This window comes from Acidovorax sp. SRI_002, from assembly GCF_057586455.1.
In genome coordinates this window covers 566,877-622,906 of the sequence record NZ_JBYCZW010000002.1, presented here as the reverse complement: position 1 = coordinate 622,906, position 56,030 = coordinate 566,877, and the positions used below count along the sequence as shown (strand labels likewise).

General features: G+C 65.9%; 53 protein-coding genes (2 of these 53 cut by a window edge). 17 read left to right on the top strand and 36 right to left on the bottom strand.

The features are described from left to right. From mnmH to AC2YJX_RS07795, 4 genes are all read right to left on the bottom strand, one after another. A protein-coding gene (gene mnmH, locus AC2YJX_RS07810) for a tRNA 2-selenouridine(34) synthase MnmH (protein ID WP_487255706.1) crosses the window boundary here: on the bottom strand, positions 1-136 show its beginning. It extends 977 nt beyond the left edge of the window; only the first 136 of its 1,113 coding nucleotides appear in the window; it begins with the start codon at positions 134-136; its stop codon lies beyond the left edge, outside the window. Positions 137-138: 2 nt separating this feature from the next. Beyond that, complete coding sequence (gene selD, locus AC2YJX_RS07805; protein WP_487255705.1) at positions 139-1,209, bottom strand: selenide, water dikinase SelD; 1,071 nt, start codon at positions 1,207-1,209, stop codon at positions 139-141. 142 nt (positions 1,210-1,351) lie between these two features. Then, positions 1,352-2,674, bottom strand: coding sequence for a serine--tRNA ligase (gene serS, locus AC2YJX_RS07800; RefSeq protein ID WP_228898544.1), 1,323 nt, complete (start codon positions 2,672-2,674; stop codon positions 1,352-1,354). A 32-nt stretch (positions 2,675-2,706) separates the two neighbouring features. Next, a complete protein-coding gene (locus AC2YJX_RS07795) occupies positions 2,707-3,648 on the bottom strand; it encodes a threonine/serine dehydratase (protein WP_055402251.1) in 942 nt (313 codons plus the stop codon). Positions 3,649-3,816: 168 nt separating this feature from the next. Between AC2YJX_RS07795 and AC2YJX_RS07790 the strand changes: the two genes are divergently transcribed. Then, entirely contained in the window at positions 3,817-4,545 is a 729-nt protein-coding gene (locus AC2YJX_RS07790; protein WP_055402248.1) for a CBS domain-containing protein, read from the top strand. A 134-nt stretch (positions 4,546-4,679) separates the two neighbouring features. On the opposite strand, the gene ispH is transcribed toward AC2YJX_RS07790, so the two are convergent. Together ispH and AC2YJX_RS07780 are read right to left on the bottom strand one after the other, a co-directional pair. Further along, the gene (gene ispH, locus AC2YJX_RS07785) at positions 4,680-5,675 is read right to left on the bottom strand and encodes a 4-hydroxy-3-methylbut-2-enyl diphosphate reductase (protein WP_055402245.1); all 996 of its coding nucleotides are present in this window, start codon (positions 5,673-5,675) and stop codon (positions 4,680-4,682) included. After that, positions 5,675-6,139: an FKBP-type peptidyl-prolyl cis-trans isomerase gene (locus AC2YJX_RS07780; protein WP_462390418.1), complete on the bottom strand. Its 465-nt coding sequence runs from the start codon at positions 6,137-6,139 to the stop codon at positions 5,675-5,677. Before AC2YJX_RS07780 ends, ispH begins: the two co-directional genes overlap by 1 nt. An 89-nt stretch (positions 6,140-6,228) precedes the next feature. Here AC2YJX_RS07780 and radC point away from each other — a divergent pair, with 89 nt between their 5' ends. Further along, entirely contained in the window at positions 6,229-6,942 is a 714-nt protein-coding gene (radC, locus tag AC2YJX_RS07775; RefSeq protein ID WP_487255704.1) for a RadC family protein, read from the top strand. Between the two features lie 185 nt (positions 6,943-7,127). Continuing rightward, positions 7,128-7,877: a Smr/MutS family protein gene (locus AC2YJX_RS07770; RefSeq protein WP_487255759.1), complete on the top strand. Its 750-nt coding sequence runs from the start codon at positions 7,128-7,130 to the stop codon at positions 7,875-7,877. A gap of 105 nt (positions 7,878-7,982) precedes the next feature. Here AC2YJX_RS07770 and AC2YJX_RS07765 read toward each other — a convergent pair whose 3' ends face one another. The 24 genes from AC2YJX_RS07765 to AC2YJX_RS07650 form a co-directional block, all read right to left on the bottom strand. After that, positions 7,983-8,510: a midcut-by-XrtH protein gene (locus AC2YJX_RS07765; RefSeq protein ID WP_487255703.1), complete on the bottom strand. Its 528-nt coding sequence runs from the start codon at positions 8,508-8,510 to the stop codon at positions 7,983-7,985. 122 nt (positions 8,511-8,632) lie between these two features. Further along, complete coding sequence (locus AC2YJX_RS07760; protein WP_487255702.1) at positions 8,633-10,696, bottom strand: bifunctional 2',3'-cyclic-nucleotide 2'-phosphodiesterase/3'-nucleotidase; 2,064 nt, start codon at positions 10,694-10,696, stop codon at positions 8,633-8,635. 83 nt (positions 10,697-10,779) lie between these two features. Next, positions 10,780-10,998 (bottom strand): DUF7661 family protein, encoded by a 219-nt coding sequence (locus AC2YJX_RS07755; RefSeq protein ID WP_121507315.1) that lies wholly within the window; start codon positions 10,996-10,998, stop codon positions 10,780-10,782. Positions 10,999-11,012: 14 nt separating this feature from the next. Continuing rightward, positions 11,013-11,366, bottom strand: a complete 354-nt coding sequence (locus AC2YJX_RS07750; RefSeq protein WP_487255701.1) for a GNAT family N-acetyltransferase — start codon at positions 11,364-11,366, stop codon at positions 11,013-11,015. Positions 11,367-11,410: 44 nt separating this feature from the next. Next, positions 11,411-11,821 carry a GFA family protein gene (locus tag AC2YJX_RS07745; protein ID WP_487255700.1) on the bottom strand — a complete coding sequence of 137 codons (411 nt, stop codon included), beginning with the start codon at positions 11,819-11,821 and terminating at the stop codon, positions 11,411-11,413. Positions 11,822-11,873: 52 nt separating this feature from the next. Beyond that, positions 11,874-12,368 (bottom strand): RidA family protein, encoded by a 495-nt coding sequence (locus AC2YJX_RS07740; RefSeq protein WP_487255699.1) that lies wholly within the window; start codon positions 12,366-12,368, stop codon positions 11,874-11,876. A gap of 58 nt (positions 12,369-12,426) precedes the next feature. After that, complete coding sequence (locus AC2YJX_RS07735) at positions 12,427-12,996, bottom strand: DUF2199 domain-containing protein (protein ID WP_218298604.1); 570 nt, start codon at positions 12,994-12,996, stop codon at positions 12,427-12,429. A gap of 190 nt (positions 12,997-13,186) precedes the next feature. Next, positions 13,187-13,621, bottom strand: a complete 435-nt coding sequence (locus tag AC2YJX_RS07730) for a group II truncated hemoglobin (RefSeq protein ID WP_487255698.1) — start codon at positions 13,619-13,621, stop codon at positions 13,187-13,189. Between the two features lie 94 nt (positions 13,622-13,715). After that, entirely contained in the window at positions 13,716-16,235 is a 2,520-nt protein-coding gene (locus AC2YJX_RS07725) for an ABC transporter permease (RefSeq protein WP_487255697.1), read from the bottom strand. A gap of 40 nt (positions 16,236-16,275) precedes the next feature. Next, a complete protein-coding gene (locus AC2YJX_RS07720; protein WP_487255696.1) occupies positions 16,276-17,907 on the bottom strand; it encodes a C13 family peptidase in 1,632 nt (543 codons plus the stop codon). Positions 17,908-18,016: 109 nt separating this feature from the next. Continuing rightward, a complete protein-coding gene (locus AC2YJX_RS07715) occupies positions 18,017-19,006 on the bottom strand; it encodes a formate dehydrogenase accessory sulfurtransferase FdhD (protein WP_487255695.1) in 990 nt (329 codons plus the stop codon). Between the two features lie 143 nt (positions 19,007-19,149). Then, complete coding sequence (locus AC2YJX_RS07710) at positions 19,150-19,536, bottom strand: hypothetical protein (RefSeq protein WP_487255694.1); 387 nt, start codon at positions 19,534-19,536, stop codon at positions 19,150-19,152. A gap of 11 nt (positions 19,537-19,547) precedes the next feature. Continuing rightward, positions 19,548-20,765, bottom strand: coding sequence for a formate dehydrogenase subunit gamma (locus AC2YJX_RS07705; RefSeq protein WP_487255693.1), 1,218 nt, complete (start codon positions 20,763-20,765; stop codon positions 19,548-19,550). An 8-nt stretch (positions 20,766-20,773) separates the two neighbouring features. Next, positions 20,774-21,016 carry a hypothetical protein gene (locus AC2YJX_RS07700; RefSeq protein ID WP_228898886.1) on the bottom strand — a complete coding sequence of 81 codons (243 nt, stop codon included), beginning with the start codon at positions 21,014-21,016 and terminating at the stop codon, positions 20,774-20,776. Then, positions 21,016-21,633 carry a formate dehydrogenase FDH3 subunit beta gene (fdh3B, locus tag AC2YJX_RS07695; protein ID WP_108616030.1) on the bottom strand — a complete coding sequence of 206 codons (618 nt, stop codon included), beginning with the start codon at positions 21,631-21,633 and terminating at the stop codon, positions 21,016-21,018. Before fdh3B ends, AC2YJX_RS07700 begins: the two co-directional genes overlap by 1 nt. A gap of 23 nt (positions 21,634-21,656) precedes the next feature. Then, positions 21,657-24,617, bottom strand: coding sequence for a formate dehydrogenase subunit alpha (locus tag AC2YJX_RS07690; RefSeq protein ID WP_121421028.1), 2,961 nt, complete (start codon positions 24,615-24,617; stop codon positions 21,657-21,659). Positions 24,618-24,630: 13 nt separating this feature from the next. Next, positions 24,631-24,840: a formate dehydrogenase gene (locus AC2YJX_RS07685; RefSeq protein WP_055402831.1), complete on the bottom strand. Its 210-nt coding sequence runs from the start codon at positions 24,838-24,840 to the stop codon at positions 24,631-24,633. Positions 24,841-24,987: 147 nt separating this feature from the next. Next, the gene (locus AC2YJX_RS07680; RefSeq protein WP_487255692.1) at positions 24,988-25,623 is read right to left on the bottom strand and encodes a TorD/DmsD family molecular chaperone; all 636 of its coding nucleotides are present in this window, start codon (positions 25,621-25,623) and stop codon (positions 24,988-24,990) included. Continuing rightward, positions 25,620-27,701, bottom strand: coding sequence for a 4Fe-4S binding protein (locus AC2YJX_RS07675; RefSeq protein WP_487255758.1), 2,082 nt, complete (start codon positions 27,699-27,701; stop codon positions 25,620-25,622). The genes AC2YJX_RS07680 and AC2YJX_RS07675 overlap by 4 nt, the downstream gene beginning before the upstream one ends. Next, a complete protein-coding gene (locus AC2YJX_RS07670) occupies positions 27,661-28,422 on the bottom strand; it encodes a DUF3306 domain-containing protein (protein ID WP_487255691.1) in 762 nt (253 codons plus the stop codon). The genes AC2YJX_RS07675 and AC2YJX_RS07670 overlap by 41 nt, the downstream gene beginning before the upstream one ends. Then, positions 28,415-28,966 carry a DUF3305 domain-containing protein gene (locus AC2YJX_RS07665; protein ID WP_487255690.1) on the bottom strand — a complete coding sequence of 184 codons (552 nt, stop codon included), beginning with the start codon at positions 28,964-28,966 and terminating at the stop codon, positions 28,415-28,417. The genes AC2YJX_RS07670 and AC2YJX_RS07665 overlap by 8 nt, the downstream gene beginning before the upstream one ends. Positions 28,967-29,032: 66 nt before the next feature. Next, complete coding sequence (gene fdhF, locus AC2YJX_RS07660) at positions 29,033-31,933, bottom strand: formate dehydrogenase subunit alpha (protein ID WP_487255689.1); 2,901 nt, start codon at positions 31,931-31,933, stop codon at positions 29,033-29,035. Next, positions 31,930-33,837 (bottom strand): NAD(P)H-dependent oxidoreductase subunit E, encoded by a 1,908-nt coding sequence (locus AC2YJX_RS07655; protein WP_487255688.1) that lies wholly within the window; start codon positions 33,835-33,837, stop codon positions 31,930-31,932. Before AC2YJX_RS07655 ends, fdhF begins: the two co-directional genes overlap by 4 nt. Before the next feature lie 178 nt (positions 33,838-34,015). Continuing rightward, the gene (locus AC2YJX_RS07650) at positions 34,016-34,636 is read right to left on the bottom strand and encodes a TetR/AcrR family transcriptional regulator (RefSeq protein WP_233573462.1); all 621 of its coding nucleotides are present in this window, start codon (positions 34,634-34,636) and stop codon (positions 34,016-34,018) included. 68 nt (positions 34,637-34,704) lie between these two features. Here AC2YJX_RS07650 and AC2YJX_RS07645 point away from each other — a divergent pair, with 68 nt between their 5' ends. Further along, a complete protein-coding gene (locus AC2YJX_RS07645) occupies positions 34,705-35,121 on the top strand; it encodes a DUF4345 domain-containing protein (protein WP_207402027.1) in 417 nt (138 codons plus the stop codon). An 18-nt stretch (positions 35,122-35,139) separates the two neighbouring features. On the opposite strand, the gene AC2YJX_RS07640 is transcribed toward AC2YJX_RS07645, so the two are convergent. After that, complete coding sequence (locus tag AC2YJX_RS07640) at positions 35,140-36,102, bottom strand: LysR family transcriptional regulator (protein ID WP_487255687.1); 963 nt, start codon at positions 36,100-36,102, stop codon at positions 35,140-35,142. Positions 36,103-36,127: 25 nt separating this feature from the next. After that, positions 36,128-37,219 (bottom strand): iron-sulfur cluster carrier protein ApbC, encoded by a 1,092-nt coding sequence (gene apbC / locus AC2YJX_RS07635; protein ID WP_055402851.1) that lies wholly within the window; start codon positions 37,217-37,219, stop codon positions 36,128-36,130. Positions 37,220-37,361: 142 nt separating this feature from the next. Between apbC and AC2YJX_RS07630 the strand changes: the two genes are divergently transcribed. Together AC2YJX_RS07630 and AC2YJX_RS07625 are read left to right on the top strand one after the other, a co-directional pair. Beyond that, positions 37,362-37,931 (top strand): restriction endonuclease, encoded by a 570-nt coding sequence (locus tag AC2YJX_RS07630; RefSeq protein WP_487255757.1) that lies wholly within the window; start codon positions 37,362-37,364, stop codon positions 37,929-37,931. A 102-nt stretch (positions 37,932-38,033) separates the two neighbouring features. Then, positions 38,034-39,305: a patatin-like phospholipase family protein gene (locus AC2YJX_RS07625; protein WP_487255686.1), complete on the top strand. Its 1,272-nt coding sequence runs from the start codon at positions 38,034-38,036 to the stop codon at positions 39,303-39,305. Positions 39,306-39,324: 19 nt separating this feature from the next. Here the strand turns inward: AC2YJX_RS07625 and AC2YJX_RS07620 are convergent, their stop codons facing one another. Further along, entirely contained in the window at positions 39,325-40,440 is a 1,116-nt protein-coding gene (locus AC2YJX_RS07620; RefSeq protein ID WP_487255685.1) for an SMP-30/gluconolactonase/LRE family protein, read from the bottom strand. Positions 40,441-40,614: 174 nt separating this feature from the next. Between AC2YJX_RS07620 and metG the strand changes: the two genes are divergently transcribed. Continuing rightward, positions 40,615-42,714, top strand: coding sequence for a methionine--tRNA ligase (gene metG / locus AC2YJX_RS07615; RefSeq protein ID WP_487255684.1), 2,100 nt, complete (start codon positions 40,615-40,617; stop codon positions 42,712-42,714). A 116-nt stretch (positions 42,715-42,830) separates the two neighbouring features. Here the strand turns inward: metG and AC2YJX_RS07610 are convergent, their stop codons facing one another. Together AC2YJX_RS07610 and AC2YJX_RS07605 are read right to left on the bottom strand one after the other, a co-directional pair. After that, on the bottom strand, positions 42,831-45,011 hold the full coding sequence (locus tag AC2YJX_RS07610) for an FG-GAP repeat protein (protein WP_487255683.1): 2,181 nt from the start codon (positions 45,009-45,011) through the stop codon (positions 42,831-42,833). Positions 45,012-45,409: 398 nt separating this feature from the next. Beyond that, the gene (locus tag AC2YJX_RS07605) at positions 45,410-46,060 is read right to left on the bottom strand and encodes a YitT family protein (protein ID WP_055402863.1); all 651 of its coding nucleotides are present in this window, start codon (positions 46,058-46,060) and stop codon (positions 45,410-45,412) included. 311 nt (positions 46,061-46,371) lie between these two features. On the opposite strand from AC2YJX_RS07605, the gene AC2YJX_RS07600 reads away from it, so the two are divergent. Beyond that, positions 46,372-48,039, top strand: coding sequence for a SulP family inorganic anion transporter (locus tag AC2YJX_RS07600; RefSeq protein WP_487255682.1), 1,668 nt, complete (start codon positions 46,372-46,374; stop codon positions 48,037-48,039). 26 nt (positions 48,040-48,065) lie between these two features. On the opposite strand, the gene AC2YJX_RS07595 is transcribed toward AC2YJX_RS07600, so the two are convergent. Next, a complete protein-coding gene (locus tag AC2YJX_RS07595) occupies positions 48,066-48,578 on the bottom strand; it encodes an outer membrane protein assembly factor BamE (RefSeq protein ID WP_487255681.1) in 513 nt (170 codons plus the stop codon). A gap of 77 nt (positions 48,579-48,655) precedes the next feature. On the opposite strand from AC2YJX_RS07595, the gene AC2YJX_RS07590 reads away from it, so the two are divergent. From AC2YJX_RS07590 to bioF, 9 genes are all read left to right on the top strand, one after another. Beyond that, positions 48,656-48,862, top strand: coding sequence for a DUF3460 family protein (locus AC2YJX_RS07590; RefSeq protein WP_055402867.1), 207 nt, complete (start codon positions 48,656-48,658; stop codon positions 48,860-48,862). Between the two features lie 64 nt (positions 48,863-48,926). Then, the gene (locus tag AC2YJX_RS07585; protein ID WP_370641480.1) at positions 48,927-49,790 is read left to right on the top strand and encodes a segregation and condensation protein A; all 864 of its coding nucleotides are present in this window, start codon (positions 48,927-48,929) and stop codon (positions 49,788-49,790) included. Positions 49,791-49,856: 66 nt separating this feature from the next. Further along, positions 49,857-51,446: an L-aspartate oxidase gene (nadB, locus tag AC2YJX_RS07580; RefSeq protein WP_487255680.1), complete on the top strand. Its 1,590-nt coding sequence runs from the start codon at positions 49,857-49,859 to the stop codon at positions 51,444-51,446. Continuing rightward, positions 51,443-52,078, top strand: coding sequence for a 7-carboxy-7-deazaguanine synthase (gene queE, locus AC2YJX_RS07575; protein ID WP_094291292.1), 636 nt, complete (start codon positions 51,443-51,445; stop codon positions 52,076-52,078). Before nadB ends, queE begins: the two co-directional genes overlap by 4 nt. Before the next feature lie 25 nt (positions 52,079-52,103). Beyond that, a complete protein-coding gene (locus tag AC2YJX_RS07570; protein WP_487255679.1) occupies positions 52,104-52,478 on the top strand; it encodes a 6-carboxytetrahydropterin synthase in 375 nt (124 codons plus the stop codon). 62 nt (positions 52,479-52,540) lie between these two features. Continuing rightward, on the top strand, positions 52,541-52,921 hold the full coding sequence (gene panD / locus AC2YJX_RS07565; RefSeq protein ID WP_487255678.1) for an aspartate 1-decarboxylase: 381 nt from the start codon (positions 52,541-52,543) through the stop codon (positions 52,919-52,921). Between the two features lie 2 nt (positions 52,922-52,923). Beyond that, positions 52,924-54,249: an adenosylmethionine--8-amino-7-oxononanoate transaminase gene (gene bioA, locus AC2YJX_RS07560; protein ID WP_487255677.1), complete on the top strand. Its 1,326-nt coding sequence runs from the start codon at positions 52,924-52,926 to the stop codon at positions 54,247-54,249. After that, entirely contained in the window at positions 54,249-54,920 is a 672-nt protein-coding gene (gene bioD / locus AC2YJX_RS07555) for a dethiobiotin synthase (RefSeq protein ID WP_121421050.1), read from the top strand. The genes bioA and bioD overlap by 1 nt, the downstream gene beginning before the upstream one ends. Next, on the top strand, positions 54,917-56,030 hold the 5' portion of the coding sequence (gene bioF / locus AC2YJX_RS07550; RefSeq protein ID WP_487255676.1) for an 8-amino-7-oxononanoate synthase. Its footprint extends 155 nt past the window's final position; the window shows 1,114 of its 1,269 coding nt (coding positions 1-1,114); the start codon lies at positions 54,917-54,919; its stop codon lies beyond the right edge, outside the window. The genes bioD and bioF overlap by 4 nt, the downstream gene beginning before the upstream one ends.

Here is a 56,030-nt window from a genome sequence, read left to right as displayed (position 1 = left end):
GGCGCTCGGCATCGTCCATCAAGGGTAGGTTGACCACTGCAGGGAAAGCCCCCTGGGCAAACTCCACGGGTGCACGCACATCCATCATGGGCACATCGTTCAGAAAGATGTGCCGGTAGTCGGACAGGTTCTCCATGGTCAGCCCAAAACGACAGCGAAGGCCTGTCGCGCCGTCAAGTGGCCGATGGGCGCAAGCTGCAAGCCACACCCGGCTGCCACTTGCAGAAAATCGCTTTCGCCTTCGGGTGCCACGGCAACCAACAAGCCGCCGCTGGTCTGTGGGTCGCACAACAGTTGCTTCTGCATGTCGTCCAGCGGCGCAATCCTGGCGCCATAGCTGTCGAAGTTGCGCTGGGTGCCGCCGGGCACGCAGCCTTCGGCCAGGTAGTACTCCACGCCGCTCAGGCGCGGTACGGCGGCGTAGTCAAGGACCGCCGTCAGGCCACTGCCATCGGCCATCTCGACCAGGTGGCCCAGCAAGCCAAAGCCCGTGACATCGGTCATGGCCATGACGCCCGGCAACTTGCCAAAACGGCTGCCGGGCTGGTTGAGAGTGCACATCAGGTCGCGCGCGCGGCCTACGTCCTCGGGCCGCAGCTTGGCCTTTTTCTCTGCGGTGGTGAGGATGCCGATCCCCAGCGGCTTGGTCAGGTACAGGCGGCAGCCCGCCGTGGCGGTGTCGTTGCGCTTGAGGTGGCGTTTTTCCACCACGCCCGTCACGGCCAGCCCGAAGATGGGCTCCGGCGCATCTATCGAATGCCCGCCGGCCAGCGGAATGCCTGCAGCGTCGCACACCGCGCGTCCGCCGCGTACCACCTCGCGTGCCACCTCGGGCGGCAGCACATTCACCGGCCAACCCAGGATGGCAATGGCCATCAGGGGGTCTGCACCCATGGCATAGATGTCGCTGATGGCATTGGTGGCAGCAATGCGCCCGAAGTCGAACGGGTCGTCCACGATGGGCATGAAAAAGTCGGTGGTGGACACCACACCGCGTTCGTCGTCCAGCGCGTACACGGCAGCGTCGTCCCGCGACGCATTGCCCACCCACAGGCGCGGGTCCAGGTTCTGGGCGCCGCTGCCCGCCAGGATCACGTCGAGCACCTTGGGGCTGATCTTGCATCCACAGCCTGCACCGTGGCTGTATTGGGTGAGACGGATGGGGGTGCTGGGGGAGGCGATGCCAGGAGGGGTGTCGGGAGAAGTCATGGCTGCATTGTCCCGAATCGGCGGGCTACTGCCATTGCGGGGCCGCAAAAACACCAGGGCCTGCCCACGCATTTGATTTGCGTGGGCAGGCCCTGCGGGGTGCGCCCGGCCAAAGCCGATCCGGGGCGCAACACGTGGCCAGTCAGGCCGCGGGTGTCAGCTCCGACACTCCGCCCATGTAGGGGCGGAGAACGGCCGGAACCTCGACGGTTCCGTCCGCACGCTGATAGTTTTCCAGCACCGCCACCAGCGTGCGGCCCACGGCCAGGCCGGAGCCATTCAGCGTGTGCAGCAGTTCGTTCTTGCCTTGTGCATTCTTGAAACGGGCCTGCAGGCGGCGGGCCTGGAAGGCTTCGCAGTTGCTCACCGAGCTAATCTCACGGTAGGTGTTCTGCGCGGGCAGCCACACTTCCAGGTCGTAGGTCTTGGCGGCGCCAAAGCCCATGTCGCCGGTGCACAGGCTCATCACGCGGTAGGGCAGGCCCAGCTTCTGCAGGACGGTCTCTGCGTGGCGGGTCATTTCTTCCAGCGCTTCGTAGCTCTTGTCGGGATGCACGATCTGCACCATCTCGACCTTGTCGAACTGGTGCTGGCGGATCATGCCGCGCGTGTCGCGGCCGTAGCTGCCAGCCTCAGAACGGAAGCACGGCGTGTGGGCCGTGAGCTTGATGGGCAGGTCGGATTCGGCCACCACCACATCGCGCACAAAGTTGGTCAGGGGTACTTCGCTGGTGGGGATCAGGTACAGCGCAGCGTTGTCCGGCACAGGCTCGCCGTCCTGGCCGCCCTTCTTGGCGGCAAACAGATCGCCTTCAAACTTGGGCAGCTGGCCGGTGCCCTTGAGGGAATCGGCATTCACCGCGTAGGGCACATAGCACTCGGTGTAGCCATGCTCCTGGGTCTGAACGTCCAGCATGAACTGGCTGAGGGCACGGTGCAGGCGGGCAATAGGCCCCTTCATCACGGTGAAGCGCGAGCCCGAGAGCTTGACGCCCATGTCGAAATCGAGCCCCAGCGGGGTACCTACGTCAACGTGGTCTTTCACTTCGAAGGCAAAGGTGCCGGGCGTACCCCAGCGACGCACTTCCACGTTGCCCGCTTCGTCGCTGCCCACAGGCACCGATTCATGCGGCAGGTTGGGCACGGCCACCAACATGGCCTGAAGTTCGGACAGGATCTGTTCCAGGCGGGCGGCGGATTGCTCCAGTTCCACCTTGCCTGCAGCCACCTGGGCCTTGATGGCTTCGGCGCCGTCCTTGTCGCCCCGGCTTATGAGCATGCCGACCTGCTTGGACAGCTGGTTGTGCTGAGCCCGCAGCTCTTCGGTGCGGGTCTGCAGCGTCTTGCGCTCGGACTCCAGGGCCTGGAAAGCGGAGACGTCCAGGAAGGCCTGGGGCTTTTTGCGGGTTTCCAGCCGCGCGATGGCGGTGTCGAGGTCTTTGCGGAGGAGAAGAATGTCAAGCATGGCTGGATTTTAAAGGGGTGGTCGGACTGGGCTCAGGCAAGGATTGCCGGGTCGAAGTTGGCGCCGCAGAGAATGAGGGCCACCGTTTCCTGCGGCTGGGGCTTGTAGGCACCGATCTGCAACGCCGCCAAACCCAGCGCGGCAGCGGGCTCCACGGCCAGTTTCAACTCTTTCCACAGCCACAGCTGGGCGGCGCGGATGGCGTCGTCGGGCAGCAGCAGGGCATCGTGCACATGGCGCTGGCTGACCTCCCAGCCAATGGCGCCGATGCGGCGCGCGCCGAGGGAATCAGCGGCCACGCCACCCACGTCCACATCCACCGGCTGGCCTGCGGCGCGCGCCGCGTGCAGGGTGGGCGCAAGTTCTGGCTCCAACGCGACAACATGGGCGCGGCTCTCCACCCACGCGGCCACGCCGCCGATGAGGCCACCGCCGCCCACACTGACCAGCACAGTGTCGGGCAGGCGGCCACCCTGCTCTTCCATCTCCAGTGCCAAGGTGCCTGCACCGGCCACCACCTCAGGCTGGTCGTAGGCGTGGGCCTGCAGCGCGCCGGTGGCCTTCTGGCGGGCCACGCAGGCCTCGAAGGCTTGTGAATAGGCAGCGCCGGTGACGACCACCTCGGCGCCCAGCGCGCGCAGCCGGGCGCGCTTGGCCTCGGGCGACACCTCGGGCACAAACACCTCGCAGCGCACACCCAGCGCCTTGGCGGCAGCAGCCACTGCAATTCCGGCGTTGCCGCCAGATGCAATGATCACGCCACTCTCGGGCACCGGGTTGGCCAGCAGGCGGTACAACATGCCGCGCGCCTTGAAGCTGCCGCCCACCTGCAGGTGCTCCAGCTTGAGCCAGACCTCGGCGCAATCCACGCCCAGGGACTTGCCAGAAACGCGCATCAGCGGCGTGGTGCGCAAAAAATCAGGCTGGGTGGCCAGTTGGTGGCGGGCGGCGGCGATGGCGGCGCGGTCGATCATGCAGGGGCTCCGGTGAAGCTGGTGGGGTCAAAAGAAGGGGCAGTGTAGGGGTTGCCCGCAACATGCAGACACAACGCTGACTGCACGCGCGCCGCACAACTGCCGATAACATGGGCAGAGCAGTTCCCACCCCAACGCGGTGGTCGGCCTGCGCGCAGGAGAAAAAGCATGTTCTTTGTGTTCGGCCCGTCGGGCCAGATGTACCGGGGTGGCCCTGAAAACCTGGCGCGTATTTCTGCGGTGCGCAGCGTGCAGCGCCCGCAGGCCCTGCGCACGCGAGCCATGGACGCGCAAGATGGCCAGCCGGGGCCCATCTTCACGGCCTCGCCCCGTCCCACTGCAGCCGATGCCAGCGCTGCCGCACCTGCCGCCATCGTCAACCTGCGCATGCACGACGCCGTGAGCGCCTATGCGCAAACCGAACAAGGCCCCCAGGCCACCGCCCGCCAGCCGCTGACCAAGGTGAGCGACGTGATGACCACCGGTGGCGTGAGTGTGGCGCCCGGTGTGCGCGTGAACGATGCCTGGCAGACCCTGGCCGAGCATAAGGTGGCGCAGGCGCCGGTCGTGGATGCGCTGGGCCGCGTGATTGGCCTGCTGCTGCGGGCCGACATGGCGCCGCTGGACCTGCTGCCCGAGCCCGGTGCCGTCAAGCAGGCCATCGACCTGGCGCGCCGCCCGGTATCCGAAGTGATGGTGAGCCCCGTGCCCACCGTGTCGCCCGACACCGAGCTGCGCCGCGTGGCCGCCGTGCTGCTGGACACGGGCCTGCCCGGCCTGCCGGTGACCGACGAGGCGGGCGTGCTGTCGGGTTTTATCTCCCGCACCGACATCCTGCGCGCGGTGGCGGCGGACCCACCGCTGGATTTGTGGAGCGGGCCTGCGATGGCGCTGTAGCGCAACCCATCCTGCACGGCGACAAAACAGGATTCAAATCAGGCCCTAGCGCTTATCCATCAAGCGCTAGCAGCTATCAATTAAGAAGCAAAAACCAACAAACACCTTCCCATGAGGCGCCCGCTGCCCCCAAATCAATGCCCCGCAGGCCCGGTCTCTGGTGTGCGTTCGGTGATGCTCAAGCCGGTGGTCGCGTCGATTTTGAGCCCCTTGGGCAGCGGGAACTTGATGGTTTCCTCGATGCCCGCCATGGTGCGTACCGACACAGCACCCAGCGCCTTGATGCGGTCGATGACCTGCTGCACCAGGATTTCCGGCGCCGAGGCTCCGGCGGTCAGCCCCACGCGGGCGAGGCCATCAAACCATTCGCCCTTCAGCTCGTCGGCGCTGTCCACCATGTAGGCGGTGGTGCCCAGCTTGGCAGCCAGCTCGCGCAGGCGGTTGCTGTTGGAGCTGGTGGGGCTGCCCACCACGATCACCACGTCCACCTGCGGACTCAGCACCTTGACGGCGTCCTGCCGGTTCTGGGTGGCGTAGCAGATGTCCTGCTGCTTGGGCTCGCGCACGCTGGGGAAGCGCGCGCGCACGGCGGCCGAGATTTCGGCGGCATCGTCCACGCTCAGTGTGGTCTGCGTGACCACGGCCAACTTCTCGGTCTGCCGGGGCTGCACCCGGGCCACGTCTTCCACGTCTTCCACCAGGTGGATGCCATGGTCGAGCTGGCCCATGGTGCCCTCGACCTCGGGGTGGCCCTTGTGGCCGATCATGATGAACTCGTAGCCCTCTTTGGCGAGCTTGGCCACTTCGACGTGCACCTTGGTCACCAGCGGGCAGGTGGCGTCAAAAATGCTGAAGCCACGCGCCACGGCCTCTTGCTGCACGGCCTTGCTCACGCCGTGGGCGCTGAAGACCAGCGTGGCGCCGGGCGGCACGTCCGAAAGCTCTTCGATGAAGATCGCGCCCTTGGCCTTGAGGTCGTTCACCACATAGGTGTTGTGCACGATCTCGTGGCGCACGTAGATGGGGGCGCCAAATTTCTGGATGGCGCGCTCCACGATCTCGATGGCGCGGTCCACCCCTGCGCAAAACCCGCGCGGCTCGGCCAGCAAGATTTCTTGCGGTGCCTGCATCACAGGATCCCGATCAGTTGCACTTCAAAGGTCACGGGCTGGCCCGCCAGCGGGTGGTTGAAGTCAAACAGCACCGCGCCATCTTCACGCACTTGCTGCACGGCGCCTGCGTAACTGCCCTGACCATCGGGCGTGGGGAATTGCACCACATCGCCCACGTTGTATTTTTCGTCGGGGTCGCCCAGCTCGTTCATCAGCTTGCGGGCCACCCACTGCTGCATGTCGGGGTTGCGCTCGCCAAAGGCCTCGCCCGCAGCCAGCTCAAAGGTGGTGCGCGTGCCTTCGGCCAGGCCCAGCAGGCGCTGCTCCATGGCGGGCGACAACTCGCCCGTGCCCAGCGACAGCGTGGCGGGTTTGTCGGCAAAGGTGTTGATCACATCGCCTGCAGGGCCCGCCAGACGGTAGTGCAAGGTGAGGAAAGAGCCCGGCTGGACGGTGGGCAAAGCAGCAGCGGTAGAGGTCATGACAGTCTCGATAAACTCCTGCGATTGTAGAAAACCGGGCAAAGCCCTACCGCCACCACCGCCGCTGGCGCGTCCCACCTCCTCGTTCCATGGCCCTCAAAGACCTGCCCGCCGACGCCCAGCCCCGCGAAAAACTGCTGGCGCGCGGCCCTGCCGCGCTGGCCGATGCCGAGCTGCTGGCCATCCTGCTGCGCACCGGCATCGTGGGCAAGGGCGTGCTGCAGATGGCGCAGGAGCTGCTGGACCCGCCCGGCATCGACCCGAACACCGGCGCCATCAACGGCGGCTTTGGGGGCATTGCCGGGCTGTTGCACACCAGTGCGGCCGACCTGGAGCGCATCAAGGGCCTGGGCCCGGCCAAACGTGCCGAACTGGTGGCCGTGCTGGAGTTGGCGCGTCGCGCCCTGGCCCAGCAGCTGCGCGAACGCGAGGTGTTCGACTCGCCCGACACCGTCAAGCACTACCTGCAGCTGCACCTGGCCGCCAAGGGGCACGAGGTGTTTGCCGTGCTGTTCCTCGACAGCCAGAACCGCTTGCTGGCCATGGAAGAACTGTTTCGCGGCACGCTCACGCAGACCAGCGTGTACCCGCGCGAGGTGGTGCTGCGCGCCCTGCACCACCAGGCCGCCGCCGTGGTGCTGGCCCACAACCACCCAAGCGGCAGCGTGGAGCCCAGCCGCGCCGACGAGGCGCTGACCCAGACCCTGAAGACCACGCTGGCACTGGTGGACGTGCGCGTGCTCGACCATGTGATCGTGGCGCCCGGCCAGGCGCTGTCGATGGCGGAAAAGGGCCTGGTGTGACTGCGCCTGCGCCCGCACCGGCCCACCCGACGACGGCATTACACGCAGCGCTAGCACGCGCTGCGCGCGGCTCCGAAGGCCCTATGGGCGCCGCCCAGCCTGCCCCTGCCCCCACCACCACCGCCGTGCCCCGGTCCGCCCGGCGCGCAGGTTTGGCCGACAAGAAGGCTGCGGCCAAGGCGGCGATGCGGCCTGTCCGTCATGCCCCCGCGCCACCCTCCATCGGCGACAACCCGGCACCGCCCCGACGCCGTGCACCACCTGCCCCTCGCCGGGCAGGCGAACGCATCACCCAGTTGCAGGACCTGGCCACCGTGGCCCGCCGCCTACGCGAAGACCAGGAGCGCCGCGAGGCCGAGGAGAAAGCCCAGCGCGAAGCAGCAGCCCGGGCCGAGGCCGAGCGCCATCTCTTCAGCCGCAGCGTGGGCCCCGTCACGCCGCTGCGCAACCCCAACGTGGCGCGTTTGCGCAAGCACCAGCCCCCGCCGCTGCCCGTGCAGCACTGGCTGGACGAAGAGCGCGTGCTGCGCGAATCCATCAGCGACGACTTTGACGTGACCACGCTGCTGGACACGGACGACCAGTTGAGCTTCCGCCGCCCCGGCATCGGCGTGGAGGTGACGAGCCGCCTGCGCGCGGGCCATTGGAGCATCCAGCGCCAGTTGGACCTGCACGGCCTGCGCGTGGACGAGGCGCGCGAGGCGCTGGGCGACTTCATCCGCCACGCCCACAAGACCGGCCTGCGCTGCGTGCGCGTGGTGCACGGCAAGGGCCTGGGCTCACCGGGAAAGAGCCCGGTCCTCAAAGGCCGGGTGCACAGTTGGCTGGTGCAGAAGAACGAAGTCCTGGCCTTTGTGCAAGCCCGGGGGGATGAAGGTGGAGCAGGTGCGTTGGTGGTCCTGCTACGCTCGGCGCAGAAGATGCTGCGGAAATAGGGCCTAGCGCTTGACAGAAAAGCACTGGGCGCTATCTATTTCATAGCAATCACTACGGCATCACCCGCACGGCACGCTTCCAGAATTTGGCCGTGAAGCTTCCGGTCAAACCGGACCACCCTGCACCCGGACGTAGCAGAAGGGGATGGCGCTGTGGGCAGGGATCCGCATACCTACCTGGCACTGGGGCAAGGTATTTGGCGTAACGATGGTGTAACCGGGGGTCGCCTGGATGCCCAGGATCAACACATCTTCATCCCCGGAGTTGTAGACCACCTCATCAATATTGGCAGGGAAGTTGTACGAAGACCCGATGTAGTTGGCCGCATCAATGCTGCCGTTCGAGTACGCATTGCGTGCACCAAAGACGCTGCCCAGCACCAGGGTCACCCCCACGGCTGCCGCCAGCAGCGAGTAGAACCTGCCGCTCTGCCCCTGGCGCCGAAAGGCATTCCAAGCCAGCAATCCCAGGGCACCCACCAAAGCCAGCATCCCCAAGTCAGACAACGTGGGGATCGAGGAACTCAATCCAAAGCTGATGACTCCGCCGGAAGCCGGCTGCGCCAGCGCTGCCAAAGAGGAAAACAGCCCCAGGCCAGCACAGGCCCAGCGGCGGATAGCGGTTCGGTTCATAGTGACTCCAAAAAGAGAATGGCGGGCAATGAGCCCCCAATAGAGGAGCCTGCTCCACCCATGGCGGTCACTCTAACACGTAACACTTTGTCTCCAAGAGCGGTATTTGTGTCCGTCCAGACTTACTTCGAGAGGTCGATCGCGTACTTCGACGTGCCCTTGCCCGATCCATCATCGGCCGCCAGCAGCGACACATTGGCCAGCCCGCCCGCCTGCGCCACGCTCAGCGCATTGGCGTCCGAGCTGAACACCACCGGGCCCGCCGCCGTGGCCTTGGCAAAGCGCCAGCTCTTGGCCGCGCCGTTGCCCGTGCGGGTCACGGCCGGGTTCTTGCGGATGTACTCGATCACCACGTCGCGGTTGGCGTCGGGCGAGGCCCAGATGGTGCCCGAGCCATCGAGCTTGTCGATGAAGCTCTTGCCGCTGGTGGCACGGTAGTTGTTGGTGGCGATCACGAACTCCTGCGCCACGTCGATGGGCTTGCCCAGGTACGTCAGGTTCTTGATGCGGCTGCCCACGGGCTGCGTCACGTCGATCTCGTACTGCACGTCGGCCGTGGTGAACATGTCGAAGTTGTAGCCCGGGAAGGTGCTGACGAGCGCCTGTTCGGTGGTCTTGGCGGGGTCGATCTGGTTGAAGCGCTTGGCGGCGGCCTCCAGCCAGTTCTTGATGTCGCCACCGTTGACCTTCACCGCGTACACCGTGTTGGGGTACAGGTAGAGGTCGGCTGCGTTGTTGATGGCCAGCGGGCCCACGGCCACGTCGGTGTAGTCGGCGCCGCCCTGGAAGCCGCTCTTGAACGGCGCACTCACCGACAGCACGGGCAGCTGCGCATACTGCGGCAGGTTGGCCTTGACATAGGCCGCCACATAGGCCTGCTGGGCCTGGTTCACGATCTGAATCGCGCCCGGGTCTCCCACATCGGCAAACAGCGTGCTCATGCGGAAGTCGGTCTGGCCGATGGGCGTCTTCACGTACTGGATCGCGGCCTGGTGCTGCGTCTCGATCAGCGGGGCGATGGCAGGGTCGGCATCCACGGTCACCGTCGTGCCCGCAGCGTTCTTGCTCTGGATGTTGCGCAACTCGCTCTTGCTGGCGGATTTGTTGACCACCCACTTGGTGCCATCCCACTGCAGCGCGAGCTGCACCACACCCAAGGCCTTGCCCCAGGAGCTGGCCATCACCGCCGGCACGCCGTTGATGGTGCCCGCCTTGTGGTCCACCCCCGGCAGCTTGAAGCCGGGGATGGCCGCCGTGTCGGGGAACACGCCGTGCTGGTGGCCCATCACCATCGCATCGATGCCAGCCACCTTCGACAGGTACAGGCCGGGGTTCTCCATGGTGGGCGAATACGCCGCGCCGTCCAGCCCGCCGTGCAGCAGCGCCACCACGAGGTCAGCGCCCTTGGCGCGCAGTTCGGGCACGTACTTGTTGGCCGCCTCCACCGCGCCTTCGGTAGTGACCTTGCCTTCGAGGTAGCGCTTGTCCCAGTTCATGATGCCCGGCGTGGTGAAGCCGATCACGCCGATCTTGATGGGCAGCTTCACGTCCTTGCCATCCGCGCTCTTGGCCACCAGGGTGCGCTCCAGCAGCGTGTAGGGCTGCACCAGCGGCTTCTTGGTCTTGTTGCTGACCACATTGGCCAGCACCACCGGGAAGCCCGCGCCAGCGCACTTCTTGGAGCCATCCACGCCGTCCACGTCCAGGCCGCCGCCCAGCACCTGGTTCAGAAAGGGCAAGCCGTAGTTGAATTCGTGGTTGCCGAGGGTGCCCGCGTCAAAGCCCAGGGAGCCCATGGCCTTGTACATCGACAGCTGCTGCGTGCAGGGGATGGGGTTGATGGTGGCTTCGTAGTCGGCCAGCGCCGTGCCCTGGATGGTGTCGCCGTTGTCCACCAGCAGCGTATTGGCAAACTCCTTGCGCGCGGCGCGCACCAGCGTGGCCGTGCGCTCAAAGCCATAGCTCTTGTCCTCGGCCAGCTTGAAGTAGTCGTAGCTGCGCACGTTGAAGTGCAGGTCGGTGGTCTCCAGCACGGCCAGCGTGGCCGTGGCGCCCGCATTGTTATTGCTGTCGTCGCTGCCACCGCAAGCAGCCAGCGAAGCCGCCAGTGCCACCATGCCTAGCGCGGCAACGCGGCGCGACATGTGCGAAGAAAGAAGCGAATGGATTGGAGTGCGCGCAGACATGAACAGTCCCTGGGTGAAAGAAGGGACCGAGTGTCTGGCAGGGGTTTGACAGCGGTGTGACGCGGCACCCCGTCGTCAGGATGTCAGTCGATGCGGTGCACGTCGCCGTTGTGCGGCGAAGCACTTTCGTGGAACAGGTCTTCGAGGAACTGCGCCAGTTCATGTTCTTCGACAAAGTCGGGGATCACAAAGCCTGAGGGTGTGCGTTTACCATCAGCGCCCACGCGGTAGGCCTGCCACAGCGCACCTTCGCGCCGCACCTCGACGATGCGGCCAAAAACATGGAAACGCGGGTGGTTCATGGGATTCAAGCGTGTCAGGTGGAGCGTGTGCGCTCCATTGCAATCGCCGACGGAGCAAAACCCATTCTCGCAAAAAATTCGGATGCACCTGGACGGCCGGCGCGCAACACCCAGGTGGCTGCGGGCGCCTTGGCCAATGCTTGTTGCACCAACGCGCGCCCCAGCCCCCGGCCCCGAAACGCAGGGGCCACGACCAGCATGGACAAATAACCATTGCTCAGCCCGTCAGTAATGGCGCGCGCATAGCCCACCACCTCGTCCCCGTGCAGCGCCACCAGGTTGCACTGCGACGCAGCCACCAGCGCCTCGAACTTCGACAGGGTGCCTAGCCGGTGCGACCAGCCGTGCGCAACCAGCAAGGCATACACCTGCGGAAGGTCCTGATCAACAAGGTCTCTGACCGCGATGGCCCCTACCCCTGCGGCTCTTGCGGATAGCCATCCCCGATCACCACCCAGGGGGCTTTGGAGTCCACGTAGATGTGTTTTTGGGGCGGCGTGTCGTAGGGCGTGTCCAGCGTGCCCAGCGGCACGGCCACCCAGTCGGCGTGGGCGCCCTCGCTGTGCCACAGCAGGGGCGAGCCACACACCGAGCAGAACGTGCGTGTGACCTGGGCCGAAGACTGGTAGGTGCGCACCAGCGCCTGGCCCTGGACGAAGCGGTGGTGCTCGCGACGCACGCTGGCATAGCTGGCGAACGCTGCGCCATGGGCCTTGCGGCACATGGCGCAGTGGCAGTGCGACGAGGCCTTGACGGGCGCGGTGGTCTCATAGCGGACGCCGCCACACAGACAGCTTCCTTGGTGCACAACGGGGTTGTTCATGGCCGTTCTTCCTTGGGGGATGGGCGCGATGCGATGCAGTGACCGTGTAGGCTCAAGGTGCAGCAGCTGCGGCAGAGTGGCTCACCGAAGCGATCAGGTCCACCTCCACCGTCGCGTTCTTGGGCAGCTGCAGCACGCCCACCGACGTGCGGGTGTGCGCGCCCGCCTCACCCAGCACGGTAAACAGGATTTCCGACGCACCGTCGGCCACCTCGCTTTGCTGCGTGAATGTCGGCGCCGACTGCACGTAGACCGTGATGCGCAGGATGGATTGCACCGCATCAAGCGAGCCCAGCGCGCGTTGCAACAGCGCCAGTGCGCGCATCGCGCACACCTTGGCAGCCTTCTGCGCATCGGCCAGCGACGCCCCGGCACCCGCGTCCCCGGTGACCACTACCGTGTCGCCCACGCGCGGGATCTGGCCGCTCAGGTAGATGTGGTGCCCATCGCGGACCAGCGGCACGTAGTTGCCGCCGATCTTGATCTCGCCATCGAAGCTGTAGCCCAGGGCCTGGGCCTGATCCTGAAAACGTTGGTCGCGTGACATATGAAGACAAACAAGTGGAGTGCAGACAATGAAGAAGGGCGACGACGGCAACGTCACATCACCCCGCGAAGGGCCTTATCAGCGCATGGTGGCGCTCGGCGTCCATGCCCTTGCGCTGCTCCCGCGCCAGCGCATGGCGCGATGTGGGCAGCAGGTAGGCCAGCGGGCGGCGGTCCGGGTCCATGTCCAGGCGCACGGACAGGCCCTGCGTGGCGCGGTAGCCCTTGAGCTGGTTGGCGACCGAGCCTTGGATGACCGGCGGTGTGCCGCCACTCTCCTCGAAGAAGACGAGGTATTGGTCGTGCTGCTGCTGCGTCACCTCAACCCAGACGCCCCAGCCGAAATAATCATCCCGATAGGTGAAGGGCACGGGCAGCACGCAGCGGATGAACCATCGCTTGCCGTCGAGCGTGCAGAAATCCTGGTTGTAGCGGGCGCGCCGGTAGCGGTCCAGGTAGCTGAGCTCGAACACGGCGTCGGGCAGGCCGCAGCCGATGTCCGTGGCCAGCTCTTCATGCCACTCGCCGCAACTGCCGCAGCGAAAACCGGAGCGCTCGCCAGACTTGCGCGCTTTGGCGGGCGTTGCTGTCTTGCGTGCAGTGGTCTTGCGGACGGTGGTCACGGGCATGGCGCAGCGGCGGCGAAACCGGCGGGGTAACGGGAGGAGCCCGAATTTAACAGGCGCATCGCATCAGGCGTGCCGTGCGAACGGGTCCACCCGCGAATCCAGCGGCAGCGGCCCCGCCAGTGCACCCGAGGGTCTGGCTCTGCCAGTCCACCGGGTGCATCCCCGTTCAGGGGTAAACCAGCGCATCCGCTCAGGGGGCGCCCCGATTCCTCATCCAGTCGGCCGTGCCCATGAAGCTCTCCTTCAAGCGCGCGCGCAGGTCTGCGGGCACGCCGGTCTCGCCCATGGCCTGGTCCATGCAGGCCACCCACTGGTCGCGCTCCTTGATACCGATAGAAAACGGCATGTGGCGCGCGCGCAGCCGGGGGTGGCCGAACTGGTCGGTGTAGTACGAGGGACCGCCAAGCCAGCCGCAGAGGAACATGAACAGCTTTTGCCGCGCCTGACCCAGGTCGCTGCCGTGGGCGGCCCGCAGCTCCGCGTAGCCTGGCTCCAGGTCCATCAGGTCGTAAAAGCGCTCGACCAACGCGCGCACCCGGCTTTCGCCACCGATCCATTCGAAGGGGATGACGGCAGCCACGGCATCGGTGCCTTCGCTACCAGCTTGGGGGGTATCAGAATTCATAGCAAAACAGGCCCTAGCGCTTATCCACAAAGCGCAACAAGCTATCGAAAATATAGCAAATCAACTACAACACAGGCCAAGGCCATGCACCTGCTCACTCTGCCGAGCGCCGCAGCGTATCGACCACCGGGCGCAGCAACACCTCACGCAGGCCCCACCAGCCCGCAGCCAGCGCCAGCACGGCCCCAGCCACGGCGCCCGCCAGGGGCACCCAGGGGGCAGCCGTCCAGGTGAAGTCGAACACAAAGCGCGCCAACGCCCAGCCCACGCCCACCGCCACGGCGCTGGCCAGAAAGCCCGCGAGCAGGCCCACGCCCATCAGCTCGGCGCGCTGCACCTGCCGCAGCAGGCTGGCGCGGGCGCCCACGGCGCGCATGATGGCGTATTCGCGAGCACGCTCTTCACGCGTGGCCGTGACGGCGGCGAACAGCACCACCAGCCCAGCAGCCAGGGTGAAGGCGAACAGGAATTCGACCGCGCGGATCACCTGCTCCAGCACGCGTTGCACCTGGGCAATGGTGGCGCCCATGTCCACGTTGGTGATGTTGGGAAACTGGCGCACCAGACCGTTGTCAAAGCCGTTGGTCTCGGGCGCACGGTAGGCCGCCAGGTAGGTCACGGGCACGTCCTTGACGGTGGCCACGGGGTACATCACGAAGAAGTTGGCCCGCATCGAGCCCCAGTCCACCTTGCGCAGGCTGGTGATGCGTGCCTCGTTCTGCACGCCGCCCATGTCGAACAGCAGGCGGTCGCCCATCTTCAGGCCCAGGGTTTCGGCAATGCCTTCCTCGACGCTGATGGCGCCCTCTTCGCCCGGCGTCCAGGCACCGGCAACCACCTGGTTGTGGGGCGGTGCCTCCACGGCGTTCGACAAGTTGAACTCACGGTCCACCAGGCGCTTGGCGCGGTCGTCGGTGTAGTCGGCCGGGCCCACGGGTTTGCCGTTCACGGCCAGCAGGCGGCCCCGGATCATGGGGTACCAGTCGTACTTGGCCACGCCACCGTCCTTGAGCGTCTGCTGGAAGGCGTCGGCCTGGTCGGGCATCACGTTGATCACAAAACGGTTGGGCGCATCGGGCGGGGTGGCCTTGCGCCAGCTGTCCACCAGGTCGGTGCGCAGCAGCACCAGCAGCACCAGCGCCAGCAGCCCCACGGCCAGGCTGCTCACCTGCACCACGGCATAGGCCGGGCGCGCAGAAATCTGCCGTGTGGCCAGTACCAGCCAGCGGGGCGCGGTGGCCTCGTTCACACTTTTACGCAGCAGCTTCACCGCCACCCACGACAGCCCGGCAAAGAGGGCCACCGCCCCGGCAAAGCCACCCACGGCAATCAGGCCCAGCGTGATGTCGCTGCTGACCGTGAGCAGCAAGGCGGCAAAGCCTGCCACCCCAATGCCCAGCACCGCCAGCGAGGCAGGCTTGAGACCGCCCACGTCGCGCCGGATCACCCGCAGCGGCGGCACCTGGGCCAGTTGCAGCACAGGCGGCAGACCAAAGGCAAACAGCAGCGTGAGCCCCATGCCCAGCCCAAACGCCACGGGCCACAGGCTGGGCGGCGGCAGGGCCGACTCGACCAAGCCCGCCAGCAGCAGCACAAAGGCGTAGTGCACCAGATAGCCCAGCGCCACACCCAATGAGCTGGCAAACAGGCCCACCAACGCAAATTCGGCCGTGTAGGCGCCCGCGATGGTGCGCTGGCTTTGGCCCAGCACCCGCAGCATGGCCGAGGCATCCAGGTGCTCGGCCGCAAAGCCGCGCGCGGCCAGGGCCACGGCCACGGCCGACAGCAGCGCTGCCAGCAGGGCCACCAAGCTCAGGAATTTCTGCGCGCGGTCCAGCGTCTGGCGCATTTCCGGGCGGCCGCTTTCGAGCGACTCCACGCGCACGCCGTGCACTTCGGGTTTTTTCGATTCGGCAACAGCCCATTCGCTGAACGCCTTGACCGCAGGGGCCGACCCGATGACGGCGAAGCGGTAGGTCAGGCGGCTTGCGGGCTGCACCAGGCCGGTGGCGGGCAGGTCGGCCTCGTTCACCATCACCCGTGGGGCGAAGCTCATGAAACCGGCACCGCGGTCGGGCTCGATCACGATGATGCGTGCAATGCGCAGCTGCGAATCGCCCAGTAGCAGCATGTCGCCCATGGCCAGGTTCAACGATTCGAGCAGCGGGGCATCCACCCACACCTCGCCGCGCGCCGGGATGTCGCGGGTGGGCTGGTCGAGCGCGCCGGGGGCGTCTGCCACCTTGAGGCTGCCACGCAGCGGGTAGCCCGGGGGCACGCTTTTGAGCGCCACCAGCTTGCTGGCGCCGCCCTGGGCGTCACTGGCGCGGCCCATGGTCGGAAAGCCCAGCGTGGTCACGGTCTGCAGGCCCAGGGCCTTGGCCTGCTCGACAAAGGCGGGGGGCGTGGGGTTGTCGCTGGCCACTACGGCATCGCCCCCGAGCAGCTGCAAGGCATCGCGCTGCAGGCCACCTTGCAGGCGGTCGGCAAAAAAACCGACCGACGTGAGGGCTGCCACCGCCAGCGTAACGGCCACGATCAGCAGCCGCAACTCGCCCGCGCGCAGGTCACGGGCCAGCGTGCGCCAGCCCAAGCGTAAAAAAGACAGGTTCATGGCGCTGAACCTTAGCGCAAATGGAACGCTCTGGCGAAGCTCAGGGCTTTGCGCCCGCTGCGGCCACCTGGGCCTCTGCGCTGCCTTCTGCCTCTGCCGTTTGCAGGCGATGCTCCAGCGCACGCAGCACTGGCACAATCTGCGCGCCCACATGGATCTGCGGGTTGGAGAAGCCGTCTTGCTTGCCCGCCTCCACCTCGCGCTGCGCAATCACGGGGACGGCCTTGGCAAAGGCTTCGGTGAACGAATGTGTCTGGCGCAGCTGTTCGTGGAACACCGCCCGGCCAAAGAAGGTCAGCTCGGAGCGCGTGCCGCAGCCATATGACGTGTGCGTGGCATCGGCGGCGGTCATGATGAGGCTGCTGTCGGTGGCCAAGGGCTCGATCCAGCCGCCCGAGAAACAGGCCGACACGGCAATCACGCGGTGGCGGATGCCCACCTCGTCCAGCATGGCGCGCAGCATTTCGGGCGTGACGGGGGGCACCTCCAGCGGCCAGTGCGAGGCCGCCAACTCATGGTTGCGCGCACCGTGCGAGGTCATGTAGATCACCAGCACATCGCTGTCACGGTCCATGCGCTGGGCCAGCGCAGCGATGGCACGCTGCAGGTTCTGCGGCGTGGCCCAGGCATGGGTGTCTGCGGTTTCTGCGTGGTTCAGCAGGTGAACCACACGGCCCTGGGCGTCAAAGCGCTCTTGCAGCAGCGTGCTGACCATGGTGCTTTCACGCCGGAACACGTTTTCGCTGGCGTAGGGGGCGAACACGAGCCCATAGACATCCACCACGCCATCGCGGCCAGCAGGCAGGGCCTGCACTTGCCGATCCCAGAGCGCCTGCTGGTTTTCAAAGACTGCTTGCGAGAGCACAAGGTGCGCGGGCTCCGGTTGTGCCTGTCCCTCCTCGCCCGACTGGGCAGATGCAGCGGCCAAGGCGTCCAGCTCCCAGGGCTGGTCCTGGAACTGCCACATGCCCACCCCGATCACGGCTGCCATGGCCACCGAAAAGATGGCCGTGCGCAGCCGCGAGCGGATGAAGCGTGCACTCACCACCACCAGCGTGGCCAGCACCCACAGCGTGAGCACGCCATAGGCCACCCAGAAAACATTGCCAGCCACCGCCCCGCCCCACAGGTCTGGCTTGTGCGCCACGGCCCCCATCAAGACATAAAGCAGCAACAAAGGCGCCAGCGGAGCCCACGCCGACAACACATACCAGGCCGCCAGCCCGCCCGAAGGCCCCGAAACACCCTCCGAGGGCTCTTGTGCCGCCGCACGCTGGGCCGGGGCCATGGCCCACCAGGCCAGCCACATCAGCACCAGGCTGCTCCACATCGGCGCCAGCCAGCCCCGCAGATTGAACTGCACAGGCCCCGCCACCTGAAACCGCGCAGCCCCCACCAGCAACGCGCCACCCAGCAGCGATAGCACCAGCACCTGCCAGGGTGAAGGCGCTGCAGCAGCAGTGCGCGGCGACAGGAACAACGCGGCCCGCAGGCCTTCACGCATCCAGTCCCACAGGGACAACTTGGCGGGAGCCGGGGCCATGGTGGATGCGGCGCCGGCAGATGGCGCGGGCGGCTGCTCCCCCAAGGGAATTTCGATCTTGGCGGACTCAGGCCCCCACTGGCTGGGCAGGGTATCGGCCCAGGCGCTCTTGGCGTTCAGGTCTTTCATGGGGCGATCATGCCATTGCGGGAGCGGTTTCTTTCAATCACCAGCCGGCAGTTCGGACTGCGATGTTTCCCGAAATCGCGTAACGCCCCCTTCACACAGCCCCGCCTCCTCAGGAGGCAGTTCCAGCTCCGCCTCTGGCCACCGGTACGACGGGTACCTGCGCCAGCTCCGGCTGCAGCACCAGCCGATCTGTACCGCTATAGCAGACAAACCGGCGATTGGTGGCGCGCCCGATGGCGCACAGGCCCAGTTGCTGCGCTACGGCGTGCCCCATCTGGGTCATGCCGCTGCGGGACACCACGATGGGGACACCCATCTGCGCAGATTTGATGACCATTTCGCTGGTGAGTCGGCCCGTGGTGTAGAACACCTTGTCTGCACCGGACATGGGCGCGTGCAGGCTCTCCGAAGCGGCATTTTCTGCAGGCGTGCCGCCGGATAGCGTGGAGGAAGCGCCCCCTTGCGGCACCTTGCCATCTGTATTCATCCACATCCACCCTGCAATGGTGTCGATGGCGTTGTGGCGCCCCACGTCTTCCACAAAGGTGAGCAGCGCCTCCCCCCGGAACAAGGCGCAACCGTGCACGGAGCCTGCGGACTTGTAGGTGGTTTCCTTGAGGCGGATGGCGTTGACGATGCCGTACAGCTCGCCCTGTGTCAGGCGTGCCTCAGGCAAGGTGATGCGGTCCACCTCGTCCATGAGCCCGCCAAACACACTGCCTTGGCCGCAGCCGGTGGTGACGACCTTGCTCGCGGTGCGCTCTTCAATGCGGGCGATGCCGTGGCGCGTGCGCACGGCGGCGGCGTGCACCTCCCAATCGACGGTGATGGATTCGATGTCGAACACAGACTCCACCAGCCGCTGGTTGCGCAAATAGCCCAGCACCAGCAGTTCCGGCTGCGCGCCCAGGGTCATGAGGGTGACGAGTTCACGCTTGTCGACATAGATGGTGAGCGGCCGCTCGGCGGGAATCTGCACCTGCTCGCGCTCGCCCAGTTCGTTCACGACCTCCACGCTGTGGGTAAGGGGCGCATGCGCCTGCGTCAGGCGCGGCAGCACGGGCGCAGCCGGGGAGGCGGAAGGTGATGAAAGAGACATGGGGCGAATATACGCAGTACCTCTCCCCAAGGAGGGGCATGGGGCATCTGAATCGGGGAAAAGCACGTACTGCGACCACCACAAAAAAGCCGCGCTCCACCAAGTGGGCGCGGCTCTTTTTGACGGAGGGACAGTGGCTGGCGTCAGGACTTGGGCGCTGACGCAGCTGCGGCAGGTGCCAGCGTGCTGGGTGGGCTGCTGGCCGTGCCCGGTGGCGAATGGGCACCCGCCGCTTCAATGGGCTTGGCAACGGGCGGTGTGTAGGCGAAGGGGCCGGGGTCGGTGCACGCAGCGCCTGCTGCCGTTGCAGGCTTGGCTGTTGGCGTGGTTTTGCGGTAGTGGGCCGCCACACGGTCTTGTGACAGGCACAACTTGTAGTTGTCCACCTTGCCGGCCCAGGCGGCTTTGGCCGCCGCCTCTGCAGCTTTGGCGGCAGCCTCCGGTGAAGGCGCAGGCAGCTTGGCCGATGCCAGGGTACAGACGCTGGCCGCGCACAACGCCAGCAGGGAAGATCGAGAAAATTGCGTCATGGTGCGGAACCTCATACCTGCGCGGGCTGGCCCGCAGATGGTGTAGTTGCAGCATCGGCTGCGGATGGGTTGGCGCTGCGCTGGCGGGGAATCTTGCCCGCTTGCACGTCGTCGTACCAAAGCTCGTGGTGCTCCTTGGCCCACCCCTCGCTCACGTACCCCGTCCTCATGGCCTTGTAGGCGCCGCGCATGCCCACAGTGCCCATGTAGATGTGGCCGCAGATCAGCGCCATCATCCAGATCGCCAGGGTGGCGTGGATCATGTGGGCGATCTGCATGTCGCCGCGCACGTCACCAAAGCCAGGAATGAGCTTGTCGAGCACCAAGCCGGTGGCCACCACAAAGATGCCGGGGATGGTGATACCCCACCAGAACAGGCCCTTCTCGCCGGCGTTGAAGCGGTGGGAAGGAACCTGGTGATCACCCCCCAGCATGCCGCCGCCCTTGGACAGCCACACAAAGTCGGCCCGGTTGGCGATGTTGTCCTTGACGAAGGTAAGGATGATCACCAGCAATGAGACAGCAAACAGCGGTCCCATGAAGTTGTGTACGTTCTTGAGCGCATACGTAAGCCAGCCAAACAGCGTGGCCCCCATGATGGGCAGCAGGAAGAACTTGCCAAACGCCATGACGATGCCAGAGATGGCCAACGCGATGAACGCAAAGGCATTGGACCAGTGCGCAGCACGCTCGAAAGGTGTGAAGCGTTCGATGCGGCGGGCGCCGGTGCCGTCAGGGTGCTCATGCCCCAGCGGACCTTTGACAAAGTAGAAGATGCCCAACGCCAGCAACACGATGGCAAACAAGGCCGCACCGTAAGGAATGATCCAGTGGTTGCGTACCTGGCGCCATGCCTCGCCTGCGTTGGTGAAACGCGAGCCTGGGTACTGCACGAACGGCTGGATCAGGTTGCCCGCCTCGGGCGCCTGGCTTTTCGGCAGGCTGCTATAGCCCGTCACGCCCTGCCCCACCTGGCGCCACATGGGCGCGTTGTTGCCGGGCTGCACCTTGGCGCGTTCGCCATTGGTCTGCTCGGCGTATTTGGGGTCTGCGCTGGCGTCTGGCTTGACCTCGAAAATGTTTTGGCTTTGAATGCCGCCGGTCGCTGCGGGAGCAGCCGGTGCCGTGACCGCAGGCGCGGCGGCATCTGGCGCTGCCGGAGCCTGGGCACCAGCTGGCCCCCAGGCACATCCCGCCGCCAAAGCCAGGGACCACATGATGTGTTTCATGGCGGGCCTCACTTGGACTGGGTGCGGGTGTATTCGTTCTGGCCGTACAGCTGACGCGCCTTCAACTGCGCTTCCCAACCGGCTTTGTCTCCGGCCTTCCAGCCGGGCTGCATGAAATTGCTGCCCGTACCTGCATAGGGAGCTGCATCGCTACGGATGCCCGCGCCGGTCTGCGGCTTCTCGCCACAGGCGGTCAGCGCCACCAGCGCCACAGCGGCGGCCAGGGCCGAAGGAACAAGACGCTTCATCATCATGACTTGCCTCCTGCAGGCTGGCCTGCCTGTTGTGATCCATAGGCCGTGCCCCAGCCCCACACTTCGGCGCCCTTGCCACGCTGCACCACACGGTTGCGGAAGATATCTGCCACCACATCACCATCACCCGCCAACAGGGCCTTGGTGGAGCACATTTCTGCGCACGCGGGCAGTTTGCCCTCGGCCAGGCGGTTGCGGCCGTATTTTTCAAACTCGGCCTGGCTGCCGTGGGCCTCGGGGCCACCGGCGCAGAAGGTGCACTTGTCCATCTTGCCACGCACGCCGAAGGTACCGGACGAAGGGAACTGCGGCGCGCCAAAGGGGCAGGCGTAGCTGCAATAGCCGCAACCAATGCACACATCCTTGTCGTGCAGCACCACACCTTCTTCGGTGCGATAAAAGCAATTGACGGGGCAAACAGCCATGCAGGGTGCATCGCTGCAGTGCATGCACGCGACCGAGATGGATTTTTCACCCGGTACACCGTCATTGAGCGTGACCACGCGGCGGCGGTTCACGCCCCAGGGCACCTCGTGTTCGTTTTTGCAGGCGGTCACGCAGCCGTTGCATTCGATGCAGCGCTCTGCGTCACAGATGAATTTCATTCGTGCCATGTGTGTCTCCTTGCGTGGCGCGATCAGGCGCGTTCCACGTTGCAGATCGTGGTCTTGGTTTCTTGCATCATGGTCACGCTGTCGTAGCCATACGTCGTTGCGGTGTTCACGGCTTCACCGCGCACCACAGGCGCCGCGCCCTTGGGGTAATAAGCCAGCATGTCCGCGCCCTGCCAGCGGCCCGAGAAGTGGAACGGCATCCACACCGTATCGGGCGCCACGCGCTCGGTGACCAGGGCCTGCACGTTGATCCGTGCGCCAGTGGGAGAGCTGAGCCACACACGCTCGCCGTTGCGGATGCCCCGGTCTGCGGCAGTCTTGGGGTTGATCTCGACAAACGACTCCTGCTGCAGCTCGGCCAGCCAGGGGTTGGAGCGGGTTTCCTCGCCACCGCCTTCGTACTCGACCAGACGGCCAGAGCTGAGGATGAGCGGGAACTTCTCGTGCACCTTGTCCGCCACGTTTTTCTCCTGCACGCTCTTGTACAGCGTGGGCAGGCGCCAGAAGGCCTTCTTGTCGTCGTGGGTGGGGTACTTGGCCATGAGATCGGGCCGGGTGCCATACAGCGGTTCGCGGTGCTGCGGAATGGCATCGGGGAAGTTCCACACCACAGCGCGGGCCTTGGCGTTGCCAAACGGATGGCAGCCATGCTTCATGGCCACGCGAATGATCGCACCCGTAGGGTCGGTCTTCCAGTTCTTGCCTTCGGCCTTGGCCTTCTCGGCGTCACTCAGATCGTCCCACCAGCCCAGCTTTTTCAGCAGCACATGGTCGAACTCGGGGTAGCCCGTGGTGATCTCGCTGCCCACCGAATGCGAGCCGTCCTCGGCCAGCAGATTGACGCCATCCTTCTCGACGCCGAAGTTGGCGCGGAAGTTGCCGCCGCCTTCCATCACGTGTTTGGAGGTGTCGTACAGGTTGGGCGAGCCAGGGTGCTTGAGCTCCGGCGTGCCGTAGCAGGGCCATGGCAAGCCAAAGTAGTCACCCCCAAAGTCGTAGCCGGTTTCCTTGTCCTTGCCACCCTTCGATTTCAGGGTTTTCACATCGAACAGGTGCATGTTCCGCATGTGGGCCTTCAGGCGCTCGGGGCTCTGGCCCGTGTAGCCAATGGTCCAGACCGACTTGTTGATTTCGCGCAGGATGTCTTCGATCACGGGCTCGTCCATGCCCTTGACCTTTTGCATCTTGTAGTTCTTGGACAGCTCGGCTGCAAAGCCCAGCTTCTCAGCGAACTGGTGCATGATCATGTGGTCCGAACGGCTCTCCCACAGCGGCTCGATCACCTTCTCGCGCCACTGGATGGAGCGGTTGGAGGCCGTGCACGATCCACTGGTTTCAAACTGCGTGGCGGCTGGCAACAGGTACACCGCACGGTTGGGGTTCAGGTCTTCGGCCTTGCCGGGCATGGCGGCCATGGCAGCGGTGGCCGAGGGGTACGGGTCCACCACCACGAGCAGATCCAGCTTGTCCATGGCCCGCTTCATTTCCAGGCCACGGGTCTGCGAATTGGGCGCATGGCCCCAGAAGAACACGCCGCGCAGGTTGGAGTCCTGGTCGATCAGCTCATTCTTCTCCAGCACACCATCGATCCAGCGCGATACGGTGATGCCGCTCTTGGTCATCATCGCGGGCGATGCGTACTGCTTTTTGATCCACTCGAAGTCAACCCCCCAGACTGCGGCGAAGTGCTTCCACGAGCCTTCGGCCAGGCCGTAGTAGCCGGGCAGCGAATCGGGGTTGGGACCGACATCGGTGGCACCTTGCACGTTGTCGTGGCCGCGGAAGATGTTGGTGCCGCCGCCTGTTTTTCCCACATTGCCCAGTGCCAGTTGCAAAATGCACGAGGCACGCACCATGGCGTTGCCGATGGTGTGCTGGGTCTGGCCCATGCACCACACGATGGTGCCAGGGTTGTTGTCGTGCAGCATCTTGGCGACCTTGAACATCTGGTCTTCCTTGACGCCGCAGGCCTCTTCCACCTTGTCGGGTGTCCACTTGGCCAGCACATCCTCGCGCACCTTCTCCATGCCATAGACACGGTCGTTGATGTACTTCTTGTCTTCCCAGCCGTTCTTGAAGATGTGATACAGCAGGCCGAAGAGGAACGGGATGTCGGTGCCCGAGCGGATGCGTACGTATTCGTCGGCCTTGGCTGCGGTGCGGGTGAAGCGTGGGTCCACCACGATCATCTTGCAGCCGGTTTCCTTGGCGTGCAGCATGTGCAGCATGCTCACCGGGTGGGCCTCGGCCGCGTTGGAGCCGATGTACAGAGCGACCTTGCTGTTTTGCATGTCGTTGTACGAGTTGGTCATGGCGCCATAGCCCCATGTGTTGGCCACGCCCGCCACGGTGGTCGAGTGGCAGATGCGCGCCTGGTGGTCGCAGTTGTTGGTGCCCCAGAAGCTCACAAACTTGCGCAGCAGATAGGCCTGCTCGTTGTTGTGCTTGGACGAGCCGACGAAGTACACGCTATCCGGGCCGCTGGCGGCACGCAGCTCTTTCATCTTGGCCGTGATTTCGTTCAGGGCCGTGTCCCAGCTGATGCGCTCGTATTTGCCGTTGACGAGCTTCATGGGGTAGCGCAGGCGGTACTCCCCGTGGCCGTGTTCACGCAGTGCCGCACCCTTGGCGCAGTGGGCGCCCAGGTTGATGGGCGAATCGAACACAGGCTCTTGCCGCACCCACACGCCGTTCTCGACGACCGCATCCACCGCACAACCCACCGAGCAGTGGGTGCAGATGGTGCGGCGTACTTCGATCTTGCTGTCGCCGATGCCCACCTTGGCACCCTCGGCAGCATTGGATTTTTTGACCAGCGTGAGCTGCGACGCCGCAATACCCACGCCCACTCCCAGGCCGGAGCGGCGCAGGAACGAGCGGCGGTCCATCGTGGGCAGCGCCTGCGACAGGCCACGGCGCAAGCTGTGCACAAAAGGAGACGATGCGACCTGCGCAGCGTGGGAGGACTTCTTGGTTAGCAACATGGCACGCCCCGCTTCAGAGTTGGGTGGTCTTGTAGTACTGCTTCACGTGCGCAGACAGGTGATAGCCACCGCCTTTTTCTGGCGCCACCCGAGCGGGTTCAGACACGACGGCATCTGAGGGAACTACATGGGGGAGTGCCACGACGGCTGCGGCTGCAGCCCCTACGGTGGCGGCGCCGGAGAAGAAGCTCCGGCGTGAGGAATTGGGCTGGCGGTTCTGCATGCTTGTCTCCAGAATGGCTGGCAGCTATGAAACGGAATTCATACAGTCTATGTCAGTGTGTAAAAGCCTGCAATCGAGCTTTACACCTCCCACTAAGACACTCATCTTTTGTAGCAACCTGAGCAGGCTTTTCGAGCCTCCCAGAAGTTAGTCGAGCATGTCGAAGCCCTGGGCCTCCACCGACACGAAGGCCCGTGTGAACTGGGCCAGTGCTGCATAAAAGCGCGCCTGCGGTTGGGCAGCCAGGGCATCACACAACTGCAAAACCCAGGGCTGCAGATGCGTTGCAAAAAAGTCGCGCTGCGCCGTCAGGTTGCAGACAGCTACATCATCCCCCCCGATCAGGTAGCGCATCACCTCGCACAGGTACGCGATGTGGTCTTCGGTTTCGGACATGGAATCGTCGCGTGCCAGTCCCAGCCGATCCAGGTCGGTGCGCAAACGGGCCAGTGGCTTTTCGTTCAGAAAACCGCTCAGGTAATGCGAGCCATACAAAAACACCTCGGGCTTGCCCACACCGCCAAAGAGACGGTCGAACTCCTGCGCGATGGCGGCATCGCTCAGTTCGCGGGCCGCGCCCACCAGCACCTGCCAAGGCTCTTGCAAAAAGGCGCCGTCGGCGGGTGCCTCGGTCACGGCTACCCGCAAGGCAGACAACAACTCGGCGCTTGGCGCGGCGTAGTACAGCTGCGACAGCAGACCATAGAGTTCGGCGCGTGCCGTTTCCTCATCCAGCGCAGAACTGCCGCCAGGGGGGGTCAAAGAAGCAAGTTGGGCGCTCACAGGTCCGTCACTTTCGTTTCGCTTTGGGAGGAATACAGATCAATCACGCGGCAGTCGCTGCACATCTTCAGGCGCTCCAGCGCGTCGCCCTGGAACATCGCGTGGCCCGACAGTTTGCCCAGCATGGCCTCGATGGCCTTGACGGTGCCAAAGGGCTTGCTGCAGCGCACACAGGCCCAAGGTTTGGCCTCGTTGAGCACGCGCAGTTGCGCACGCTCCGGCGCCAGCAGCAGGCGCGGCTGCAGGGTGATGGCGTCTTCGGGGCAGGTGGTGGCACACAGGCCACACTGCACGCAGTTCTTTTCGATAAAGCGCAGTTGCGGCAGCTGCGGGTTGTCCTGCAGCGCACTGGCCGGGCAGGCGCTCACGCAGCTCAGGCACAGGGTGCAGCGGTCCTTGTTGACTTCAATCGTGCCCAGCGGCGACCCCACTGCGGGCAAGGCAATGGCTGCAGGTCGCTCGGCCACAGATATCGGGGCCTGCTCGATGAGATGGTCCAGAGCCATCTCCAGCGTGCTGCGCTTTTCCTGCGCCACGGCAAAGCGCGCGGCCACGGCCGGGGTCTTCTGGCGAGTCTGGCCCAGGGCCTGCAAGGCGGCGTCCAGCTCGGTGGGATGGGTGGCGCGCAGCAGCTGCACATGGGTGCCCGTGTAGCCCAGGCCCCGCAAGATGGCTTGCGCCACATCCATCTGCGCCTGCAGGCCGTCGAGGTACTGCGGTGCTTCCTCCTGTGTCGTCAGCAACACTACCTGCGAGGCGCCGTAGGCAATGGCGCTGAGCCACAGGTCCACCCCGGTGCTGGCGGTGTGCCACAGCGCCACCGGGATCACGTTGGCAGGCACGCCCTGCGCCAGTTTCAACTGGGCGGCACGACCCAGCTCTTCCACCAGCGCCTGTCCGCGCTCCTGGCTGTGCAGCAGCAGCACAGCATCCTTGCCACCTGCAGCGGCGTAGGTGGACAAAAGGGTTTTGAGCTTGGTGCCCTGCTCGGTCGCACTGGGGTAGGCATAGGTCAGCGCGCCCGTGGGGCACACGGTGGTGCAGGCGCCGCAGCCGACACACAGGTTGGGGTTCACCTTGATTTGCTGACGGCTTTTGTCGCTGGCAATGGCTTCGGCCGAGCAGATGTCCACGCAGGCATTGCAGCCCACGGTTTCGTTGCGGCTGTGGGCGCAAAGCGTTTGTTTGTAGACAAAAAACTTGGGCTTTTCGAACTCGCCCACCAGCTCGCGCAGCTTCAGCAGCGTGGCCATATTGACCCCATCACTACGCCCGTCCCAGCGCAGGTAACCCTGCGGCAGCGCGTGCTGCAAGAAGGTGGGCGTGGCGGTGGGCGAACGCAGGTCGAGCACCAGGTCAAAACGCTCGGTCTGCGCCGTGGCGTCACGGGTGAAGTCGATGGCACCCGCCACCTGGCACACCTTCACACAGTCGCGGTGCGAGCTGCAGGCCGCCATGTCGATCTGGTAATCGAGGCCGATGGCGTTCTCGGGGCAGGCCGCCACACAGGCGTTGCAGCGTGTACACAGATCCAGGTCAATGGGGTTGTCGGCCTTCCACTGCAGCTCAAACGCACCCAGCCAGCCGGTAAGGCCCGTAATGCGCCCACCCAGCACGGGAAAACGCCGCGCCTGCGCACCACCCGCATTGCCGGGGCCTTGGGTGAACAGGGTCACATCCAGCACATCCGACACCAGGGCGGCAGCCTGTTCGGCCTGGTCGAGGGGGCCGATGATGAGCAAGCGGCCCGTGCTCTTGTAAGTGACCGTGGGCACGGGCGGTGGATCAGGCAGGCGGGCGGCGGCCAGCAGCGCGGCGATCTTGGGGCTGGCCTTGGCGGCATCGCGGCTCCAGCCACCGGTTTCGCGGATGTTCACAAACCGGATGGGCGACACCGCGCCTTCGGTCTGCTGGCCCAGATCGCCAAACAAGCGCTGCTCCTGAGTGCAAGCCACCACCACATCGTCACCCGACTGGATGGCCTTTTGAAAGGCCCCCGCCTCGCGGCGGCACAGGGTGGAGTGGAGTGTCAGGTCTTCATGCAGCGCCGCGCCCAACGCCTTCGCGTTGAGGGGCATCGTCTGGTTGCAGTCGCAGATGAGCGTCGTGGTCATGTTCTATGTGGCTGGCTGGCAGGGCCACCGCATCCTTATGGGGGCGGGCGGCCATCTCAAGCTCGCTGGAGGGGGCGCTAGGAATAGCGTTGCATACCCCGGACTGTGCCACGTCTGCGGGGGCGTGCCCCTCCGCATCATCCCGAGGCTGAGCAAGGGCAGGGGCTATTGCCTCTGCGTCTGCACTGGCTTCTACGGCGGCGCCATTGACTGGAACATCAGGCGCTGCATCAGCCTTCTTTTCGTGATCAAAAAAGCCCATCGCATGGGCGCTGGCCATTTTGCGCAGCATGCCTTCGGGCAGCGGGTCGGGCTGGGTGTAGTCGCCGATGTAGATATCGAGGCCATCCATCACATTGAAGTGCGGGTCGGCAAAGAGCTTCTTCATGGCCAGGTTGCGCACCTCGGGCGATACATCGCGGGCCACAAAGGCCTTGAAATCGGACGCGGGCGTAAGCGCCTGGGCATCGGCCAGCGTGGGTGGCGGAGGGGCTTCTGCAGCGGGCGCAGCGCCTTCTGCGGCGGTGGGGGGGGCGCCGGCTGCCACGGAGGACGGGTTAGGCGGTGACGACGAAGACGCGGCCGGTGGCAACGACGGCGCGGGTGGTGGTGGTTCCTCCACCGGCTTGCCTTCGCGCACCTCCTGCTTGCGGCGCGACCAGCGGCCCAGGAACCCGTCAGCCATGACCGCCACCTCCACCACGCATTTTTTCAGTGGACACGGATGCTGGGTTTCCAAACCGGTCTTGCAGCGTGCGGAAACTGTCCGGCCGCTTGCGGCGTTTGGGTTCGGGCTGGTAGTGCTCGGCCACAAAGGCGCGCAGCGCTTCCACCACCTCGGGCACTGCGGGCACCTGTTCCACGGTTTCCTGCGCGTCCAGCCAGCGGCCTGCGTCGTGGTAGCTCAGGCTCACGGCCACGGGGCGGGCCAGCGGGATCTCGCCAGTGCCGGGGTCGTCATCGCGGCGCCACATCACAAACCAGCACGGGGCGGGCGAAGTGAGGTTGAGGTGATAGCCCTCGGCGTCGTCGCGAAACAGCTCTGCCCGAAACCCCGGGAACAACCAGCGCTGCTCGCGCTCGTCCCGGAGGATCTGGCGCGGCTCGGTGCCAAAGGCGGGCTCGTTGATCACCACCTCGGCCAGCGACCACCGCCAGGGCTGCCAGCGGTTGTCGATGTGCTCGCACCGCATGATCACGGCAACGTCGGTGTAGGGGCGCTCAGTCATGGGCGCAGACTTTACCCCGGCGCAAGGCCACCAGCAGCTTTGTCCGTAAAGCCCCTCTGCGCACGGTCAGCTTGCAGCCCCCTCCAGCACCTCCACCGCCACCGCGCAGTACTTGAACTCCGGGATCTTTCCAAACGGGTCCAGCGCCGCGTTGGTGAGCAGGTTGGCTGCCGCCTCCACGTACGCAAAAGGCATGAACACCGTGCCGCGCGGCGTGCCGTCGTCGCGCCGCACGCGCACCTGCACCATGCCGCGCCGCGAGCGGATGCCCACCAGCGCACCGGGCGCCACGCCAAGCCGGTCAAGTTCGTCGCCATGCAGCGATGCGGTGGCCATAGGCTCGATGGCGTCGAGCACAGTGCTGCGCCGCGTCATGCTGCCCGTGTGCCAGTGCTCCAGCTGGCGGCCCGTGATGAGCACCAGGGGGTAGTCGGCATCGGGCTTTTCGGCCGCCGGGATCACGCTGGCGGGCACCAGCTGCAGGCGGCCCGTGGGCGTGGGGAATTTCTCGGTGAACACGATGGGCTGGCCGGGGTCGTCGGGCGTGAGGCAGGGGTAGGTCACGCTGGAGTCCCGCTCCAGGCGGTCCCAGGTGATGCCCTCAATGCTGGCGTGCATGGCCTGGCGCATTTCGTCGTAGACAGCGGCCACGCCGGACTCTTCGCCTTCGTAGTTCCAATCCAGCCCCATCCGTCGAGCAAGTTGCTGAATGATCCACAGGTCCGGCTGCGCATCGCCCGGCGGGTTCAACGCGCGGCGGCCCATCTGCACCATGCGGTCGGTGTTGCTGGCGGTGCCGGTCTTTTCGGGCCAGGCGCTGGCGGGCAGCACCACGTCGGCCAGCCAGGCGGTTTCGGTCAGAAAAATGTCTTGCACCACCAGGTGCGACAGGCTGGCCAGCGCGTGGCGCGCGTGGTTCAGGTCGGGGTCGCTCATGGCGGGGTTCTCGCCCATGATGTACATGCCGCGCACCTTGTGCGGGTCGCTGTCGTCGGCCAGTGCCTTGTGCATGATTTCGACCACGGTGTAGCCGGGGGTCTCGTCCAGCGGAGTGCCCCAGAACTGTTCAAACCACGCATGCGCGCCCGCGTTGTCCACACGCTGGTAGTTGGGGAACATCATGGGGATCAGGCCCGCGTCACTCGCGCCCTGCACATTGTTCTGGCCGCGCAGCGGGTGCAGGCCGGAGCCGGGCTTGCCGATCTGGCCCGTGACGGCGCAGAGCGCGATGAGGCAGCGCGCGTTGTCGGTGCCGTGCACGTGCTGGCTCACGCCCATGCCCCAGAGGATCATGGAGGACTTGGCGGTGGCAAATGCCCGCGCCACCTCGCGCAGCGTCTCGGCCGGGATGCCGCACACCGGAGCCATGGCCTCGGGGCTGCAGCCCATCACGTTGGCCTTGAGGGCCTCGAAGTTGTTGGCGCGGTTGCGGATGAAAGCTTCATCCACCAAGCCCTCATCAATCACCGTGTGGATCAGCGCGTTGAGCATGGCCACGTCGGTGTCGGCCTTGAACTGCAGGGTGCGCCAGGCGTGGCGGCCGATGTCGGTGACGCGCGGGTCGGCCAGCACGATCCTGGCGCCGCGCTGTGCGGCGTTTTTCATCCACGTGGCGGCCACGGGGTGGTTGGCCGTGGGGTTGGAGCCGATCACAAAGATCAGCTCGGCATGCTCCACGTCATTCACCGGGTTGCTCACCGCACCCGAGCCCACACCTTCGAGCAGCGCTGCCACACTGGACGCGTGGCACAGCCGGGTGCAATGGTCCACGTTGTTGCTGCCAAAGCCGGTGCGCACCAGCTTCTGGAACAAATACGCTTCTTCATTGCTGCCCTTGGCGGAGCCAAAGCCCGCCAGCGCCTTGGGGCCGTGGGTGTCGCGCAGGGCTTTGAGCGCGCCGGCAGCCAGGCCCAGCGCCTCGTCCCAGGTCGCTTCGCGGAAGGTGTCGCGCCAGTCAGCGCCGTAGGGCCGCACCTCCTTGGGTACGCCGGGCTTGCGGATCAGCGGCACCGTGAGGCGGTCGGGGTGGTGGGCGTAGTCGAAACCGAAGCGCCCTTTCACGCACAGGCGGCCGTGGTTGGCCGGGCCGTCGCGGCCCTCGACGCTGATGATCTTTTCATCGCGCACGTTGTAGGTGATGAGGCAGCCCACGCCGCAGAAGGGGCAGACCGAATCGACCTTGCGGTCCACCTTTTGCGAGCCGACGTGGGTCTTGGGGCTGAGCGCGCCCGTGGGGCAGGCCTGCACACATTCGCCGCAGGCCACGCAGGTGCTCTCGGCCATGGGGTCGTCGAGGTCGAAGACGATCTTGCTGTCGGCCCCGCGCAGCGCGTAGCCGATCACGTCGTTGACCTGCTCTTCGCGGCAGGCGCGCACGCAGCGGTTGCACTGGATGCAGGCATCCAGATTCACGGCCATGGCCGGGTGGCTCAGGTCGGGCGCGGGCTGCTCGCGGCGCAGGGCCTGGAGCGCGGGGCGCACGGCCACGCCCAGGCGGTCCGCCCAGGCGCTCAGCTCGCCGTGCTGGCCTATCGTTTCTGGATTTTTTGAGTCAAATCGTCCGCTAGCGCTTGATGGATAAGCGCAACCAGCTATCAATTCAGGAGTATTTGCCTTTTGATCGTTCCACCGGTATCCCACGTCCGGCATGTCGGACAGCAGCATCTCCACCACCATCTGTTGGCTCTTGCGGGCGCGCGGGCTGGCCGCCTGCACCTTCATGCCTTCAGCCGGTGCGCGGCAGCAGCTGGGGGCCAGCGTGCGTTCGCCCGCGATCTCAACCACGCAGGCGCGGCAGTTGCCGTCGGGACGCAGGCCGTCGCTGTAGCAAAGGTGCGGAATCTCCACGCCGTGGCGCTGCGCGGCCTTCAGGATGGTTTCGCCGGGATGGGCTGTCACGGGCTGGCCGTCCAGCTCGAAGGCCACGGCGGGCTGCGCCGCAGCAGTAGATGTCAACACGGCGCTCATGGCTTCAACCCTCCGGGCAATTGCTCGGTGAGCGGGCTGTTGCGCGGCTTGGGCAAATCGCCCGGCCAGGGGCCCTCGCCCACCTCATGCGGAAAGTATTTGTGAATGCAACGGATGGGGTTGGGCGCCGCTTGGCCCAGGCCGCAGATGGACGCATCGGCCATCACCTGCGCCAGATCGTCCAGCAGGTCGGCGTCCCACAGCGGCGCCTCCATTAGCGCAGCCGCCTTGGCCGTTCCCACGCGGCAGGGCGTGCACTGGCCGCAGCTTTCGTGTTCAAAAAACCGCATCACGTTCAGCGCCGCATCGCGCGCGCGGTCGTGCTGGCTGAGCACGATGACGGCGGCCGAGCCGATAAAGCAGCCGTAGGGCTGCAACGTGTCGAAGTCCAGGGGAATCTGGTTCAGGCTGGCAGGCAGGATGCCGCCCGAGGCGCCGCCTGGCAGGTACGCATAGAGCTGGTGGCCGTCCAGCATGCCGCCGCAGTATTCGTCGATGAGTTCCTGCACCGTGATGCCCGCTGGAGCAAGCTTGACGCCCGGGTGCTTCACCCGCCCGCTTACGCTGAAAGACCGCAGCCCCTTGCGCCCGTGGCGACCAAAGCTGGCAAACCACTGCGGGCCACGTTCCACGATGTCGCGCACCCAGTACAGCGTCTCGAAGTTGTGCTCCAGCGTGGGCCGGCCGAACAGGCCGACCTGCGCGATGTAGGGCGGGCGCATGCGGGGTTCGCCGCGTTTGCCCTCAATGCTCTCGATCATGGCCGACTCTTCGCCGCAGATGTAGGCACCCGCGCCGCGCCGCAGCTCGATGTGCGGCAGCGGGCATGGCGGCTCGGCACGCAGGTCTTCCAGCGCCGTTTGCAGCAATGTGCGGCAGCCGTGGTATTCGTCGCGCAGGTAGATGTAGATGGCCTCGGTGCCCACCACCTGGGCGGCGATGAGCACACCTTCCAGAAAGCGGTGCGGGTCGCGTTCGAGGTAGGTGCGGTCCTTGAAGGTGCCGGGCTCGCCTTCGTCGATGTTGACGGCCATCAGGCGTGGCGCGGGCTGGTCCCGCACGATGCGCCACTTGCGCCCCGCCGGGAAGCCCGCGCCGCCCAGGCCGCGCAAACCCGAGTCATCCATGGCAGCGAGCACGGCCTCGGCGTCCATCTCTCCGTTGACCAGTGCGGCGGCGGTCTGGTAGCCGCCGTGGGCACGGTAGGTGACAAGGTCGGTGTGCGCGGGGCTGATCCCGTCCGGCTGCGTTGGCACGCTCTTCTCGGACAGCTCAGAAATATCAAAATTGATAGCTACTAGCGCTTGTGGATGAAGCGCTAGAGCCCGATTTGTCTTGGATTTCACTACCTCCAGCACTGAATCCACTGTGGCGCGCGGCACGGGGCACTGGTGCACCACCGCCACGGGCGCTTGTTCGCAGCGGCCCACGCAGGGCACAGCCAACACCTGCACATCGCCCTGCCCGGCCGCGCGCAGGCGCTCGGGCAGCGCGGCCAGCAGCTCGCGCGCACCCGCCAGGCTGCAGCTCAGGCTGTCGCACACCCGCAGCACCAGGCGCGGGGCCAGGGCATCCTCGCCGCGCACGATCTCGAAGTGGTGGTAGAAGCTCGCCACCTCGTACACCTCGGCCATGGGCAGATTCAGCTGCTTGGCCAGCGCCACCAGATGCCGGTCGTGCAGCACGCCGAAATGGTCGTTCAGGCGGTGCAGGTATTCGATGAGCAGGTCGCGCCGGAAGCCGTCGGCCGGGCGCGGGCCCAGCAACTGCGCCACATCGGCCATCGCTGCGTCTTCGGGCTGGCGGCCTTTGAGGCGGCTTTTGCGGCGGATACGCTCGCGCATGTCGTTGACCGACACGGCGGCCACGACGGTTGCGGTGGGGGCTTCGGGGGCGAGGTGCATGGAGCGAAATCGTGGGATGTCTTGTTGTGGTGCTTATGAAGCCGCCTGCATAAGGCGGCTGGGCGGTCGCAGTGTCGGCGAGGCACCCCGGAGCGTCAAATTGCGGATGCACATGGGTCGATCACAAAAACAAATGAGCTGCGCACCGTGGCATTGCGCTGTACAGCGTGGGGCCAACTCATCCGCCACCTGCACTGCCTGCTCTGCCCGTTGGCAGGTTCTCCAGCAACCGGCTCGCCAGCAGCGCCGCCAGGTCTTGCGCCGAAGGCATGGGCACGGGCGCGGTGGACAGGGCGCCATCGATCGCCAGGCTGGCCAGCCCGTGGGCCAGGCTCCACCCCGCCAGTGCCAGCTCGTCCGCCCCCTCGGCCACATGGGCATGGGCGGCTTTGCGCAGCACCTCAAAAGACCCGTCCGCCGCCGCTTGCAACGCCGGGTGGTCGGCCTTGTGTTGCAGCAGCGGGCTGAACATCAGCCGGAACGCGGCGGGACGCGCGAGCGCAAAGGCCACGTAGGCGGTGCAATGCCCCACCAGTCTGGCGGCGGTGTCCACACCGGGGTGTGCGGCCTCCATGTCGGCCGCCAGGTCGTGAAAACCGCGCGTGGCCACGGCAGCCAGCAACGCATCCAGATTGGCGAAGTGGTGGTATGGGGCCGCATGCGACACCCCCGCCGCTTTGGCCACCGCGCGGAGGCTGAGCGTGGCCCCGGACGCCAGCAAGCCCTCGGCGGCAGACACCAGTGCGGTGCGTAAGTCGCCGTGGTGGTAAGTGGCGCGCGGAATTTCAGCTGAGTTCATGGCGGCAATCTTGACACAGTCAAGATACACCCCAACAATACCCAATCCTGACACCGCAAAGATAGCCCATGACCCGACGCCTGCTCCAAGCCACTACCGCCGTGATGGCGCTGATCCCAGTTGCCACTGGCGTGCTGACGATGATGGGCATCTACGACCCGATCTACCGCACCAGCGGCCTCCCGAGCGATGCGCTGCTCGATGGCAACCTGCGGTTTTTTGGCGGCGTGTGGCTGGCGCTGGGCCTGGCAATGGGGTCGCTGGTGCCGCGCATCGAGCGCGAGGGCCGGTTGTTTGCGGTGTTGTGGGGCGCGGTGTTTCTGGGCGGCGTGGGCCGGGCGCTGTCGATGGCCTTTCTGGGCCTGCCGCCCGCGCCATTTATCGGGTTCACGGTGCTGGAGCTGGTGGGTGCGCCGGCCTTCATCGCGTGGCAGCGGCGCGTGGCTACCAGCACTGGGGCGGCCCGGCCCATTTCGCGTGGGTAGGGCCTGAGAAACCTGCGCCTACAGCGGCTCCGCCGCCAGCAATCCGCTGTGCGCTGCGGCGTGCTGCAACCACTCACGATCTTGCGACAGCGCCAGTGCCGCATCCAGCGCCCGGGTGGGCTGCACCTGCCGGTGCGACATGAATCCAATGGGGGTGGTGAGCACCGGGCTCGTCAACGGCAGGGCCTCCAGTCCATCATGGCCGCGCACGGCGTCCACCAGCGCTCCGGGCAGGACGCTGCACACATGGCCCGCCACCACGCTGAGCGCCAGGGTCAGTACCGAATCGGTTTCCATGGCGGGCATGACCGTGGCGCCTGTAGCGCGGAAGGCACCATCCACCAAGCTACGGTTGTGCATCTCGGGGGTGAGCAGGCACAGCGGCAGCGCCGCCGCATCGGCCCAGGCCATGGGTGGGCCGATCTGCAGCCCGCGCGCTGCGCCTTTGGGCGGCCGGGGCGCACGGCGCAGCAGAAAGTAGTGCTCCACGTACTGCGGCCAAGCCCGTAGCGTGCCGCCGCGTACAGGCATGCGCTCGGTGTAGCCCAGGGCCAAGTCCAGTGCAATATTTTCGAGCCCCGCCTCCAGCGCCTGCGAACTCATCGACAGCGCCACCGGCACGATGCCCGGGTGCCGCGCCTGCAGCTGCGCGGCAAACCGCGCCAGAATGGGCATGGCCGTGGGCACCGCGCCCAGGCGCAGCGTGCCGCGCGGGTGGGCGGCGTCGCTGCTCAGGTCCTGCTGCAGCACCTGGTGTTCGTGCAGCATGCGCTGCGCCGTGGCCAGCACGCGTTCGCCCTCGGGCGTGAAGCCTTCGAAGCTGCGGCCCCGGCGCACCACGACCACGCCAAACTCCTTTTCCAGCGCGCGCAGTGCGTTGGACAGCGCGGGCTGCGTGATGTGGCAGGCCTGCGCCGCCCGGCCAAAGTGCCGGTGCTCGTGCAGCGCCACCAGGTAGCGCAGGGACGCGAGCAGGTTCATGGCACGGTGGGGCGACTCAGGAAGATCAGGTGTTCTTGCTGATCGAAATCGTCGGGAACTTGCTCGAAAAATCCTTGGCCTGCTGCGCGATCTTCACCGCCACGTCGCGCGCGACCTTCTTGTAGATCTTGGCCACGTCCCCATCCGGGTCGGCCACCACGGTGGGCTTGCCGCTGTCGGCCTGCAGGCGGATGCTCATATCGAGCGGCAGTGCGCCCAGGTAGTCCATGTTGTATTCGGCTGCCATCTTCTTGCCGCCATCGGCGCCAAAGATGTGCTCCACATGGCCGCAGTTGCTGCACACGTGCGCGGCCATGTTCTCGACGATGCCCAGAATGGGCACGCCCACCTTCTCAAACATCTTGATGCCCTTCTTGGCGTCCAGCAGGGCGATGTCCTGCGGGGTGGTCACGATCACCGCGCCGGTCATGGGCACGCGCTGGCTCAGGGTGAGCTGGATGTCGCCGGTGCCGGGGGGCATGTCGATGATGAGGTAGTCGAGGTCTTTCCAGTTGGTCTGGCGCAGCAGTTGCTCCAGCGCCTGCGTGGCCATGGGGCCGCGCCAGATCATGGCTTCGTCCTGGTCCACCAGGAAGCCGATGGACATCACCTGCACGCCGTAGTTCTCCAGCGGCTCCATGGTCTTGCCGTCGTCGCTCTCAGGGCGGCGGTTGATACCCAGCATCATGGGCTGGCTGGGGCCGTAGATGTCGGCGTCGAGCACGCCCACGCTGGCGCCCTCGGCGGCCAGGGCCAGGGCCAGGTTGGCGGCCGTTGTGCTCTTGCCCACGCCGCCCTTGCCCGAGGCCACGGCGATGATGTTCTTGACCTGGGGCAAGAGCTGCACGCCGCGCTGCACGGCATGCGCAATCACCTTGGTGGTGATGTTGACCGACACGTTCTCGACGCCCCCCACGCCCTTGGCAGCGGCCACAAGATTGCGGCGCAGTTCGGGCACCAAGCTCTTGGCGGGGTAGCCCAACTCCACATCGAAGGCCACGTCGCCGCCGCTGATCTGCACATTGCGCAGGGCGCGGGTGCTGACGAAATCCTTGCCCGTGTGGGGGTCCAGCACGCTGGAAAGTGCGGCCAAAAGGCCCTGTTCGGTGACTGCCATTCAATTAACTCCTGTGGGGCCGGTAGTCTATCCAAGCGCTGTTCCCCCGGCGCGTGAAGGACAATGCGCACGCTTTGCCCCTGGCTCCACAGCAGCCGGCACCCTGAGAAACCGAACGAAAAGGACCCCCGTGAAATTCAAGATGGCCGAGAAATCCCTGTTTGCCATGCTGCTGCGCTCGCCCTGGTGGATCAGCTTTGTGGTGGTCGGCCTCATCGTTCTGGCGGCAGGTGCGCTGCTGCCCAAGGAATATTTCGTGGTGGGTGCGCTGGCCGGTTTCCCCATCTTCGTGGTGGGCTGCATCGCCGCGTGGAAGCAGCTGCGTGCCCCCAACCCCGCCCGGGTTGCCGAGATGCTGGAGGCCGTGGCCAGCATGCCCTGGCGCAGCTTTGCCGACACCCTGGCATCGGCCTGGGCACGGGCGGGCTACTCCGTAGAGCGGATCAACGGCAACAACGCAGGCGCTGACATGCGACTGACCCAGGGTGGCAGTACCACGCTGGTCAGCGCCAAACGCTGGAAAGCGGCCACCCACGGCGTAGAGCCCCTGCGCGAGCTGCACGCGGCCATGCTTGCCAGCGAGGCCCCCGCAGGCGTCTATGTGGCTGCCCTGGGGCAGGTCAGCGACAACGCCCAGGCGTTTGCCCGGGAGCACGGCATTGTGGTGCTGCAGGGTGACGCGGTGGCACAGCTGCTGCTCAAGCAGCGCTGAAAGCCCCACCCCGCGTGCGGCGGCCCGCGCATGCGGGTTTTCCCACATGAATCGCCCCGGAGCGCCCCGCCACACTTGGGGCATCGCCCCGCCCACCCGTCCATGCCCTCCACAACCCCTACCGCAGCCTCTGGCACCGCCACTTCAACGCCCGCCACCGGCCTGCTACTCACCGGCGGCGGTGCCCGCGCCGCCTACCAGGTGGGCGTGCTCGAAGCCATTGCCGACCTGCGCCAGGCCTGTGGCGAGGGGAGCGGACCCAACCCCTTCCCCATCATCACCGGCACCTCGGCCGGGGCCATCAACGCGGCGGCGCTGGCCTGCGGGGCCGACAATTTTGACCGCGCCGTGCGCCGCATTGCGCGCGTGTGGCGGCAGTTCCACGCCAGCCAGGTGTATGGCGCCGACTCGCTCAGCGTGATGCGCAGCGGCGCGCGCTGGCTCACGCTGGTGTCGCTGGGCTGGGCGCTGGCGCGCTGGCGGCGCATGCGGCCCAAGTCGCTGCTGGACAACACCCCGCTCGAAAAACTGCTGGTCAAGATGGTGCCGCTGGTGCGCCTGCCCCGGCTGATCCGCAAAGGGCATCTCACAGCGCTTGCCGTCACAGCGTCGAGCTACAGCTCGGGCGAACACGTCACCTTTTTTGAAGCCGCCGCACCCGTCAAGCCCTGGGTGCGCTCGCAGCGCAAGGCGGCCAGCGACCGCATCACGCACGAGCATCTGCTGGCGTCCTCGGCCATTCCGTTCATCTTTCCGGCCAAGGGCATCGAGGTGGATGACCACGTCGAATATTTCGGCGACGGCTCCATGCGCCAGTCGGCGCCCATTGCTCCGGCCATTCACCTGGGGGCCGAGCGCATCCTGGTGATCGGCGCCGGCCGCATGCACGAGCCCAAGGGTGATGCCGCTGCCAACCCCACGGCCACCTACCCCACGCTGGCGCAGATTGCGGGACATGCGCTGTCCAACATCTTTCTGGATGCGCTGGCCGTGGATGTGGAGCGCGTGCAGCGCATCAACCAGACCCTGTCCCTCATCCCCGAAGAAAAACGCCTGCACAGCGCACTGCGCCCCATCGAGCTGCTGGTGATTGCGCCATCCCAGCGCCTGGATGCCGTGGCTGCGCGCCACGTGGGCGACCTGCCCACGCCCGTGCGCACCATGCTGGGCGCCCTGGGCGTCACGTCCAACATGGCCGATGTGCGCGGCGCGGCGCTGGCCAGCTACCTGCTGTTCGAATCCGGTTACACCCAGGAGCTCATGGCCCTGGGCCGGGCCGACACCCTGGCCATGCGGGCCGAGGTGTGCAAGTTCTTTGGCTGGACGGACACCGGCGCCGAGGTGAAGACAAGGCACCACGGGGAAACCGCCTGAGACGCCACCGGCCTGGACCCTACGGCTTGGGCAGCCACCCCAGGCCATGTGCGTGCAGGCTTTGCACATACAGCCGGTCCGCCGTCTCGGTGATCGCAGTGGTCTCCGGGTAGGCGCCACTCGGGTCCTGCAGGTCGGCCACCACCTTGCCATCGTCGGTGAACGCAATCACATGGCCGTAGGGCTGGGGAATGGGCCACAGCGCACGCGGCAGGCGCAGGGTCAGGCTGCGCAGCCAGGGCTTGCCCGCCATGTTGTCGATGGCCGCCCCACGCGGCTTGGCAAAGCCCAGCCACACCTTGCCGCCCTGCCCGCGCATCAGGTTGTCGGGGTAGCCGGGCAGGTTGTCGAGCAGCATGCGGGCCTGGGGGCTGGCCTGACCAATGTCGAGGTCATTCGCATCCACCGCAATCTTCCACACCCGGTATTTGCCGGTTTCGTTGACGAACAGGCTTTTCTCGTCCTGGCTCAGCGCCACGCCGTTGGCAAAGCTGATGCCCCGGGCGACCACGCGTGCGGTGCGGGTGGCGGGGTCGTATTCAATCACCCGGCCGGTGCTGGCCTGCTCCAGGATGTCGAGCACGCTGGCCTCAAACGTACCGCCCCAGTCCTTGGGGGCAAAACGGGTGGAGGCGTCGCTCAGGTACATCTTTCCGCTTTGGGCCACCACCACAGCGTCGGCATAGCGGATGGGGTCGTTGCCCACCTTGTCGGCCAGCACGGTGACCTTGCCATCGGGCGCAATGGACAGCAGGCCCTTGATGGCATCGGCCGCGATCAGGTGGCCCGCCGCATCGAAGGCGAACCCCAGCACCCGCCCGCCGGTGTTGGCAAACACCTCCTGACCCGAGCCGTCGGGGTTCATGCGCAAAATGCTGCCACTGAGCACGGTGGTGTAGAGCTTGCCGTCCTTGCCAAAGGCGATGTGCTCGGGGCCCACCTCGCCTTTGAGGTCGATGATGTTCAGCTGGGCCAGGCGCTGGTTGGGGGCATGCACGCCCTGGTAGCCGGGGGCGGCAGGCGCAGTCCAGGCCACCGGCTGAATGGGCACAGGCCACGCCGCCAGATAGGCAGCCACCACCAATATCGCGCCACCCACGCCCCACCCCACCCGTTTTGCCCATGTGCTGGCCATGTGTCGTCTCCTGTTGATTGTTGGAATGCGGGGCATTGTGGCGCCATAGGCGGCCTGCACGCACGCCCTGATTGGCACCTGCGCGACCTGGGGAGGTCACCGCAGCGCCCGCAATGGCCAGGGATACTGACGACCGCCTAAAATCGCGGGTTCCGCCTGAGAAAGCCGCTTTTCATGACGACCTCCGCCCGCAAACTCTTCGTTACCACCGCCCTGCCGTATGCCAACGGCAACTTCCACATCGGCCACATCATGGAATACATCCAGGCCGACATCTGGGTGCGGTACCAAAGGATGCAGGGCAACGCGGTCAACTTTGTGGGTGCGGACGACACCCACGGCGCGCCCATCATGATTGCGGCCGAAAAAGCGGGCAAAACGCCCCAGCAGTTCGTGGCCAACATTGCCGCAGGCCGCAAGCAGTACCTGGACGGCTTTCACATCAGCTTTGACAACTGGCACAGCACCGACGCGCCCGAGAACCACGAGCTGGCCCGCCAGATCTACCGCGACCTGCGTGACCGTGCCGATGGCAGTCTGATCGAGGTGCGCACCATCGAGCAGTTCTTCGACCCCGAGAAGAACATGTTCCTGCCCGACCGCTACATCAAGGGCGAATGCCCCAAGTGCCACGCCAAGGACCAGTACGGCGACAACTGCGAGGTATGCGGCACGGTGTACGCGCCCACCGACCTCATCAACCCCTTCTCGGCCCTGTCGGGCGCCAAGCCCGAGCTGAAGAATTCGGAGCACTTCTTCTTCAAGCTCTCGGACCCACGCTGCGTGGAGTTCCTGGAAAACTGGACGCAGGACGGCAAACTGCAGCCCGAGGTGGCCAACAAGATCAAGGAATGGTTCACCGTCCGCACCAACCCCGACGGCACTACCAGCGAAGGCCTGGGCGACTGGGACATCAGCCGCGACGCGCCCTACTTCGGCATCGAGATCCCCGACGCGCCCGGCAAATACTTCTACGTGTGGCTGGATGCCCCCGTGGGCTACCTCGCGTCACTCAAGAACCTGCTGGAAAAGCGTGGCGAAAGCTACGACGCCTACATGGCCGACCCAGCCATGGAGCAGTACCACTTCATTGGCAAGGACATCGTCACCTTCCACACGCTGTTCTGGCCCGCCATGCTGCATTTCAGCGGCCGCAAGACGCCCAACAACGTGTTCGTGCATGGCTTCCTCACGGTGAACAACGGCGAGAAGATGAGCAAGAGCCGGGGCACGGGCCTGGACCCGCTCAAGTACCTGAGCCTGAACATGAACGCCGAATGGCTGCGCTACTACCTGGCGGCCAAGCTGTCGGCGCGCAACGAAGACATCGACTTCAATGCCGAAGACTTCATGCTGCGGGTGAACAGCGACTTGATCGGCAAGTACGTGAACATTGCCAGCCGCGCGGCGGGCTTCTTGACCAAGCGCTTTGACGGCAAGCTGACCAACCAATTTGGCACCACGGGCGCAGCCCTGCTGGCCGAGGTGCGGGGCGCGGGCGACGCCATCGCGCAGATGTACGAAACGCGGGAATACAGCAAGGCCACACGCGAAATCATGCTGCTGGCCGACAAGGTCAACGCCTATGTGGACCAGAACAAGCCCTGGGACTTGGCCAAGGATGCGGCCAACAACGAGGCCCTGCACCAGGTGTGCTCGGTGCTCGTCAACGCCTTTGCCGCACTCACCCGCTACCTGGCCCCCGTACTGCCGGGGCTGGCCCAGGCGGTGCAAGGCTTTGTGGGCGTGAACATGCAGCAGTGGAACGTGGCAGGCGACGTGCAAGCCATCCAGCCCTACCAGCACCTGATGCAGCGCGTCACCCCCGAACAGCTTGAAGCACTGTTTGAAGCCCCAGCGCAAGCAGAACAAGCGCCAGCAGCTACTGAAACCGTAGCAGCCAACTCCCATCCTGGTGGCGAGGAACTCGCCCCCACTATCACCATCGACGACTTCACCAAGATCGACCTGCGCATTGCGCTGATCGTGAACTGCGAGCCGGTCGAGGGCTCCACCAAGCTGCTGCGCCTGACGCTGGACGTGGGCGAAGGCCGTACGCGCAACGTGTTCAGTGGCATTGCCAGCGCTTACAAGCCTGAAGACCTGGTGGGCAAGCACACCGTGATGGTGGCCAACCTGTCGCCGCGCAAGATGAAGTTTGGCGTGAGCGAAGGCATGGTGCTGGCCGCCAGCCATGGCGACGAAAAGGCCAACCCCGGCATCTACGTGCTCAACCCCTGGCCCGGCGCCACGCCCGGCATGCGGGTGCGGTAAGGCGTGCAACGCTCATAGACAAAGCAACCGTCAAGGATGCCGAGGGGTGCTGAGCCCCTCGCCATCCGCCGATAGAGGAAGGGGCGGCATGTTGACTGCCGCCCTGAAGCAAGCTCTCAGTAAAGGTACACCGCGCCCGCGTTGGTGCTGCTTTCGTCAGACTGATTGCCCCCAATGCCACTCGATCCACTGTCTTCGGTGGATGCCCCCACGGCCAGCGTAGTGCCGTCACCCGATATCGCCACACGGCCACCAAACCGGTCCCCAGCGCCCGTATTGGGTGCCTTCAGGTAGGCCTGTTGCGCCCAGGTGCCTGCGCTGCGGCGGAACACCAGCACAGCGCCCGCATCCGCAGCGGCGGTGTTGGCCTGGTCGCCATTGAATCCGCGCGCATTGCTGTCGTCGCGGTACGACGGCACCACCAGCGTGTTGCCATCGCTGGACATCGCCAGGTTGTTGCCAAACCGGTGGGGGGTGCGGGTGTTGGAGGCTTTCAAGTACGCCTGTGACTGCCAGACGCCACCTGCGCGAATAAACACAAACACCGCGCCAGAGTTGAGTGCAAGGGTGTTGCTGGGTGGCGGCACCACGAAGGTGCCTGTGTAGTTGTTGCTGTCTCCATCCATGCCAACCGCCAGCGTGTTGCCGTCGCCTGACAGGATGACCGATACACCGAAGCGGTCCTGCGCCTTGGGACTGGGAGCCTTCAGATAGGCCTGCTGCGACCATGCCCCCGCATTGCGCTGGAACACGTAAGCCGCACCGGCATTGGCCAGGGTGTCGTCCGCAGGATCACTCGCCAAGGCGCTGCGCTCAAAGAACGCGCCCACCGCCAGGGTGTCGCCTGCGCCAGACAGGCTGAGGTAGATGCCGAAGAAATCTCCCGCGCCTGCGTTGGAGGCCTTGAGGTAACTTTGCTGTGCCCAGCTGGTGCCCGTGCGGGCAAAGACGTAGGCAGCCCCGGACGCAGCATAGGCTCCATTGCCGTGTGTTCCAGTCAGGTCACCATCCTCGTTGTAGGCCCCCACCGCCAGGGTGTTGCCGTCGTTCGAGAGGGCTACGAATGAACCGAAAAGATCGTCGGCATCCGCGTTGTTCGCCTTGATGAAGGCCTGCTGCGACCAGGCTGCACCTGTGCGGGCATACACATAGACGGCACCTGAGTTGCTGACCAGGTTATTGGTGGTCGGCATCGTCGCAAACGTGCCCTTCTGGTCGCCGCTCTCGCCATCCGCGCCGATGGCCAGCGTGTTGCCGTCGGCCGACAGCGCCACGGCATTGCCAAAATAATCGTTGGCCTCGCCATTGGGGGCCGCAATGCGCGCCTGCTGCGACCACGTGGCGCCGCTCTTCGTGAATACGTATACCGCCCCCGTGTTGCCACCCTCTCCATACGCCCCCACGGCCAGGGTGGTGCCGTTGCTGGACAAGGCCACGCGGTTGCCAAACCGGCCTTCGACGGTGGTAGTCGATCCCTTGAAGTAGCCAATGGCACGCACCATGTCTGCCGCCATGGAGGTCGATGGGGCACTGCACCCGCCCGCGTTGCAGGCTTGCACGGTGTACGTCGCATTCACCCGAAGGTGCAGCAGCACCGGAACTGCGTAGGTCAGCCCGGTGGCCGCGGTCGACCCGATTTGCGCGGGTGCCAGCGGGCCCGCGCCGTCCGGGTCTTCGTACACCGTGTAGCGGGTTGCGCCGGGCGTCGAGGTCCACGAAAAGACCAGTGCCTTCGTCCCATAGGCAATCCCCAGGCCACCCGGCGTGGGGGGAGCCGGTGGAGGGGGGGGAGCAGGAGGCGGAGGCGATGAGACGGTGCTGCAACGCACTCTCACTTGGGTCACGGGCGCCACGACAACCCCGGTGCCAGCCTCTACTGTGCAAACCTGATTCGCAGGCTGTACATGCACCGTCACGGCGTAAGAGCTGCCATGGGTCAGCGGTGAGGCAAACCCGAAAACGCCATTGGTGGCCACCAACAGATCCGCAGCGCCGTTGAGCCGCAACGTCACCACGCCCAGCAGGCCCGTGATCGATCCACCGACGGTGTAGGTATTGGTGGTGCATGTCACCAAGATGTTGGTAACCGGGCCTGCCACCACACCCGAACCGTTTTCCACAACACAGGTCTGCCCGACGGGCTGGGTACGCACAACAATGTTGTAGGCCTGGCCCTGCAAAACGTTGGTGGCATAGCTGCCGTTCGCCGTGATGGTCAGCTCCGCCTCCGTGCCATTGGCCAGGACGAGCGTGCCCACCAGTCCCGTCACAGTGCCGCCCACAGCATGTTGCGCCACGGGCGGGGGCGGCGGGGGCGCAGCAGGGTCTTCGCCACCGCCGCAGGCCATCAAGACTCCGCTCGCAATCAGAAGAAGCAGCCTTGCCGCCCCACCAAGCCTCGCCCACAGAGCTTCAGCGCTGGCGGAATAAGTTCGGTACATCAAGGGTTCTCCGGGCATGTGAACGGGGTGGGCACTTCACCCATTCAGGAGGCGCGGGCGAGCCCGGCGCCCCTCGTGCGGGCGCAGGCGGGGTAGCACGAACTCTATGGTGGGTGGACGCGCAAACACACCCCCACCGAAGCAGGGTTGACGGGTGGAATGGAGTCGCGCAGGGGCGTTCGGCGGGAGCTCAGGCCGCTGAGGACTCGGTCACGATCGGAGACAGGCGGCCGTCGCGCTGGCGGCCCCGTCCCTTAATGCCCCACGTAGCGCCCTGGCCGGTGGCTGATCCACAAGAACCCGCTCATCACCAGCACGGCCAGCACCGAATACGCCACACGCTCGACCGGCACCACGAACAGCGCCAGCAGTACCACGGAGCCGTCGATCATCATCTGCACCTTGCCCGCCCGCATGCCATAGCGGCTTTGCAGGTACAGCGACACCACCGTGGCACCGCCCAGGCTGGAGCGGTGGCGCGCCAGAAACAAACAGCCCGTGCCCAGCAGCAGCCCGCCCAGCAGCGAGGCGAACAGCGGGTTCAGGTAGTCCACATGCATCACGTGCGGAAACAGCTCGGTCAGCAGCGACAGCAGGCCCACGCAGACAAAGGTCTTGATGGTGAACTCGTGGCCCATGCGCGTCCAGGCAAACCAGTAGAACGGCAGGTTGACCACAAAAAACAGCTTGCCGAACGAAATGCCCGTGACGTAGTGCAGCAAAAACGCCACGCCCGCGGTGCCGCCCACCAGCAGGCCCGCCTGGTTGAAAAGCATGAGCGCCATGGCCACAAACAAGGTGCCCGCGAACAGGGCCTGCGCGTCTTCGAACAGGCCGTGGCGCAGCGATGGCGGGGGGGACATTTCGGGCGTCGGCATGGCAGGAGGGTGAACGGTGTCGGGCATGGGAGCAGGTGGGGATGCAGTGCACCACAACTAGCAAGCAACGCGCCAGTGCGCAGGGGCTGCTTTCCCTTGCCAGTCTTGGCAGATTTCAGGCATTTTTGTCATCCATCGCTTATACAGCAAGCGTCAATAGCTATCAAATCAGGAGCAAATTCGGTACGACACCGACATGGAGCTGAAGCTATCGAAGTTGCGGAGGCTCTGTTTGTGGCCCTGTTGTGGCGCTATTGCAGCGCCGGTGTGACGCCATCGGGCGGTTGGGACCGCCATCGGTTGCACTTCAAGAAGCGCTCACTACACTGGTTGCCTCCATGCCGTTTTCGCCCGCCTTTCGCCCCCGCCTGATCGACGCCCTGCGCGGCTACACCAAGAGCCGCTGGCTGGCCGACGTGGGTGCGGGGGTCACGGTGGGCATTGTGGCGCTGCCGCTGGCCATGGCGTTTGCGATTGCCAGTGGCCTCAAGCCCGAGGCGGGGCTGTGGACGGCCATCATTGCGGGCTTCCTCATCTCTGCCCTGGGGGGCGCCAACACGCAGATTGGTGGGCCGGCGGGCGCGTTCATCGTGATTGTCTACGGCATTGTGGAGCGCTATGGCGTGGCCAATCTGCTGATCTCTACCGCCTGCGCGGGCGTGATTCTGGTGCTGCTGGGGTTGTTTCGCCTGGGCACGCTGGTGCGGTTTGTGCCGGTCAGCATCGTGATCGGCTTTACCAACGGCATTGCGGTGCTGATTGCGCTGTCACAGGTGAAAGACTGGCTGGGCTTGTCGATTGACCGCATGCCGGGCAATTTCTTCTCGCAGGTGAGCACGCTGGCGCAGCACATCGGCACCTTCAACCCCTATGCGTTCGGGCTGGGGCTGGCGTGTGTGGCGCTGCTGTTCCTCTGGCCACGGCTGTTCCTCAAGGGCTCGCCGGTGATCCGGCTCATGGAGGGGCACACGGTGCGCCGGTTTGCCCGCGTGCCCGCACCCGTGGTGGCGCTGGTGGTGCTGAGCCTGCTGGCCTGGGGGCTTAGGTTTCCGGTGGAGACCATCGGCTCGCGCTTTGGAGGCATTCCGCAGGCGCTGCCGGTGTTTGCGCTGCCCGATTTTTCGTGGGAGACGGTGCGGCTGCTGGTCACCCCCACACTCACCATCGCGTTGCTGGGTGCCATCGAGTCGCTGCTGTGCGCCCGCGTGGCCGACCAGCTGGCCACCGACCCGCACCACAAAAAACACGACCCCAACCAAGAGCTGATGGCCCAGGGCGCGGCCAACATGATCGTGCCGTTTTTTGGCGGCATGCCGGCCACCGGCACCATTGCGCGCACGGTGACCAACATCCGCGCGGGCGCCACGTCGCCGGTAGCGGGCATGGTGCATGCACTCACGCTGCTGGCGATCGTGCTGGTGGCTGCGCCGCTGGCGCTGCACATTCCGCTGGCGGTGCTGGCGGGCATCTTGCTGTTTGTGGCCTGGAACATGGGCGAGTGGCACGAGTTTGTGCGGCTCAAGCATTTCAGCAACCACTATCGGCTGCTGATGCTGGGCACGTTTTTCCTCACGGTGGTGTTCGACCTCACGGTGGCGGTGGAGGTGGGCCTGTTCATGGCCTGCGCGCTGTTTGTGCGGCGCATGAGCGGGTTGTTTCGCGCGGTGCGCGAGCCCGAGCCCACTCCAACACCGCCGGGCCAGCGCACTGTAGCCCGCTGGCGCCTGCACGGCGCGCTGTTTTTTGGCGCAGCCGCCAAGATCGACCCCATCGTGCAGGCGTTGGAGACCGGCCCGCCCGGCATGGATGTGGTGCTGGACGCCTGCGAGCTGGTGGCGCTGGACACGACCGGGCTGGATGCGCTGGAGCAGATCCTCAAAGCCGTGGCAGCGCGCGGTGGGCGCATGTCGGTGGTGAACCTGCACGAGCAGCCACGCTCGCTGATCGAGCGATCGGGCTTTGCCGACCGGCTGGCCGCCCAGGGCGGCGCCAGCGTGGATGTGTAGTTGTCGGCAGGGCGCGGGGCAACCGTTTACTTGCCGCCCTTGAACTCCGGCGCGTCCAGGTCGGCCCCCGTCTGCGTGCGCAGCACCACGAGGTCAGGCCCATGGACCACCGTGAACACCTTGGCCTGGTTGGGCGCCTCCAGATAGCGCCAGTCCACCCAGGTTTCTTTCTTCAGCTCGTAGGGCGTGGCCTTGGCGGGTTTGCCCAGCAGGCGGCGCACCTCATCCATGCGCATGCCAGGCACGACGCGCGCAAAGGTTTCGGGCGTGAGCACCTGGCGCAGCGCGGTCATGCGGCCGTCGGGGCCGATGGTGATCATGTAGTTGACCTGGCCTGCGGGCTGGCGGTTGTATTCGAAGGTGCGGGCGCCGCCGGGTTCGTCCCACACGTTCTCGGGGGCGCCAAAGCGGTCGCGCACATCGGCTTCGGTCGATACACCCTCCTTCAGTTCACTGATGCGTTGCGGGTCGCAGGCAGTGAGCACCAGCAGGGAAAAGGTGGCGGCCGCCAGGGCAGCGGCGCGATATATCAAGCGCATAAATTCGTCCCGGTAAAATCTTGGACCTTTGGTGCGTCACTGTGCCTGATGCGTTCCAAGAAAGAGATTCACAGTCCATGTCTATTTTCCGCCGCCCCGATTACCAATCCGACGCCACCCAGTTCATCAACCAGCTCAAGGCCAGCCGCCCCGAACTGGAAAGCCAGCAGCTGGCAGGCCGTGCCCTGCTGTGGGACAAGAAGGTGGACCGCAGCATCTGGACCGAGTACCGCGAAGGCCAGGTCGAGCAAAAGCCGTACGTCTACCAGACCAACGCAGATTAAGCATCAAAATGGCCTCTAGCGCTTATTCAATAAGCTCTAGTAGCTCATTTTTTTATAGCAAACTATGACCACAGCGAACGAAGCCAACGTGGCCGATTCGCCGGATCTGTCCGCGCTGGACGCGGCAGGCATGCCCGTGGTGGTGGATCAGGTGGCGCTGGCACGCCTGTACGGCGAGCCGCTGTTTGCGCTGCCGCAAGACCTGTACATCCCGCCCGATGCGCTCGAAGTCTTCCTGGAAGCCTTCGAAGGCCCGCTCGATTTGCTGCTGTACCTGATCCGAAAGCAGAACTTCAACATCCTTGACATCCCCATGGTGGGGGTTACCAAGCAGTATCTGGCGTATGTGGACGAGATCCGCAGCCGCAACCTGGAGCTGGCAGCCGAGTACCTGCTGATGGCGGCGATGCTCATCGAGATCAAGTCGCGCATGCTGCTGCCGCCCAAGAAGCAGGAAGGCGGCGAGGAGCCCGAAGACCCCCGCGCCGAGCTGGTGCGCCGCCTGCTCGAATACGAGCAAATGAAGATGGCGGCCATGCGCCTGTCGCACATGCCGCAGTACGGCCGCGACTTCCTGAAGGCCCAGGTCTACATCGAACAAAGCCTGCAGCCGCGCTTTCCAGACGTGCACGTGGTGGAGCTGCAGGACGCCTGGCGCGACATCCTCAAACGCGCCAAGCTTGTGCAGCACCACAAGATCACGCGCGAGGAACTCTCGGTGCGCGAATACATGAGCATGGTGCTCAAAACGCTGCAGGGCCGCCGCTTTGTGGAGTTTGAAGAACTCTTCGAGCCCGAAAAAGGCAGCACCGTGCTGGTGGTGACCTTCATCGCCCTGCTGGAGCTGGCCAAAGAGACGCTGATCGAGATCACGCAGGCCGAGGCTTTTGCCCCCATCTACGTGCGCCTCGCTTACACGCCGGTCTAGGCTGGCTCCCCTGTTCACCGCCCTGGCCGGTGGCCGTGGCGCTACCCCTTTCTTCACCCGCAAGCCATGGCATCCCACGACTTCGACGTTCTCATCGTAGGCAGCGGCCTCGCTGGCCTCTCGGCTGCCTTGCACCTGGCGCCCACCCACCGCGTGGCCGTCATCACCAAGCGCACGCTGCAAGATGGATCGAGCGGCTGGGCCCAGGGCGGCATTGCCGCCGTGCTGGCTGACGACGACAGCTTTGCAGCGCACATCGAAGACACGCTGGTGGCCGGTGCGGGCCTGTGCGACCTGGCCACCACACGCTTTGTGGTGGAGAACGCGCCCGCATCGATTGCCTGGCTGCGCGAGCTGGGTGTGCCCTTCACGCTCGAAGGCGACCAGCTGCACCTGACGCGCGAAGGCGGCCACAGCGCGCGCCGCATTGCCCATGTGACCGATGCCACCGGCGCGGCCGTGCAGCGCACACTGATCGACGTGGTGCGCGCCACCCCCGGCATCACGCTGTTTGAGCAGCACACGCTGGTGGACCTGATCACCACGCGGAAGCTGGGCCTGCCCGGCAACCGTTGCCTGGGTCTGTACGCGCTCGACAGCGACACCGACGAGGTCGTCACCTTCCGCGCACCACAAACCATCCTGGCCACGGGCGGCGCAGGCAAGGTGTACCTGTACACCACCAACCCCGACACCGCCACGGGCGACGGCATTGCCGCCGCCTGGCGCGCGGGCTGCCGCGTGGCGAACATGGAATTCATCCAGTTCCACCCCACGGGCCTGTACCACCCGCACGAAAAGTCTTTCCTCATCAGCGAGGCCGTGCGCGGCGAGGGCGGGCAACTCAAGCTGCCCCCCTCGGCCGGCGGCACCCGCTTCATGCTCGACCACGACCCGCGCGCCGAACTGGCCCCGCGCGACGTGGTGGCCCGGGCCATCGACTTCGAGATGAAAAAACACGGCCTGGACTGCGTGCACCTGGACATCTCGCACCAGAGCCCCGCGTTTCTGCAAGAGCACTTCCCCAACATCCTCGCGCACTGCGCGTCGCTGGGCATCGACATCACCAAGGAGCCCATCCCCGTGGTGCCCACGGCCCACTTCACCTGCGGCGGCGTGCTGACCGACCTGGCGGGCCGCACCGACCTGCCCGGCCTGTACGCCGTGGGCGAGGTGGCCTGCACCGGCCTGCATGGCGCCAACCGCCTGGCCAGCAACTCGCTGCTCGAATGCATGGTGTTCGCCCGCGCCGCCGCGCAGGCCATCGCAGCAGCCCCGACCACAGAACTGCCCACCGTTCCCGCCTGGGACGACAGCCGCGTGACCGATGCGGATGAATCGGTCGTCATCTCGCACAACTGGGACGAACTGCGCCGCTTCATGTGGGACTACGTGGGCATCGTGCGCACCAACAAGCGCCTGGAGCGTGCCGCCCACCGCATTGCCATGCTGCAGGGCGAGATCCAGGAGTTCTACGCCCACTTCCACATCACACGCGACCTGCTGGAGCTGCGCAACCTGGTGCAGGTGGCCGACCTGATTGTGAAAAGCGCCCAGCTGCGCCGCGAAAGCCGGGGCCTGCATTTCAGCCGCGACTACCCCGAGGTGGCAGCGCCTGCCGCCCCCACCATCCTTGTTCCGCCGGTGCCCCGATGACCTACAGCGTCAAAGAAATTTTCTACACCCTGCAAGGCGAAGGTGGCCAGGCGGGCACCCCGGCCGTGTTCTGCCGCTTTGCAGGCTGCAACCTCTGGACGGGCCGCGAGCAGGACCGCGCGCAGGCCATCTGCCAGTTCTGCGACACCGACTTTGTGGGCACGGACGGCACGCTGGGCGGCAAGTTCGAAACGGCCACGGCACTGGCGGAATTGATCGCCGCCCAATGGCCTGCGGGCGCAGGCCACCGCCTGGTGGTGCTGACCGGTGGCGAGCCGCTGCTGCAGGTGGACCGTGAACTCATCGACGCCCTGCACGCGCAGCAATTCCGCATTGCGGTCGAAAGCAACGGCACCGTGGCCGCGCCCGAAGGCATCGACTGGCTGTGCATCAGCCCCAAGGCGGGCGCGCCCTGGGTGCAGCGCAGCGGGCAAGAGTTGAAGCTTGTCTGGCCCCAGCCCGGCTTTGACCTGTTGGCGCTGGAGCAGGACACGCAGTTCACCCACCGATTCCTGCAGCCCATGGACGGCCTGCTGCAGCGCCAGAACACTGCCGCCTGCATTGATGCCTGCCTGGCCCACCCCGCATGGCGACTGAGCCTGCAAACCCACAAGCTCACCGGCATCCGGTGAGCGGCTTTCTTTTTTTGGTTCCCGTATGTTGTTCACCATCTCCCAGCGCTTCTTCTTCGACGCCGCCCACACCCTGCGCCGCGAAATCGAGGCCGAAGGCAGCCGCCGCGTGCACGGCCACACCTACCACGCCGAAGTCTTTTTGAGCGGCCCGCGCGACCCGGCCACCGGCATGGTGTTGGACCTGGGCCTGCTGCGCCAGGGCTTGGCCGTGGTGCGCGAGCAACTGGACCACCACATGCTGGACGACGTGCCCGGCCTGGGCACACCGACTCTGGAGAACCTCTGCCTCTTCATCGCCCAGGCCCTGCCTGCCAACCTGTGCCCCAGCGTGAGCCGCGTGCGCGTGTGGCGCGAGGCGTTGGGCGACAGCTGCGTTCTGGACTTTCCGCAGCCCTGATCGACCACGGCCCTGCCACCGGCAGATCCTCCCCCATTCACAGTCTTCACTGAAGGAAGCCGATGTTCCGCACCCTGCTCAAATCCAAGATCCACCGCGTGGCCGTCACCCAGTGCGAGCTGCACTACGAAGGCTCCTGCGCCATCGACGAAGACCTGCTCGATGCGGCCAACATCGCCGAGAATGAGCAGATCCACATCTGGAACATCAACAACGGCGAGCGTTTCGTCACCTACGCCATCAAGGGCCAGCGCGGCAGCGGGATGATCTCGGTGAACGGCTCGGCCGCACGCCGCGCATCCGCAGGCGACCTCATCATCATTGCGGCCTTCGCCCAGGTGCATGAAGACCAGGTGGCCATGCACCAGCCTCAGTTGGTCTTCGTGGACGAGCACAACCGCCAGACCGAGCTGCGCCACGCCGTACCCACCCAGGGCGTCTGACCATGCAGCCCACGCACGACGGACTCGTGGCCCGCAGCCTCGCCAGCGTCTGGCACCCCTGCACCCAGATGAAGCGGCACGAAACCCAGCCGCCCGTGGCCATTGCGCGCGCCCAGGGCCCGTGGCTCTACGGCACCGACGGCCAGCGTTATCTGGACGGCATCAGCTCCTGGTGGGTCAACCTGTTCGGCCACAGCCACCCACACATCCAAGCCGCGCTGGTGGACCAGCTGGGCAAGCTCGACCACGTGATGCTGGCAGGCTTCACGCATGCTCCGGTGGTGGATCTGTCGGAGCGTCTCGCAGCCCTCACCGGACTGGGCCACGCGTTCTATGGCAGCGACGGCGCAGCCGCCACCGAGATCGCGCTCAAGATGAGCGCGCACTACTGGCGCAACACAGGCCGCCCCGCCAAAAGCCGCTTTGTAGGCCTGGCCGGCGGCTACCACGGCGAGACCGTGGGCGCACTCGCTGTGACCGACATCGCGATCTTCCGCGAGGCCTATGCCCCGCTGGTGCGTTTGGCCTATACCGTGCCCAGCCCCGATGCGCGCAATGCAGCCCCTGGCGAAACCGCGCAAGACGTAGCCCGGCGCGCCGCCGCCGCGCTGGAGACCTGGCTGCAGGAGCACCACACCACCACCGCCGCCTTCATCGTCGAACCGCTGGTGCAATGTGCTGCTGGCATGGCGATGCACGACCCCGAGTACCTGCGCCTGGCGCGCGCGCTGTGCGACCGCTACGAGGTGCACCTGGTGGTGGACGAGATCGCCGTGGGCTTTGGCCGCACGGGCACGATGTTCGCGCACCAGCAGGCGGGCATCCGGCCGGATTTCATTTGTCTGTCCAAAGGCCTGACTGGCGGCACGCTGCCGCTGTCGGCCGTGCTGACCACGGATGTGGTGTACGCCGCGTTCTACGACGACGATGTGGCGCGCGGCTTTCTGCATTCGCACTCGTACACCGGCAACCCCCTGGCCTGCCGCGCGGCGCTGGCCACGCTGGAGTTGTTTGAACAGCTGGATGCGCTGAATGCCAACAAGGCACTGGTGCAACGCATCGATGCGGCGTGCGCACCCTTGGCACAGCATCCACGTGTGCGCCATGCGCGCAGCCTCGGAATGATCTGGGCCTGGGATGTGGACACCACGCTGCCCGACTTTTCCCGCCGCTACCACCAGCACGCCATGGCGCGGGGGCTGGTGCTGCGGCCCATCGGCAAGACGCTGTATGCCATGCCGCCCTACGTGCTCGACGACGAAGCCGTGCAATGCCTGGCCAGCGGCGCGCTCGCTGCGCTGAACGCCACGCTGCAAGAGGAGAATTGATGATTGGATGTTTTGTCACCGGCACCGACACCGGCGTCGGCAAGACGCTGGTGTCCACCGGCCTGTTGCACGCCCTGGCGCCGCACCACCGCCGTGTGGTCGGCATGAAGCCCGTGGCGGCCGGTGTGGTGCCCTGGGGCGAGGACTGGGCCAGCGAGGACGCGATCGCGCTGCGCTCGGCCTCCACCCTGTCCGTCGCACCCGAGCTGGACAACCCCGTGCTGCTGCTCGACCCGTTGTCGCCCCACATTGCGGCCGAACGTGCCGGGGTGCAGATTGATATCGCGGCCATCGTGCGCAGCTACCAGGCGCTGGCCGCCCAGGCGGATGCCGTGGTGGTGGAGGGCGCGGGCGGTTTTCATGTGCCACTGACCGACACCCAGACCGGTGCCGACCTGGCCCAGGCCCTGGCCCTGCCCGTGGTGCTGGTGGTGGGTTTACGGCTGGGCTGCCTCAGCCATGCTCTGCTGACGGCCGAGGCCATCCGTGCGCGTGGCCTCGTGCTGGTGGGTTGGGTGGCCAACCGTGTGGACCCCGAGATGGAGGCGGCTGACGAGAACATCGCCTACCTGCGTGCGCGCCTGGGCGTGCCGCTGCTGGCCGAGGTGCCGTACCAGGACCTTCCCGATGCGCGCAGCCTGGTGTTTGAACTGCCCGGGGAATGGCTATGACGCAGGAATCCCACCCCACCTCCTGGCTCGACGAGATCCCGGGGCGCCTGGCCGACATCGAGCGCGCCCACCTGCTGCGCCGCCGCCGCGTGGTGCAACCCGCGGGCGGAGCCCACCTGCTGGTGGACGGCCAGCCCATGCTGGCCTTTTGCAGCAACGACTACCTGGGCCTGGCCGGCCACCCCGCGCTGGCCGAGGCCGCTCGGGACGCCACGCACACCTTTGGCGTGGGCTCGGGCGGCTCGCCCCTGGTCAGCGGGCACAGCGCCGCCAACGATGCGCTCGAGCAAGACCTGGCCGCCTTGGTGCAACTGCCCCGTGCGCTGTACTTCTACGCGGGCTATGCCACCAACACCGGCATCATCCCGGCGCTGGTGGGCGATGGCGATGCGCTGTTTTCCGACGCGCTCAACCACGCCTGCCTGATCGACGGCGCCCGCCTGTCGCGCGCCACCATCCACCGTTACGCCCACGCCGACCTGGCCGCGCTGGAGACTGCTCTGGCCGCCAGCCCTGCACGGCGCAAGCTGGTGGTCAGCGATGCGGTGTTCAGCATGGATGGCGACCTGATCGACATCCCCGCCCTGCTGGCGCTGTGCGAGCGCTACGACGCGCTGCTGCTGCTGGACGACGCCCATGGTTTTGGCGTGCTCGGCCCCCAAGGGCGCGGTAGCCTGGCGCAAGCGGGCCTGACGGGCACCACCGCCTCGCGCCGCGTGCTCTACATGGCCACGCTGGGCAAGGCGGCGGGCGTGGCGGGCGCCTTTGTGGCGGGTGATGCTGCACTCATTGAATGGCTGCTGCAAAAGACCCGCACCTACATCTTTGCCACGGCCGCACCACCCCTGCTGGCAAGCGCATTGCGCAAAAGCCTGGAGCTGATCGCGACTGCGGACGACCTGCGAGAGGGGCTTTGCAAGCGCATTGCGCAACTGCGCGAAGGCCTGGCCGTGCTGCCCCCGGAACTGGGCTGGCACCTGCTGCCATCCCACACGGCGGTGCAGGCGCTCGTCATCGGCAGCAACGAAGCGGCCCTGGCCGCGATGGAAAGCCTGCGCCAGCGGGGCCTGTGGGTGCCCGCCATCCGCCCGCCCACGGTGCCCGTGGGTA

Bases quoted from the DNA above. Each gene is read 5' to 3' on its own strand.
- selD (WP_487255705.1), bottom strand. From the start codon at position 1,209: ATGACTTCTCCCGACACCCCTCCTGGCATCGCCTCCCCCAGCACCCCC.
- serS (WP_228898544.1), bottom strand. From the start codon at position 2,674: ATGCTTGACATTCTTCTCCTCCGCAAAGACCTCGACACCGCCATCGCG.
- AC2YJX_RS07795 (WP_055402251.1), bottom strand. From the start codon at position 3,648: ATGATCGACCGCGCCGCCATCGCCGCCGCCCGCCACCAACTGGCCACC.
- AC2YJX_RS07790 (WP_055402248.1), top strand. From the start codon at position 3,817: ATGTTCTTTGTGTTCGGCCCGTCGGGCCAGATGTACCGGGGTGGCCCT.
- ispH (WP_055402245.1), bottom strand. From the start codon at position 5,675: ATGCAGGCACCGCAAGAAATCTTGCTGGCCGAGCCGCGCGGGTTTTGC.
- AC2YJX_RS07780 (WP_462390418.1), bottom strand. From the start codon at position 6,139: ATGACCTCTACCGCTGCTGCTTTGCCCACCGTCCAGCCGGGCTCTTTC.
- radC (WP_487255704.1), top strand. From the start codon at position 6,229: ATGGCCCTCAAAGACCTGCCCGCCGACGCCCAGCCCCGCGAAAAACTG.
- AC2YJX_RS07770 (WP_487255759.1), top strand. From the start codon at position 7,128: ATGCGGCCTGTCCGTCATGCCCCCGCGCCACCCTCCATCGGCGACAAC.
- AC2YJX_RS07765 (WP_487255703.1), bottom strand. From the start codon at position 8,510: ATGAACCGAACCGCTATCCGCCGCTGGGCCTGTGCTGGCCTGGGGCTG.
- AC2YJX_RS07760 (WP_487255702.1), bottom strand. From the start codon at position 10,696: ATGTCTGCGCGCACTCCAATCCATTCGCTTCTTTCTTCGCACATGTCG.
- AC2YJX_RS07755 (WP_121507315.1), bottom strand. From the start codon at position 10,998: ATGAACCACCCGCGTTTCCATGTTTTTGGCCGCATCGTCGAGGTGCGG.
- AC2YJX_RS07745 (WP_487255700.1), bottom strand. From the start codon at position 11,821: ATGAACAACCCCGTTGTGCACCAAGGAAGCTGTCTGTGTGGCGGCGTC.
- AC2YJX_RS07740 (WP_487255699.1), bottom strand. From the start codon at position 12,368: ATGTCACGCGACCAACGTTTTCAGGATCAGGCCCAGGCCCTGGGCTAC.
- AC2YJX_RS07735 (WP_218298604.1), bottom strand. From the start codon at position 12,996: ATGCCCGTGACCACCGTCCGCAAGACCACTGCACGCAAGACAGCAACG.
- AC2YJX_RS07730 (WP_487255698.1), bottom strand. From the start codon at position 13,621: ATGAATTCTGATACCCCCCAAGCTGGTAGCGAAGGCACCGATGCCGTG.
- AC2YJX_RS07725 (WP_487255697.1), bottom strand. From the start codon at position 16,235: ATGAACCTGTCTTTTTTACGCTTGGGCTGGCGCACGCTGGCCCGTGAC.
- AC2YJX_RS07720 (WP_487255696.1), bottom strand. From the start codon at position 17,907: ATGAAAGACCTGAACGCCAAGAGCGCCTGGGCCGATACCCTGCCCAGC.
- AC2YJX_RS07715 (WP_487255695.1), bottom strand. From the start codon at position 19,006: ATGTCTCTTTCATCACCTTCCGCCTCCCCGGCTGCGCCCGTGCTGCCG.
- AC2YJX_RS07710 (WP_487255694.1), bottom strand. From the start codon at position 19,536: ATGACGCAATTTTCTCGATCTTCCCTGCTGGCGTTGTGCGCGGCCAGC.
- AC2YJX_RS07705 (WP_487255693.1), bottom strand. From the start codon at position 20,765: ATGAAACACATCATGTGGTCCCTGGCTTTGGCGGCGGGATGTGCCTGG.
- AC2YJX_RS07700 (WP_228898886.1), bottom strand. From the start codon at position 21,016: ATGATGAAGCGTCTTGTTCCTTCGGCCCTGGCCGCCGCTGTGGCGCTG.
- fdh3B (WP_108616030.1), bottom strand. From the start codon at position 21,633: ATGGCACGAATGAAATTCATCTGTGACGCAGAGCGCTGCATCGAATGC.
- AC2YJX_RS07690 (WP_121421028.1), bottom strand. From the start codon at position 24,617: ATGTTGCTAACCAAGAAGTCCTCCCACGCTGCGCAGGTCGCATCGTCT.
- AC2YJX_RS07685 (WP_055402831.1), bottom strand. From the start codon at position 24,840: ATGCAGAACCGCCAGCCCAATTCCTCACGCCGGAGCTTCTTCTCCGGC.
- AC2YJX_RS07675 (WP_487255758.1), bottom strand. From the start codon at position 27,701: ATGCCCCTCAACGCGAAGGCGTTGGGCGCGGCGCTGCATGAAGACCTG.
- AC2YJX_RS07670 (WP_487255691.1), bottom strand. From the start codon at position 28,422: ATGGCTGACGGGTTCCTGGGCCGCTGGTCGCGCCGCAAGCAGGAGGTG.
- AC2YJX_RS07665 (WP_487255690.1), bottom strand. From the start codon at position 28,966: ATGACTGAGCGCCCCTACACCGACGTTGCCGTGATCATGCGGTGCGAG.
- fdhF (WP_487255689.1), bottom strand. From the start codon at position 31,933: ATGAGCGCCGTGTTGACATCTACTGCTGCGGCGCAGCCCGCCGTGGCC.
- AC2YJX_RS07655 (WP_487255688.1), bottom strand. From the start codon at position 33,837: ATGCACCTCGCCCCCGAAGCCCCCACCGCAACCGTCGTGGCCGCCGTG.
- AC2YJX_RS07650 (WP_233573462.1), bottom strand. From the start codon at position 34,636: ATGAACTCAGCTGAAATTCCGCGCGCCACTTACCACCACGGCGACTTA.
- AC2YJX_RS07645 (WP_207402027.1), top strand. From the start codon at position 34,705: ATGACCCGACGCCTGCTCCAAGCCACTACCGCCGTGATGGCGCTGATC.
- AC2YJX_RS07640 (WP_487255687.1), bottom strand. From the start codon at position 36,102: ATGAACCTGCTCGCGTCCCTGCGCTACCTGGTGGCGCTGCACGAGCAC.
- apbC (WP_055402851.1), bottom strand. From the start codon at position 37,219: ATGGCAGTCACCGAACAGGGCCTTTTGGCCGCACTTTCCAGCGTGCTG.
- AC2YJX_RS07630 (WP_487255757.1), top strand. From the start codon at position 37,362: ATGGCCGAGAAATCCCTGTTTGCCATGCTGCTGCGCTCGCCCTGGTGG.
- AC2YJX_RS07625 (WP_487255686.1), top strand. From the start codon at position 38,034: ATGCCCTCCACAACCCCTACCGCAGCCTCTGGCACCGCCACTTCAACG.
- AC2YJX_RS07620 (WP_487255685.1), bottom strand. From the start codon at position 40,440: ATGGCCAGCACATGGGCAAAACGGGTGGGGTGGGGCGTGGGTGGCGCG.
- metG (WP_487255684.1), top strand. From the start codon at position 40,615: ATGACGACCTCCGCCCGCAAACTCTTCGTTACCACCGCCCTGCCGTAT.
- AC2YJX_RS07605 (WP_055402863.1), bottom strand. From the start codon at position 46,060: ATGCCCGACACCGTTCACCCTCCTGCCATGCCGACGCCCGAAATGTCC.
- AC2YJX_RS07600 (WP_487255682.1), top strand. From the start codon at position 46,372: ATGCCGTTTTCGCCCGCCTTTCGCCCCCGCCTGATCGACGCCCTGCGC.
- AC2YJX_RS07595 (WP_487255681.1), bottom strand. From the start codon at position 48,578: ATGCGCTTGATATATCGCGCCGCTGCCCTGGCGGCCGCCACCTTTTCC.
- AC2YJX_RS07590 (WP_055402867.1), top strand. From the start codon at position 48,656: ATGTCTATTTTCCGCCGCCCCGATTACCAATCCGACGCCACCCAGTTC.
- AC2YJX_RS07585 (WP_370641480.1), top strand. From the start codon at position 48,927: ATGACCACAGCGAACGAAGCCAACGTGGCCGATTCGCCGGATCTGTCC.
- nadB (WP_487255680.1), top strand. From the start codon at position 49,857: ATGGCATCCCACGACTTCGACGTTCTCATCGTAGGCAGCGGCCTCGCT.
- queE (WP_094291292.1), top strand. From the start codon at position 51,443: ATGACCTACAGCGTCAAAGAAATTTTCTACACCCTGCAAGGCGAAGGT.
- AC2YJX_RS07570 (WP_487255679.1), top strand. From the start codon at position 52,104: ATGTTGTTCACCATCTCCCAGCGCTTCTTCTTCGACGCCGCCCACACC.
- panD (WP_487255678.1), top strand. From the start codon at position 52,541: ATGTTCCGCACCCTGCTCAAATCCAAGATCCACCGCGTGGCCGTCACC.
- bioA (WP_487255677.1), top strand. From the start codon at position 52,924: ATGCAGCCCACGCACGACGGACTCGTGGCCCGCAGCCTCGCCAGCGTC.
- bioD (WP_121421050.1), top strand. From the start codon at position 54,249: ATGATTGGATGTTTTGTCACCGGCACCGACACCGGCGTCGGCAAGACG.